Source organism: Methanomassiliicoccales archaeon (genome assembly GCA_038850735.1).
Lineage (GTDB): Archaea > Thermoplasmatota > Thermoplasmata > Methanomassiliicoccales > JACIVX01 > JACIVX01.
In genome coordinates this window covers 1-57,671 of the sequence record JAWCLO010000003.1, presented here as the reverse complement: position 1 = coordinate 57,671, position 57,671 = coordinate 1, and the positions used below count along the sequence as shown (strand labels likewise).

At 44.0% G+C, this 57,671-nt stretch carries 54 protein-coding genes and 1 pseudogene; 22 read left to right on the top strand and 33 right to left on the bottom strand.

Annotated features, from left to right (window positions below; genetic code table 11):
* Nucleotides 1-41 precede the first annotated feature (41 nt).
* Entirely contained in the window at nucleotides 42-1,913 is a 1,872-nt protein-coding gene (gene acs / locus QW087_02835) for an acetate--CoA ligase (GenBank protein ID MEM2943660.1), read from the top strand.
* A 50-nt stretch (nucleotides 1,914-1,963) separates the two neighbouring features.
* The gene (locus tag QW087_02830; protein ID MEM2943659.1) at nucleotides 1,964-3,892 is read left to right on the top strand and encodes a GNAT family N-acetyltransferase; all 1,929 of its coding nucleotides are present in this window, start codon (nucleotides 1,964-1,966) and stop codon (nucleotides 3,890-3,892) included.
* A gap of 74 nt (nucleotides 3,893-3,966) precedes the next feature.
* Here the strand turns inward: QW087_02830 and QW087_02825 are convergent, their stop codons facing one another.
* A complete protein-coding gene (locus QW087_02825) occupies nucleotides 3,967-4,449 on the bottom strand; it encodes a hypothetical protein (protein MEM2943658.1) in 483 nt (160 codons plus the stop codon).
* 213 nt (nucleotides 4,450-4,662) lie between these two features.
* Between QW087_02825 and QW087_02820 the strand changes: the two genes are divergently transcribed.
* Nucleotides 4,663-5,241: a DUF998 domain-containing protein gene (locus QW087_02820; GenBank protein ID MEM2943657.1), complete on the top strand. Its 579-nt coding sequence runs from the start codon at nucleotides 4,663-4,665 to the stop codon at nucleotides 5,239-5,241.
* A 63-nt stretch (nucleotides 5,242-5,304) separates the two neighbouring features.
* Here the strand turns inward: QW087_02820 and hypD are convergent, their stop codons facing one another.
* Together hypD and hypA are read right to left on the bottom strand one after the other, a co-directional pair.
* Nucleotides 5,305-6,375 (bottom strand): hydrogenase formation protein HypD, encoded by a 1,071-nt coding sequence (hypD, locus tag QW087_02815; GenBank protein MEM2943656.1) that lies wholly within the window; start codon nucleotides 6,373-6,375, stop codon nucleotides 5,305-5,307.
* Nucleotides 6,375-6,749: a hydrogenase maturation nickel metallochaperone HypA gene (gene hypA / locus QW087_02810; GenBank protein MEM2943655.1), complete on the bottom strand. Its 375-nt coding sequence runs from the start codon at nucleotides 6,747-6,749 to the stop codon at nucleotides 6,375-6,377. Before hypA ends, hypD begins: the two co-directional genes overlap by 1 nt.
* Before the next feature lie 352 nt (nucleotides 6,750-7,101).
* On the opposite strand from hypA, the gene QW087_02805 reads away from it, so the two are divergent.
* On the top strand, nucleotides 7,102-7,392 hold the full coding sequence (locus QW087_02805; GenBank protein MEM2943654.1) for a hypothetical protein: 291 nt from the start codon (nucleotides 7,102-7,104) through the stop codon (nucleotides 7,390-7,392).
* Between the two features lie 21 nt (nucleotides 7,393-7,413).
* Here the strand turns inward: QW087_02805 and nth are convergent, their stop codons facing one another.
* Genes nth through QW087_02790 form a run of 3 tightly spaced genes read right to left on the bottom strand, consistent with a single transcriptional unit; the run spans nucleotide 7,414 to nucleotide 10,166 of the window.
* Complete coding sequence (gene nth / locus QW087_02800) at nucleotides 7,414-8,043, bottom strand: endonuclease III (protein ID MEM2943653.1); 630 nt, start codon at nucleotides 8,041-8,043, stop codon at nucleotides 7,414-7,416.
* The gene (locus QW087_02795) at nucleotides 8,036-9,349 is read right to left on the bottom strand and encodes a folylpolyglutamate synthase/dihydrofolate synthase family protein (GenBank protein ID MEM2943652.1); all 1,314 of its coding nucleotides are present in this window, start codon (nucleotides 9,347-9,349) and stop codon (nucleotides 8,036-8,038) included. The genes nth and QW087_02795 overlap by 8 nt, the downstream gene beginning before the upstream one ends.
* Before the next feature lie 4 nt (nucleotides 9,350-9,353).
* Nucleotides 9,354-10,166 (bottom strand): asparagine synthase C-terminal domain-containing protein, encoded by an 813-nt coding sequence (locus QW087_02790; protein MEM2943651.1) that lies wholly within the window; start codon nucleotides 10,164-10,166, stop codon nucleotides 9,354-9,356.
* A gap of 157 nt (nucleotides 10,167-10,323) precedes the next feature.
* On the opposite strand from QW087_02790, the gene QW087_02785 reads away from it, so the two are divergent.
* The 3 genes from QW087_02785 (at nucleotide 10,324) to QW087_02775 (ending at nucleotide 14,627) form a co-directional block, all read left to right on the top strand.
* Nucleotides 10,324-11,727 carry a CoA-binding protein gene (locus QW087_02785; GenBank protein MEM2943650.1) on the top strand — a complete coding sequence of 468 codons (1,404 nt, stop codon included), beginning with the start codon at nucleotides 10,324-10,326 and terminating at the stop codon, nucleotides 11,725-11,727.
* 39 nt (nucleotides 11,728-11,766) lie between these two features.
* Nucleotides 11,767-12,207 carry a nickel-responsive transcriptional regulator NikR gene (gene nikR, locus QW087_02780; protein ID MEM2943649.1) on the top strand — a complete coding sequence of 147 codons (441 nt, stop codon included), beginning with the start codon at nucleotides 11,767-11,769 and terminating at the stop codon, nucleotides 12,205-12,207.
* Nucleotides 12,208-12,317: 110 nt separating this feature from the next.
* A complete protein-coding gene (locus QW087_02775) occupies nucleotides 12,318-14,627 on the top strand; it encodes a DNA topoisomerase I (protein ID MEM2943648.1) in 2,310 nt (769 codons plus the stop codon).
* On the opposite strand, the gene QW087_02770 is transcribed toward QW087_02775, so the two are convergent.
* The 4 genes from QW087_02770 to QW087_02755 form a co-directional block, all read right to left on the bottom strand.
* Entirely contained in the window at nucleotides 14,624-14,893 is a 270-nt protein-coding gene (locus QW087_02770; protein MEM2943647.1) for a TIGR04076 family protein, read from the bottom strand. The genes QW087_02775 and QW087_02770 overlap by 4 nt on opposite strands.
* A 9-nt stretch (nucleotides 14,894-14,902) precedes the next feature.
* Nucleotides 14,903-16,342, bottom strand: coding sequence for a radical SAM protein (locus tag QW087_02765; GenBank protein MEM2943646.1), 1,440 nt, complete (start codon nucleotides 16,340-16,342; stop codon nucleotides 14,903-14,905).
* A gap of 217 nt (nucleotides 16,343-16,559) precedes the next feature.
* A complete protein-coding gene (locus QW087_02760; protein ID MEM2943645.1) occupies nucleotides 16,560-17,009 on the bottom strand; it encodes a hypothetical protein in 450 nt (149 codons plus the stop codon).
* Entirely contained in the window at nucleotides 17,003-17,611 is a 609-nt protein-coding gene (locus QW087_02755; protein MEM2943644.1) for a GTP-binding protein, read from the bottom strand. Before QW087_02755 ends, QW087_02760 begins: the two co-directional genes overlap by 7 nt.
* A 381-nt stretch (nucleotides 17,612-17,992) precedes the next feature.
* On the opposite strand from QW087_02755, the gene QW087_02750 reads away from it, so the two are divergent.
* From QW087_02750 to QW087_02740, 3 genes are all read left to right on the top strand, one after another.
* Complete coding sequence (locus tag QW087_02750; GenBank protein MEM2943643.1) at nucleotides 17,993-18,454, top strand: Lrp/AsnC family transcriptional regulator; 462 nt, start codon at nucleotides 17,993-17,995, stop codon at nucleotides 18,452-18,454.
* A 4-nt stretch (nucleotides 18,455-18,458) separates the two neighbouring features.
* Nucleotides 18,459-20,360, top strand: coding sequence for an ASKHA domain-containing protein (locus tag QW087_02745; protein MEM2943642.1), 1,902 nt, complete (start codon nucleotides 18,459-18,461; stop codon nucleotides 20,358-20,360).
* A 61-nt stretch (nucleotides 20,361-20,421) separates the two neighbouring features.
* Nucleotides 20,422-22,185, top strand: coding sequence for an aldehyde ferredoxin oxidoreductase family protein (locus QW087_02740; GenBank protein ID MEM2943641.1), 1,764 nt, complete (start codon nucleotides 20,422-20,424; stop codon nucleotides 22,183-22,185).
* 215 nt (nucleotides 22,186-22,400) lie between these two features.
* On the opposite strand, the gene QW087_02735 is transcribed toward QW087_02740, so the two are convergent.
* The 11 genes from QW087_02735 to QW087_02685 all read right to left on the bottom strand — a co-directional run bounded on the left by QW087_02735 (nucleotide 22,401) and on the right by QW087_02685 (nucleotide 33,710).
* The gene (locus tag QW087_02735; protein MEM2943640.1) at nucleotides 22,401-23,744 is read right to left on the bottom strand and encodes an acetyl ornithine aminotransferase family protein; all 1,344 of its coding nucleotides are present in this window, start codon (nucleotides 23,742-23,744) and stop codon (nucleotides 22,401-22,403) included.
* A 121-nt stretch (nucleotides 23,745-23,865) separates the two neighbouring features.
* Complete coding sequence (locus tag QW087_02730) at nucleotides 23,866-25,512, bottom strand: amidohydrolase family protein (protein ID MEM2943639.1); 1,647 nt, start codon at nucleotides 25,510-25,512, stop codon at nucleotides 23,866-23,868.
* Nucleotides 25,513-25,544: 32 nt separating this feature from the next.
* Complete coding sequence (locus tag QW087_02725; GenBank protein ID MEM2943638.1) at nucleotides 25,545-26,585, bottom strand: uroporphyrinogen decarboxylase family protein; 1,041 nt, start codon at nucleotides 26,583-26,585, stop codon at nucleotides 25,545-25,547.
* A gap of 32 nt (nucleotides 26,586-26,617) precedes the next feature.
* Complete coding sequence (locus QW087_02720) at nucleotides 26,618-27,280, bottom strand: cobalamin-dependent protein (protein MEM2943637.1); 663 nt, start codon at nucleotides 27,278-27,280, stop codon at nucleotides 26,618-26,620.
* Between the two features lie 119 nt (nucleotides 27,281-27,399).
* Nucleotides 27,400-28,452, bottom strand: coding sequence for a uroporphyrinogen decarboxylase family protein (locus QW087_02715; GenBank protein ID MEM2943636.1), 1,053 nt, complete (start codon nucleotides 28,450-28,452; stop codon nucleotides 27,400-27,402).
* A 128-nt stretch (nucleotides 28,453-28,580) separates the two neighbouring features.
* A complete protein-coding gene (locus QW087_02710; GenBank protein MEM2943635.1) occupies nucleotides 28,581-29,288 on the bottom strand; it encodes an acetate--CoA ligase family protein in 708 nt (235 codons plus the stop codon).
* Nucleotides 29,289-29,290: 2 nt separating this feature from the next.
* Nucleotides 29,291-30,706, bottom strand: coding sequence for a CoA-binding protein (locus QW087_02705; GenBank protein MEM2943634.1), 1,416 nt, complete (start codon nucleotides 30,704-30,706; stop codon nucleotides 29,291-29,293).
* A gap of 20 nt (nucleotides 30,707-30,726) precedes the next feature.
* A complete protein-coding gene (locus QW087_02700) occupies nucleotides 30,727-31,569 on the bottom strand; it encodes a CoA-transferase (protein MEM2943633.1) in 843 nt (280 codons plus the stop codon).
* Nucleotides 31,562-32,494: a CoA-transferase gene (locus tag QW087_02695; GenBank protein MEM2943632.1), complete on the bottom strand. Its 933-nt coding sequence runs from the start codon at nucleotides 32,492-32,494 to the stop codon at nucleotides 31,562-31,564. Before QW087_02695 ends, QW087_02700 begins: the two co-directional genes overlap by 8 nt.
* Before the next feature lie 146 nt (nucleotides 32,495-32,640).
* The gene (locus QW087_02690) at nucleotides 32,641-33,102 is read right to left on the bottom strand and encodes a hypothetical protein (protein MEM2943631.1); all 462 of its coding nucleotides are present in this window, start codon (nucleotides 33,100-33,102) and stop codon (nucleotides 32,641-32,643) included.
* Between the two features lie 164 nt (nucleotides 33,103-33,266).
* Nucleotides 33,267-33,710: an Lrp/AsnC family transcriptional regulator gene (locus QW087_02685; protein MEM2943630.1), complete on the bottom strand. Its 444-nt coding sequence runs from the start codon at nucleotides 33,708-33,710 to the stop codon at nucleotides 33,267-33,269.
* Between the two features lie 206 nt (nucleotides 33,711-33,916).
* Between QW087_02685 and QW087_02680 the strand changes: the two genes are divergently transcribed.
* Nucleotides 33,917-34,279: a hypothetical protein gene (locus tag QW087_02680; GenBank protein ID MEM2943629.1), complete on the top strand. Its 363-nt coding sequence runs from the start codon at nucleotides 33,917-33,919 to the stop codon at nucleotides 34,277-34,279.
* On the opposite strand, the gene QW087_02675 is transcribed toward QW087_02680, so the two are convergent.
* The 7 genes from QW087_02675 to QW087_02645 form a co-directional block, all read right to left on the bottom strand.
* Entirely contained in the window at nucleotides 34,242-34,691 is a 450-nt protein-coding gene (locus tag QW087_02675) for an OsmC family protein (GenBank protein MEM2943628.1), read from the bottom strand. The genes QW087_02680 and QW087_02675 overlap by 38 nt on opposite strands.
* Nucleotides 34,692-34,712: 21 nt before the next feature.
* Complete coding sequence (locus QW087_02670; protein ID MEM2943627.1) at nucleotides 34,713-35,903, bottom strand: nicotinate phosphoribosyltransferase; 1,191 nt, start codon at nucleotides 35,901-35,903, stop codon at nucleotides 34,713-34,715.
* The gene (locus QW087_02665; GenBank protein MEM2943626.1) at nucleotides 35,900-36,430 is read right to left on the bottom strand and encodes an isochorismatase family cysteine hydrolase; all 531 of its coding nucleotides are present in this window, start codon (nucleotides 36,428-36,430) and stop codon (nucleotides 35,900-35,902) included. The genes QW087_02670 and QW087_02665 overlap by 4 nt, the downstream gene beginning before the upstream one ends.
* Nucleotides 36,431-36,488: 58 nt before the next feature.
* Nucleotides 36,489-37,772 carry a phosphopyruvate hydratase gene (gene eno / locus QW087_02660; GenBank protein MEM2943625.1) on the bottom strand — a complete coding sequence of 428 codons (1,284 nt, stop codon included), beginning with the start codon at nucleotides 37,770-37,772 and terminating at the stop codon, nucleotides 36,489-36,491.
* Nucleotides 37,773-37,818: 46 nt separating this feature from the next.
* On the bottom strand, nucleotides 37,819-38,802 hold the full coding sequence (locus QW087_02655) for a DUF835 domain-containing protein (protein MEM2943624.1): 984 nt from the start codon (nucleotides 38,800-38,802) through the stop codon (nucleotides 37,819-37,821).
* A gap of 187 nt (nucleotides 38,803-38,989) precedes the next feature.
* Nucleotides 38,990-39,142 (bottom strand): 50S ribosomal protein L40e, encoded by a 153-nt coding sequence (locus tag QW087_02650; protein MEM2943623.1) that lies wholly within the window; start codon nucleotides 39,140-39,142, stop codon nucleotides 38,990-38,992.
* Nucleotides 39,143-39,509: 367 nt separating this feature from the next.
* The gene (locus tag QW087_02645; protein MEM2943622.1) at nucleotides 39,510-40,472 is read right to left on the bottom strand and encodes a replication factor C small subunit; all 963 of its coding nucleotides are present in this window, start codon (nucleotides 40,470-40,472) and stop codon (nucleotides 39,510-39,512) included.
* Between the two features lie 478 nt (nucleotides 40,473-40,950).
* Here QW087_02645 and QW087_02640 point away from each other — a divergent pair, with 478 nt between their 5' ends.
* Nucleotides 40,951-41,871 (top strand): TIGR00269 family protein, encoded by a 921-nt coding sequence (locus tag QW087_02640; GenBank protein ID MEM2943621.1) that lies wholly within the window; start codon nucleotides 40,951-40,953, stop codon nucleotides 41,869-41,871.
* Here QW087_02640 and glyA read toward each other — a convergent pair.
* Nucleotides 41,868-43,145 carry a serine hydroxymethyltransferase gene (gene glyA, locus QW087_02635; GenBank protein MEM2943620.1) on the bottom strand — a complete coding sequence of 426 codons (1,278 nt, stop codon included), beginning with the start codon at nucleotides 43,143-43,145 and terminating at the stop codon, nucleotides 41,868-41,870. The two genes, QW087_02640 and glyA, sit on opposite strands and share 4 nt — an antisense overlap.
* An 82-nt stretch (nucleotides 43,146-43,227) precedes the next feature.
* A complete protein-coding gene (locus tag QW087_02630) occupies nucleotides 43,228-44,376 on the bottom strand; it encodes a bifunctional phosphoglucose/phosphomannose isomerase (GenBank protein MEM2943619.1) in 1,149 nt (382 codons plus the stop codon).
* Nucleotides 44,377-44,582: 206 nt separating this feature from the next.
* Here QW087_02630 and ribB point away from each other — a divergent pair, with 206 nt between their 5' ends.
* From ribB to QW087_02585, 9 genes and pseudogenes are all read left to right on the top strand, one after another.
* Nucleotides 44,583-45,290 (top strand): 3,4-dihydroxy-2-butanone-4-phosphate synthase, encoded by a 708-nt coding sequence (gene ribB, locus QW087_02625; GenBank protein ID MEM2943618.1) that lies wholly within the window; start codon nucleotides 44,583-44,585, stop codon nucleotides 45,288-45,290.
* Entirely contained in the window at nucleotides 45,287-45,760 is a 474-nt protein-coding gene (locus tag QW087_02620; GenBank protein MEM2943617.1) for an adenylyltransferase/cytidyltransferase family protein, read from the top strand. The genes ribB and QW087_02620 overlap by 4 nt, the downstream gene beginning before the upstream one ends.
* On the top strand, nucleotides 45,738-46,205 hold the full coding sequence (ribC, locus tag QW087_02615; GenBank protein MEM2943616.1) for a riboflavin synthase: 468 nt from the start codon (nucleotides 45,738-45,740) through the stop codon (nucleotides 46,203-46,205). Before QW087_02620 ends, ribC begins: the two co-directional genes overlap by 23 nt.
* Nucleotides 46,205-46,621, top strand: coding sequence for a 6,7-dimethyl-8-ribityllumazine synthase (gene ribH, locus QW087_02610; protein ID MEM2943615.1), 417 nt, complete (start codon nucleotides 46,205-46,207; stop codon nucleotides 46,619-46,621). Before ribC ends, ribH begins: the two co-directional genes overlap by 1 nt.
* Nucleotides 46,622-46,835: 214 nt before the next feature.
* Nucleotides 46,836-49,799: pseudogene (locus tag QW087_02605) on the top strand (FAD-dependent oxidoreductase).
* Between the two features lie 51 nt (nucleotides 49,800-49,850).
* Nucleotides 49,851-50,327 (top strand): hydrogenase iron-sulfur subunit, encoded by a 477-nt coding sequence (locus tag QW087_02600; protein ID MEM2943614.1) that lies wholly within the window; start codon nucleotides 49,851-49,853, stop codon nucleotides 50,325-50,327.
* Nucleotides 50,327-51,457, top strand: a complete 1,131-nt coding sequence (locus QW087_02595; GenBank protein MEM2943613.1) for a Coenzyme F420 hydrogenase/dehydrogenase, beta subunit C-terminal domain — start codon at nucleotides 50,327-50,329, stop codon at nucleotides 51,455-51,457. The genes QW087_02600 and QW087_02595 overlap by 1 nt, the downstream gene beginning before the upstream one ends.
* Entirely contained in the window at nucleotides 51,454-52,155 is a 702-nt protein-coding gene (locus tag QW087_02590) for a hypothetical protein (GenBank protein ID MEM2943612.1), read from the top strand. Before QW087_02595 ends, QW087_02590 begins: the two co-directional genes overlap by 4 nt.
* Nucleotides 52,152-53,708 (top strand): glutamate synthase-related protein, encoded by a 1,557-nt coding sequence (locus QW087_02585; GenBank protein ID MEM2943611.1) that lies wholly within the window; start codon nucleotides 52,152-52,154, stop codon nucleotides 53,706-53,708. Before QW087_02590 ends, QW087_02585 begins: the two co-directional genes overlap by 4 nt.
* A 4-nt stretch (nucleotides 53,709-53,712) precedes the next feature.
* On the opposite strand, the gene QW087_02580 is transcribed toward QW087_02585, so the two are convergent.
* Nucleotides 53,713-53,946 (bottom strand): hypothetical protein, encoded by a 234-nt coding sequence (locus QW087_02580; protein ID MEM2943610.1) that lies wholly within the window; start codon nucleotides 53,944-53,946, stop codon nucleotides 53,713-53,715.
* Nucleotides 53,947-54,036: 90 nt separating this feature from the next.
* Complete coding sequence (locus tag QW087_02575) at nucleotides 54,037-55,236, bottom strand: aminotransferase class I/II-fold pyridoxal phosphate-dependent enzyme (GenBank protein MEM2943609.1); 1,200 nt, start codon at nucleotides 55,234-55,236, stop codon at nucleotides 54,037-54,039.
* 104 nt (nucleotides 55,237-55,340) lie between these two features.
* On the opposite strand from QW087_02575, the gene QW087_02570 reads away from it, so the two are divergent.
* Nucleotides 55,341-57,281, top strand: a complete 1,941-nt coding sequence (locus tag QW087_02570; GenBank protein MEM2943608.1) for a phosphoadenosine phosphosulfate reductase family protein — start codon at nucleotides 55,341-55,343, stop codon at nucleotides 57,279-57,281.
* A gap of 70 nt (nucleotides 57,282-57,351) precedes the next feature.
* Here QW087_02570 and QW087_02565 read toward each other — a convergent pair.
* Nucleotides 57,352-57,671 (bottom strand): cell division protein FtsZ (locus QW087_02565; protein MEM2943607.1); only part of this gene is annotated, 320 nt, incomplete at its 5' end.

The following is a 57,671-nucleotide window of genomic DNA, read 5'->3' as shown; positions in this document are numbered from 1 at the left end:
AAGGGAAAGCGTTAATTCAATATCCTCCTCATTTAAGGTGGATGCTTCGGCGGGCTCTCGATGATCCTGAGAATTTTTGGGGTGAAATTGCGAAGGAACTGTATTGGTTCAAGCCATGGGACAAGGTCTTTGAGAAACTCAACGACTCATTTCGATGGTTCTCAGGGGGCGTAACGAATATTTCTTACAATTGCCTCGATTATCATGTAAAAAGGGGGTGTGGTAACCGCGCAGCTATCATTTGGGAAAGTGGCGAGGGAGGTTGCACCCGTGTTTTAACATACAATCAGCTTTTGTTTGAGGTTGAGAGATTTGCCAGAGCGCTTCGCGCTCTGGGAGTGAAGAAAGGTGACAGAGTTACCATATATATGCCGATGATCCCAGAGGCAATAGTAGCGATGTTGGCAACTCTGAGAATAGGAGCAATACATTCTGTAGTTTTTGGGGGCTTTGGATACGGGGCCCTTGCAGAGAGGATCTCTGATGCAGGTTCTGAGATTGTGATTACCGCAGATGTTGGATATAGAAGGGGAAAGCGGATTCCTCTCAAGGAGACCGTGGATCTAGCGCTGAAAGAAGCGAAGGGCGTGAAAAAGATAGTAGTTTTCAAAAGAGAGAAAGAAGACGTTCCCATGACCATCGGCAGGGATATTCTCTGGGAGGATGCAATTGATTTGGGAAAAGGCTCTGATTCGAGCGTAGTTCCAATGAAGGCTGACGAACTAGCTTTTATTTTGTATACATCAGGCACTATGGCAAAGCCTAAAGGAACTGTTCAACCGCATGGCAGCTACCAAGTATATGTTTACGCGATGGGTAAATGGGTCTATGACTTGAAGGAGACAGATGTATGGTGGTCAACCTCAGACATCGGTTGGATTGTTGGTCATAGCTATGTTGTCTACGGTCCTCTTCTCACCGGCTGCAGCACAATCATGTATGAAGGTGTTCCAGACTATCCTACTCCAGATGTGTGGTGGGATATCGTTGAGAGAAATCGTGTTACACAGATGTGGATTTCGCCAACTGGTGTGAGGGCCTTGATGCAGCACGGAGAAGAGTGGCCGAAGAAGCATGATCTTAGTAGCATTCGACTTATCGTGTGCGCGGGAGAAGTCCTCAATCCACCAGCGTATGAATGGTTGGCAAACAAGGTCTTTGATGGCAGAATTCCTGTCATTGATCACATGTGGCAAACTGAGACAAGTGGCCCCATTGTGGGAAATCCCGTAGGTATCGCGACGCTTCCAATTCTGCCAGGTTCAGCTTGCATTGCACTTCCAGGCATAGATGCGGATGTGGTTGATGATCAGGGGCGATCGCTACCGCCTGGCACTGAAGGCAATTTTGTAATCCGAAGACCGTTTCCTGGCCTAACGCCTACTATATGGAATGATCCCCAAAGATATAAGCGCGATTACTGGTCACGCATTCCAGGCTGTTACTACACCGGAGACGGTGCTTCAAGAGACGAAAATGGCTATTTCTGGTTCGTCGGAAGGTTCGATGAAATTATCAAGATCTCGGCGCACAGGGTCGGGACTATAGAAATTGAATCAGTTCTGCTTATGCATCCCGACGTGGCTGAAGCTGCAGTTGTTGGCGTTCCTGATGAACTCAGGGGTGAGGTGGCCTTCGCCTTGGTGGTTCTTAAACCTGGAAAAACTCCAGGTGACCGTATTAGATCAGAACTCAAAGAGCTCATAAGAAAGAATATGGGCGCTGTGGTCGTCATGCGCGATATCGCATTTGTGAGCAAACTCCCGAAGACCAGAAGCGGAAAGATCATGAGGAGAGTTATAAAAGCTGTGATTGCGGGCCAACAGCCTGGCGATACATCAACTATCGAAGATCCCGCAGCAATAGATGAAATCAAGAGAATACTAGAAATCAAGAGTGCACGCGTTGAATGAAATCCAGCCTTGATACATGAATTAAGTGGTTTACGATCTAGTATAAGATAGTGAGCTTATATGACAGAGTATTAGAAAACTCAAAAAATGGAGAACAAAGGGGGTTCCGAGATACGGCGATCGTGAAAGATTGGAGGGAGAGGTGGAAAGAAAAATTAAAGTCAGCGTCTGAGGCCGTGGAGTGCATCGAACGCGGAGAGAGGATTTTTATAGGTACTGGTTGCGGAGAGCCACAAACCCTACTTAAAGCGCTCATTGAAAGGGCTGATCATCTTGCCGACAACGAATTCATTCAAACGATCTCTCTTGGTTTGACACCGTATCAGGAGGAGCGGTTCACAGACAAATTTAGACTTAATGCGTTCTTTATCGGTCCTAATGTCAGAAATGCTGTCAACGAAGGTCGATCTGATTACACACCTATATACCTCTCAGAGATACCGAGGTTACTTGAATCTGGAAGAATACCAATTGATGTAGCGCTCATTCAGGTGTCTCCTCCTGATGAACATGGATATTGCAGTCTTGGAGTATCAGTTGATATCACAAAGAGTGCAGCCGAGCATGCTGATAGAATTGTGGCTCAGATCAACTCCTACATGCCGAGAGTGTTGGGGGACAGCTTCATTCACATCTCCGATATCGATTATATTGTCGAGGCAAATGAACCACTACTCGAATGGCGTGCCGACGACGGGGGTACGCCGGAAGAGATTGACCGCATTGGGAAATTCGTTGCTGAGTTAGTTGAAAATGGTGCGACGATTCAAACAGGATATGGTTCGATTCCTGATGCGGTTCTTAGGCATTTGAGAGATAAGAAAGATTTGGGAGTTCATACCGAAATGTTTTCAGATGGGATTATCGATCTTGTAGAATCCGGCGTCATTACTGGGAAAAAGAAAACGATACATAAAGGAAAGATTGTTGCTTCCTTTTGCATGGGCACGAGAAGACTCTACGACTTTATTGACAACAATCCAGTTATTGAATTCCATCCCTCCAATTACACAAACGATCCCTGCCTCATTGGAAAACACGAAAAAATGGTGGCGATCAACTCTGCGCTCGAGGTCGATTTGACTGGCCAGGTTTGCGCCGATCAACTGGGCTACATGTTTTACTCTGGTTTGGGTGGGCAGGTGGATTTTATGCGTGGAGCGGCCAGATCTAAAGGCGGGAAACCGATCATTGCTCTGCCATCAACTGCGCAGAACGGAAGGGTTTCAAGAATTGTACCAAGATTATCCGAAGGAGCTGGTGTAACGACTACGCGAGGAGATGTGCATTATGTAGTAACAGAATACGGTGTGGCCGAGCTGCATGGCAAGAGCATCATGCAGAGGGCACTTGCATTGATAAATATCGCACATCCAAAGTTTAGAAAAGAGCTTCTTGCGGCTGCGAAATTTCACCGATATCTTTTCCTCGATCAATCAGAAGTTCCGTATCAGGGAATGCCTTATCCCGCAGAATACGAAACCTATAAGTCCTTTGGCGACGTGCAGGTTTTCTTCCGACCGATAAAGCCAACAGATGAAGGGATGATGAAAGACCTCTTCTATTCGTTCTCCGAAGAAACTGTTTATCAAAGATTCATGGGACCTAAGTTGGCGATGCCTCACAGAGAGCTGCAACATTTCGTAAACATCGATTACGATACGCGCATGGCGATCGTAGCAGTGATTAGAGAGAAGGAAAGAACGGAAATTATTGGTGTCGGAAGATATGGTCTAGATAAGAAGACAAACACTGCTGAGGTCGCACTGGTAGTTCGGGATGATTGGCAGAACAGAGGCATTGGATCATTCCTCATGAACATGCTTATTAGAATTGGTAGGGAGAGAGGAATAAAGGCCTTCACCGCAGAAGTCTTCGCTGACAATAGACGCATGCTGAACCTCTTTTATAAAACAGGGCTGAAGGTCGAGACACGGTGCGAAGGCGACACTTACTTTGTCTACATGCCTCTGAGCTAAGACCTTTATTTGAATTGAAAACGACTTTTGGTCGATGCTCGAGATGATGAAAGATTCATGAATCTTACGTAGGTTCAACGAATTCTTTCAATCATCCCGACATACCGAGCTATCCTTGACTGGTGTTCGGACTCGTCGTTTACTAAACTATTCAAAGTTGCAAAAAAGTGCCCAACGTCCTTTTCTGCGATTAGGTTCTTCACATCGGAACGTTTCAATGCCTCGAGTATGTTCTTATATAGATCATAAGCTAGTTTTTCGTATTTCGAGAGTTCCATCATAATTTCTAATTCAGTCTTATTCTTGAAAACAAATTCTCTTGGTTTTATCGGAGGCAATGGACGATCGGTACTCCTTTTCACTCGTGAAATGAGATCTTCAACCATTGCCCTATGCTGTTCTGATTCAGATATCAATCCGAAAATAACATCCCTGAATTCATCTTTTTTTACATTGATATATGATTCCCATTGGGACATTTGCTCAAATCCAGATTCGATTTCGAGCACCCTTTGAAGATAGGATATGAGTTCGTCGCTATTCCTTATTTCTACCATATTATCCTAAACTCCAATTGTATCAGATTATTAAATTTTTGGAGACAAAATGCGAAATCTGCGTGCAATAACCAAACTGATCTTCGACCCTTGAGTAGTCGTGATGAGGCATTATCAAATTTTTTTTGATTTTCTAGTTTTGATGATTTATGAATTTTGTATATAATGGCGAGTTCAAAATTTAGATAAATTTGCCGCATATTAAGTATCTTGATGCCTATCAAGAAGCTGTTGCTCAGAATCGGCGCTTTCTGCGGATTAATTGGTGCCCTCGTGTTTTCGATTATGTGGATAAGTGCAGCCTATGTAGATTCGAATTGGGTGCTTGGCGAACAGACTCTAAGCGAACTGGGCGGCGATCGTCCAGGCCGTGATCTGTTTAACAGTGGTGTGATTATCGAGGCTTTGTTGAGTATACTCTTCGTTTTTGCTCTGAGAATCTCATTCGAAAATGATAAATTGGGCAAGTTAGGCACAGACGTTTTCTTCTTCGCTGCTATCTCATTGCTAGGGGTTGGCATATTCCCAATAACCACAGGTATTTATCACACCATTGCGAGTTATGGGTTTTTTGGCTTGGCACTTCTGGCATTGGCAATCCTAATTAAACCGCTTCATAAATCCGCGATTTTCGGCAGACTTTATTCAATGCTCACACTTATCGCGATAACAATTTCACTGGTATTTGTTTTCTTAACAAGCATACCATTGGCGGAAGCGGTTGCGGTCATTTGCCTGCTCGTCTGGTCATCTGCCGTGTCAATCAAGATGGTCACAGTGAAACTCACTTAAAGACAAGATTTGAATGAGAATCGATTGCGATTGATTAAACAAGAGAACTACAATCTGATTTCCTTAATCCTGCTGGCTATACCGATATGTGATATTACAACTACCTTCCCTGCTCACCATACATGGTCCCAATGGATTTTTTGGAGTGCATTGCTTACCAAAGAGAGGACATTCTTTTGATTTCATCAGACCGCGAAGAACCTCTCCACATCTGCATCCTAGTATGAATTCTTCGGTTGATACATTCGCAAGTATGTTTTCATATTTTTTGCGAGCGTTGTAGTCATCGTACTTATCCTTTAATTCAAGAGCACTCTCGGAAATGATCGGGAATCCCCGCCATTCTCGATCAACTGTCTTGAAAACCTCAGAAATAAGCGAGAGAGCCTTCTGGTTGCCCTGAGGTCGGACAACACGAGAGTATTCATTCTCTACAGCTGAAGTTCCTTCTTTGACCTGTTTCGCAAGCATGTAGATGCCCACCAGTAAATCGAGAGGTTCAAATCCAGCAACGACCTGTGGGATCTTGTATAGTCTTGCTATGTCCTCATACTGCTTGAGACCTATTATAGCGCTGACATGACCAGGCTGAATCAGTCCACTTACCCTGATTTCACCCATATCAAGAATCGTCCTGAGGGCAGGGGGGATCAATCTGTGCGAACTTAGAATAGAAAAGTTCAGTGGTGGCTGTGAAAATATTGTTGACGCCGTCGTTGGAGCGGTCGTTTCAAAACCTATCGCCATGAAAACCACTTCCTTTCCTGTGGTGGCGATCTTCACTGCCTCATCGATTGAATAAACAACTCTGATGTCGCATCCCTCTGCCCTCAGATCTGCTAGAGATCCGTTCGGAGTTGGAACGGCTAGGATATCGCCAAAGACAGCGAGTGTAATTCCCGCCTTTGCAATCGTCATGGCCTCCTCTATTTCACGTGCTGTAGTCACGCAGACAGGGCAACCTGGTCCCTGCCTTATTTCGATCCCGACCTCTTCCAGCAAAGATTGAAGGCCATAACGAACCAGGGTATCCTGGTGAGTACCACAAACGTGCATGAACATTGCCTCAACTTTTAGATCTGCAATTTTCCTGATTATTTGCTTCGCGAGCTCCCTGTCTCTGTATCTGAACATCAATACTCCTCCACCCGAATGGATGTGACGCTACAACTTTTTCCCTTAACGATTTCCGCATGATTATTACATATTGGGCACGCTAAAACTGGCGTCATGAAATGAAAGGATTCATCAGTCATGCGATTTGCAGGTCCTTCAAAACCGCAGGCGGGACAACGAATGATGACTTCTTCTTTTTCAATGATCAATTCCGCTCCTTCCAACAACGTTCCCTTCGTCAAGATTTCATATGCGAAACGAAGTTGATCCTCGCCTAGAAATGTCAATTCACCAACAACCATGTTGAGCTCTTTAACTCTTTTTACACGATAATGATTCAGTTCTTCAAGAACACATCGAATGATGCTCGACATTACCGAGACTTCGTGCATTTTACTAATATGACACACACTGTTTCATTAATACTTTTTTAGGCTACCGATCGGGTAAAATTACTGTATTTCGATATTTGAACTTTACAAGAAATAAGTCTTTACAAAGTCAAAGAAAGAAAAAATCTCAAATCGTAATAGATACCATCTGCTCGAATATTATAGAATTCTATTGCTGTAAGATCTAAACCTCTGAGGATTGGGTTTGCTCTTTCAGTGCTTTCTCAAGAGATTTATGTGCAGAGCGGAAAAGGGCTTGGTTGAAAAATGTGCGATATCTAGAACGTAACTGGTTCAAAAACCCTGTTAGAATATTACTTATATAGCAAATAATATAAAGTTTCGTCACGAAATGAATGCCAGTAATAAGAAATCTAAGAAAGAGCTGACGCTCGAAGCCATCGTTGAAGGCAAAAAGATGGAGGCATACGTGGAACATCGCACAAAAGACATGCATGTCTGCTGGGTATGTGGTACGATCGGATACAAGAAGAAACCGATGAAGAACATAGGCAATAGGTGGATTTGTATCGACTGCCTCAAGCATCTTAAAGAAATTTTAGATACCCTTGATCAATGGGAGGCAGAAATAGAGCTGGAAAAGGAGATGAGTAAGAAAATTGACGAAAGCCTTGGCGTCTAGTATAAAATCCTGAGAAAGCATTTACTCTGTGGCGTTCTTGTTTGCAAAATAATCGCAGTATTGGCTTATTGGACAGATACCACATTTCGGATTCCTTGGTGTACATATTCTCTTTCCAAAGGCAATGAATACCGTGTTTATGACTTTCCATAGGTCCTTTGGGACTATCTTTGTAAGAGAGAGCTCGGTCTCTTCTGGCGTCTTTGTATTCACAAGACCTATTCTATTTGATATGCGGTGAACATGCACATCGACCGGGATGGCATCCTTATTGAATCCGTAAACAAGAACGCAATTGGCCGTCTTTCTTCCAACCATCGGAAGCTTTAGAAGTTCTTCGATCTCATCGGGAACGCGATCAGAGTACTTCTCGTGGATAATCTTTGCAATCTCTTTGATGGCTTTGGATTTTGCCTGTGGAAAACCAGCTGGTTTAATCAATTCCCTGATTTCTTCTAACTGAGCTGAAGCTAGCTCTGATGCATCCCTAAATTTTGAGAACAATCGACTTGCAGCGTCATGCGTATTCTCATCTTTCGTCCTATGGGAAAGTACCGTAGAAATTAAGACACGGAATGGGTCTCTTTCAAAGTCATTTGGTGTGCCATATGCAGTACCTGGAAACGCCCTTTCCTGTAAGTGATCAGACAATTTGTTTATTATTTCTATTACTGGCTTCATAAGAATCAAGCCAAACCTTTGCCTCACCGATAGTATAAATCGAACCAGTAATGAAAACTGTATCTCTTTTCGATGCCATTGTAAGTGCTCTTCTAACGGCCTCCCCAACGTTATCAACGGTTTGGACAGTAGAACAGTATTTAGCTAAGTGCTCGGCAACGGCAGATGCATCGTATGCGCGCTTGCTTTTTGGCGATGTGGCTATTGCGATATGGGCTGCTTTTCCAAAATGTCGTGCGATACCATCGAGATCCTTGTCATTTAGGACACCAAGTACTAGAATGATGCGTCCGGTTGCCAGACACATTAGATCCTTTGCCACTATTTCAGCTGCATCGGGAGTATGGGTTGCATCGAGAATCACCATCGGCGAGTCTGAAACCACTTCAAAACGACCCGGCCATTTGGTATTCTCGAAGCCACGAATGATGATCTCTTCTGCTATACACATGCCTCTTTTCATTAATTCCTCAATGCACCCATAGGCAATTGCAGCATTCATGGCCTGATACGATCCTATAAGGGGTATCTTCACTTTTCCTAGTCCCTCGAGCTCAACGTTTGTGCCGCTTAGAGAAACAGATATGAGGTTATACCCCAAGTCTCGCCCCACAATTCTCAAAGGTGCATGTTTTTCGAGACACACATTCTCAATGACCCTTATCGCGACATCAGTGCCATTTGCCGCGATGACTGGGACATATGGCTTGATTATCCCAGCCTTTTCATATGCAATCTTTTCGATCGTAGTGCCAAGGTATTGGGTATGCTCCAATCCAATCTGAGTTATCGCACAGCACTCGGGATGTATAACGTTCGTGGCGTCCAAGCGACCTCCCATGCCTACTTCAATGACAGCTTCGTCAACACTACTATTCGCAAAATATAGAAATGCCATTGCCGTGGTAATTTCAAAGAAGGTCAGCCGCTTGAATGGATCCGAATTTGCCATTTCCTCTGCAATGTCTCTTATCTCTTCCGCCAATCGCAGCATTTCGCTTTCAGAGATAGGTACTCCATTGATCTGGATTCTTTCACGAAAATCCACTATGTGTGGCGAAGTATACAATCCCACCTTGAGTCCTGCTTCTTGCAAGATCGACGATGTCATGGCACATACTGATCCCTTTCCTTTTGTTCCAGCAACATGGATCGTCCTGAATTTCGAGTGTGGATCTCCTAGTCGTTTCAATAGCTCAAGTGTATTTGCGAGACCCAATTTTATGCCCATGTTCTCAAGGCTGAAGAGCCATTCAAGCGTCTCATGATAGGACATGTGATCACGCACTATTTTCCATTACTTTTTGTTTCCTCGAATCTGAGTTTTGCTCAACGAGTTCTTTTAAATGAATTTTCCGCTTACGAGCCGCTTTCTTCATCGTTTTCATTATGCCCGAACCATATTGCGCGGCTTTTTTATCAAGACTGGAAATTTCACCCAGTCCAAGTCGTCGTGCAACTTCCCTTAAAAGACCCTTTCTAACCCCATTCCTCATCCTTTCATCAATTGGTATCTGCAGAACGAAGTCTAGGAACTTCTCATCAAGGTAGGGGTGAACAATCTCTTTATGAAACAATCTTGCTATTTTCCTCTCAGTTTCAACGCCCTCACTTAATAGACGGCTAAGATCCTCTTGCATGCGCTGCAACAGCATTTGGCCCGAGAGCGATTCGTACCTCTTATATCCTGCGAAAAGCTCGTCAGCTCCTTGGCCGCTAACCAATAAGGATTCCCTTGCATTGGATGCTACGAAGTATAGCGGAAGTTCGTACGAAATAACAACAGGATCGCGGCTAGAAATCAGATCCGCCAATACAGGAATTGCATCAACGATCTCATCTTCTGTTACGATAATTTCTCTCAAGGGGATATTCAAAAATACGGATGATTTTCTCGCTGCAAGAATATCATGAGATTCATGTAAACCTACCGTGTAAAGGATTGGATTGGAGCATTTCGCTGCAAGAGCGGCTATTACTGAGCTGTCCAAACCTCCCGAAAACAAGATCGCGCATTCCCTTCCAGAAAGAAGGTTCTCAAGAATACTGCTCATACAATTGATCAATCCTGATTCTATATCGCCTTCGTACATTTCCGAAAACAAGAATCTTATCAACAATATTTTTGTTTCGAATTGCATCTCAATTGTAACATTTCCTTCTTTTTTCCGAGATTTTGATGCTTCCTTTAGATAGCATACACAAAATTCTATGAAAAGGTTTTAAAGAAGAGCAGTATTCACAGAGCTGATGGTTAGCCAGCTAGATTTGTTGTTCAATCCAAGGAGTGTCGCACTCGTGGGCGCCTCGGGTCGACCTGGGAAAATAGGAAATACGATTTTAATTAACCTTATGGACGGCAATTTCAGATTGTACTTAGTCAACCCCAATGAAGCTGAGATCAACGGAATAAAGACCTACAAGAGCATCATGGAATTGCCAGAAGTGGTCGACCTAGCAGTACTTGCAATCTCAGCAAAAATCACCCCTTCGATCGTAGAGGAATGTGTTCGCAAGGGCGTTCCTTTTGTGATATCTGTTGCCGCAGGGTTCGGCGAAATCGGCGAAGAAGGGAAGGCCCTCGAAAGGAAAATAAGTGAAATCCTGAAAGGCTCAAATACGCGACTTGTTGGCCCAAATACATTGGGGATCATAGTTACGGGAAATAAGCTCGACACGCTATTTGTCCCGAGGGAACGAAGCCCAAGGCCCGTTGATGGAGAAATCACATTGATTTCCCAGAGCGGTTCCATCATGTGTGGTCTTTATGAAATGGCTGAGGATATGGGAGTCGGAATCCGCGCATGTGTGGGGCTTGGCAACAAAGTCGACCTCAGCGAAAATGATTATTTGGAATACTTTGCCCAGGACGATCGAACGAAGTCGATAGCAATGTATTTAGAGTCTTTTTCGGACGGGAGGGAATTTATCCGACTGTGCAGACAGATTACGCCACACAAGCCAATTGTGGCAATCAAAGTAGGCTCTACCGAAAAAGGAGCAAAGGCCGCAATGTCTCACACGGGTGCCATGGCATCCAGTTCAGATGCGCTGGTTACTGGGGTATTCAAGCAGATAGGAGTTCAGAGAGCCTATGATGAAGTCGAATTGATTGATATGGCAAAGGCCCTTGCATATCTCGATCATATCAAAGGCGATCGCGTTGCAATTGTAAGCAGTACTGGCGGATTTGGAGTTATTGCAACGGACATCATCGAATCCAAAGATAAGGGGGTTGGGATGAAGCTTGCTGAAATCAGTGAAAGGGCGAAAAGATTGTTAAAAGAAAAGACGCAGTATTATGCTTCAGTTGAAAATCCTATCGATCTCACTGGAAGTGTGACAGACGATATGTATGGCGATGTATTAGAAATCATCCAGTCAGAAGATGGGGTAGATGCGGTTCTCGTGTTATTGCAGCTACAACCTCCTCTGATCACAAATGGTCTTGTCGATATTGCTGAGGAGAAAATAAGAAAGGGAGGAAAACCGACAATTGTTTGTTGCATTGGCGGTAGTATTCCGCGGCCAATGCTTCGCCGTTTTGAACAAAAGAAAATCCCGGCATACAATTCGCTATCTAGGGCTATAAAAGCCCTCCGATGTCTCTATGACAGAGGTCTCTATTTGAAAAGGATTGGTATGATCCAATGAACTCGAAGAGGAAATCATTTAAGAATATCAAGCTGATTTATGTCAATTGTTATGGATAACGTAACAAGAATTGGCGTTTCGCTTGAACCGGAACTTCTCGAGAGATTCGATGAACTAATAAGAGCGAAAAAATATCCTTCACGGAGTGAGGCCATAAGGGATCTTATCAGAAATGCCCTCGTGGAAGAGATATGGGCCGATGAGAATTCTGATGCTTTTGGGACGATTACATTGGTATACGATCACGAAAGGGGCGGTGTTAGAGAGAAATTGCTTGAAATCCAGCATGCTCACCATTCTCAGATTTCATCATCTATGCATATACATATTGATATTCATCGTTGTCTGGAGGTTCTGGTCGTCGGAGGAAAGGTCAAAGATATCAAGGGGCTCGCAGACGAACTATGTAGTGTGCGTGGCGTACTGCACGGGAAGCTGACAATGACGGCAGGTCGCTTCGAAAAGGCGAATAGTCACTGATCCTATTGATTAATTCAGTAGTCAATGCTAACAGATTGGCAATTCTGCGAAACTAGATTCTTCAAAAGAACATAGTATTTTATACATTATTCTTAATGGGCGAGCGACAGATGAAAATACTTGTTATCTCTGAGAAAACCAACGCGGCGGCTAGAATTGCAAGTATACTCGGCCAAGGGTCTTATTCACGAAAGAATCTGTATGGAACTCCTGTTTTCCAGGTATCACGAAATGGGCAAGATATTTGCATTGTTGGTCTAAGAGGACATATTTTGGAATTAGATTATCCAGATGAGCTCAATGACTGGAGGAAGGTCGACATAAGAGATCTCATATATGCCGTTCCCAGGAAAAAGATCATTGCAAGGAATATTGTTTCGGCTCTCAAGGAATTAGCCAAAGAGGCTGACCAGATAATAATAGCAACAGACTACGACAGAGAGGGTGAACTCATAGGACTCGAAACAGTAAAGCTTCTTTCAATTGATCCAAACAAAGTCAGAAGAGCAAGATTTAGTGCCCTCACGAAAAGCGAGATAGAGAAGGCGTTTTCATCGCTGGTTGATCCTGATGAAAAGCTTGCCGAATCTGCTGAGTGCAGGCAGATTATAGACCTTGCTTGGGGGGCGGCTCTAACACGCTTCATTTCTAAAGCCACGAACCAGATGGGAAAGAATTTTCTTTCGGTAGGCAGGGTGCAGAGTCCGACGTTGAGTCTCATTGTTGACAGGCACAAGGAAATTGAACAGTTTGTTCCGACTCCATACTGGGATATTACTGCCACATTGCGAAGTAAAGAGACTGAGTTTACAGGAAATCATCAAAGAAATCCATTCTGGAATGAAGATGAAGCAAAGAGTGTGCTTGAAAAGTGCCGTGGCGCATCGGAAGGAAAGGTGATTACTTATGATGAAAAGGAAGAAAACGAATATCCTCCTGCCCCTTTCAATACAACTACTTTTCTCGCTGAAGCAAACAGACTCGGAATTACTGCGAGCAGGGCTATGAGCATTGCCGAGGATCTCTATACGTCTGGCTTTATTTCATATCCACGAACTGATAACACCGTCTACCCGAAATCCCTTTCTCTAAGGGGGATTCTCGAAAAACTCAAGGAAACTGATTTCAAGAGAGAAGCAGAGGAGATATTGAGCCAGGACCGTATCATTCCATCAAGGGGAAAATTGGAGGCGACGGATCACCCACCAATACATCCAACGGAGGCAGCAACGAAAAGAACCCTTAAGGATGAAAAGTGGAAGATTTACGAGCTGATCGTGCGACGTTTCCTGGCTACCCTTGCATCTCCTGCAAAGATCAGAAACACGAAGTGTTCAATATCCATCAACGGTGAAGTCTTTGATTCATTTGGATACCAGTTGGTTTCAATGGGATGGAGGAAATACTACCCGTATTATAAGATCGTCGAAACATTCATTCCAAAATTAGCATCTGGCCAAAGCGTAGAAATTTTGAAAATTGGGATTCATAAAAAGCAGACTCGCCCGCCACCCAGATATACGCAAGGCACGCTTATCCAGGAAATGGAGCGTCTAGGTTTGGGTACAAAAAGTACGAGACATGAGATCATACAAAAGCTGTACGAGCGCAATTACGTTCGTGGAAACAATCTCATTCCTACTCCAGCTGGCATTGCGGTGGCAGAAGCTCTTGAAAAGTACGCCAACATGATAACAGATAGCAAGATGACGTCTCACCTCGAAAAGGATATGGATGAAATTGCGGGCGGTGACAGTTCGCTTGAGGACGTCGTGCGCGAATCTCAAGATATGCTCTCCGATGTTGTGGAGACTATGGAAAAACATGAGGAACAAATTGGCTATGAGATAAAATCAGCTCTCGAAGAGCAGAAGAGTGTTGGAGACTGTCCTGCGTGTGGCGGAAAACTAAAGATACTGAAATCGAAAGATGGCCGTGAATTCATAGGGTGCTCTGGGTATCCGAAATGCAGGACGAGCTTTTCGAAGCCAAAGGGTGCTGCGATAGAAGCTACAGGTACGAAATGCGACGAGTGTGGAATGCCACTAATTAAGACTATAAGAAAAGGACAAAAGCCAGAGATAATTTGTATTGATCCCAATTGCATAACCAATAAGAATAAGAACTCCATTTCAAAATGCCCAAAATGCGGAAAATCTATGCGATTGATTTATTCTAGTTCAGGAAAACGCTTTCTCGGTTGCAGCGGTTATCCAGACTGCGATCAAACATTTCCGTTGCCACAGAAAGGTCAAGTGAAGACGTCGGAATCAGCATGCGACATTTGTGGGTCACCTATGATTGAGATTGAAATCGGGAAGCGCACTAGAAAGACTTGTCTTAATCAGAATTGTCCCTCCAAGAGATCAAACGGTAAGAAGATTTCTGGTGCATCAAAGAAAAAGAAAAGCAAGGACTAATCAATTATCCTCGAAAGCTTGAATATCACGGGATTTTTTGGATCGACGCAGCAACAATGGACTACACCGTCCTCCTCTCCAAATTCTCTGAAATTCCCTCCGAATCTCAGCGTCGTAACGAAGGGGATCATAACGTAAGTAGCCCAAACACAGAGACCTGGTGGAGGGAATGCACCGAATTCAAATGTATCACCTACTTTGATTCCCATTGGGCACCTTCCAGATCCACCGATCCCTACAACTTCAACTTTTACATTGTATGCCATACCACACCCTTATTTTGTTGCTGCGATCGGGATGCTGGCTACAAGCTCTCTGTAGCTAGCGACATTATTGATACATCCCGGATCAGGAGCCAAATAATCACCAAAGTAGTTATATGCTCTCGCCCTGCAACCGCCACAATGATACCGATAATCACAGGATCCGCAGCTTCCTTTTAGAAGATCCTTGTTTCTCAAATCCTCAAATACCCTATTGTTAAGCCAGATGTCATCCAAATTATCAGTTCTTACATTGCCTACCTTAAGCGGGAAAAACACACATGGCTCGATATCGCCGTTCGCACGTATCGCCATATAAAACCTTCCAGCCCCACAACCGCCGATAAACTCCGTCAGATTGAACAGATTCCCTTCCACCTCAGGATTGTAGAAATGCGTGGGTACAACAATCTTTCCATTTTCTCCGCAACTCTGCAGTGCCACTCGTGCATACTGAGGCGCAGTTGTTAGAAGTTCACATTTTACTTCCTTCAATTTGCCATAAAGCATCTTAAGAAGCTCTTCCCTCTCTTCCGGGCTGAGATCATTTTCCACAATTATTCTGCCTCTGCCAGTTGGAACAAAATTGTATGCCATGAACCAATCCACGCCGAGTGTTTCGCAAAGATCGATGATATCCGGTATCTGATGCAGGTTTCTCCTCGTAACCGTTGTTGAGATATTCACGAAGAAATCTTGTTCAACGGCATTTTTCACTCCTTCGATTGTTTTATCAAATGCACCTCTGAGTCCTCTGAATCCGTCATGCGTTGCAGCGTCAGCGCCATCAATGCTTATCTGCAAATAATGTACTCCCGCTTCTTTCATCTGCCTGGCTTTTTCTGGCGTGATAAGCGTCCCATTCGTTGCAATTGAAACATACATGCCGTGGTCGGCTGCCCGCCTTGTTAACTCGAGCATGTCCTTTCGGACGAGAGGTTCACCGCCCGAAAAAGCAAGAATTGGTATGCCCATAGCTGCTAGTTTATCCACCAAAGCCAAAGCTTCTTCATGATTGAGTTCATCTGCTTGGGCCTTACCAGCTGTTGCATAACAATGCTGGCACCGAAGATTGCAGGCGTATGTCACATCCCATACCACCTGGAACGGTGCCCCGGGTACAAAGGGTCTCCTTACGCCGAATCGGGCGATTCCACTGATAACATTGGCAAGTCCCTTTCTCCAATAAGGATCCTTAAAGCGAGCTTTCATTTCATTTTCAGTGACGCCAAATGCCTTCGCACCCCGCCTCAGAACAGATGCTAGAGGTTTTTCGGCAGCTCTGCAAAAAACACAGGCATCCTCTCTAGCTCCCACGTAAAGCTCGAGCGCCACTTCTAGCCGATTCTTTTGATCGATCTCACAGAACTTGCTCATACCTGAAAGTATTTTCCTCGTCACAGGATTGCCGATCATTGTTCTTAGAACCTGCACCCCTGTTCCGGTTTTCATGCGATCAACCCTTTATCGAGAGCTCAGGGATTCGATATGTTGACATAATCCCTGAGTTTCGATGAATGTTACTAGGGGGGACTACCTTCAATTATCCTATTTATTATTTTCTCCAGAAAGATTTCCAAAATTCAAAAGGAATCCGATGAGCGAATCTCCGAAGACTGGATATATCCCAACACCATCTCTCAAAACTGCGAACCTCACCAGATAAGAATTACGCCGTTTCATGATCGTGCGAATGCTCGTGATTTTCTTCATGATGTTCATGGTCGTGTACATCAATATCTTCAATAACTACGGCAAACTCCCTGGGGCCGATTCTTTCCCGAAGGATCGTCTCAAATATTCTCTCAATTTCTGCCCTTTTCAAGCCATATAGCAGAATGTTGATGACAAGACTCACCTTCCTAATTTCACCCTGGAGTACCCCTCTGCAGCTGATTTTTCCATCATTGCTTGTGATACTACACGCCATGAAATTCCCGTTATCTGACTCTGCGATGCACTTAGCATGGCCAATAAGTGTCGCACCAGCATCAACACATTCTACCACACATTTCGACATAATTCCTTTGATAAGATCCTCAACCTCCGCTCCTGATTTTGGAATTTTTGCCGTGATAAGAACTCTTGCTGCATATGCAGAAAAATCAGGCGTTAGCATGTACCCACCACCATAAAATCCACAACACTATCGAGATTTGTTCCTTCAGTGGCCGATACAGGAATTATGGGACTACTTGATCCAAATTCCTTAATTCTAGATTCCATTTCCCGAATCGCTTCCTCATTTTCAATTTCGTCAATTTTATTGATAAGGACAAGTCCTGCAGCTCGGATTTGGGCTCTAAATGGTCTTTCAAGTGCTTTGATTATTACTGAAAATCGAATGGCATCTACTATGACAACAGTTAGAACTTTGCAGATCGGTGGACCATTATACATCTCGAGAGAGTTCAAAATAGCTTGCGGGTCTGCGATACCTGTCGGTTCGACAATTATGATATCTGGCTCGAATTGGGTAGCCACCGTTTTCAAAGTGCTGATAAAATCAGGACCAAGCGTACAACATATGCATCCGCTTGCAAGTTCCTGAACCCGAAGACCATATTTTTCCATAATTTTGCCATCAATCCCAATTTTTCCAAAATCGTTGACAATTATGACGATTTTCTTGCCTGTTCGTTCAATTATCTTTGACACGGTTGCCAGGATAAGTGTTGTTTTTCCTGATCCCAGAAATCCCGCGATGACAATCAGCTCCATCTTTGACACCCGTCTTCATGCTACTGGTTTCACTTATGGGCAATTACCATACACCATGTTAATAAATATTGCCACAAATCCGGACACACTATCGATAATTTCTTTTCGCTACGATATTTGGAAGAAAACTCTCCTCTTGCAATAAATATCATTTCTTAAAAAAAACAATCGTTGCACATAGGAGTTCCAAGGTTCTTTGAAAGTTAGGATATCATGTAAAAAAAAATGAGCGTTAGTGCGGTTGGTTTAAATGGAACCGTTTTTGAAGTAACAATCCAACCCAGACTGTTTCACTTATTCCGAAATCAAATGGCAAAAATGATAGCAACTTTTATTTGAAAGGTTATGCATGTAAAAAATTCCGAGGAACTAGGTGTTTAAATGGGGCGCGAAATCCTTGATGATAAGGACAAGGAACTTCTAAAGATGCTTGCAAATCATCCTGAGTGGACTTATGAGAAAATAGCCGAAAAAATGGGGATGACTAGCAGATCCGTGGGATATAGAATTGAAAGATTGAGGGAACTTAAGATCCTTCAAAAAGCCAACTTGATTTATTATGATCGTTTGGGGGATTTGATCTATTCGGTCGTATTAAAATTCGATACGGGTCTCTCTTCCCATGATCAGGAACGTATACTCAGGGAATTGAAGAACCATCCAGCTACGATACAGGTTTTCACTGCAATTGGTGCCTTTAGCGCAATTCTTCTTTTTCATGCCGAGAATCCAAGAGAGGCAGAGAAACTCATCAGAGAGCTGATCATAAGTAACCGTTGCTTTTCAGGATACGAAATCAGCCAGATCACCGAGATCTATAGCATCTACAGACACTACTACTGACTTGATGGAAATGATAAGAGTACGATTTGAGCCTACTGGAAAAATTGTCGAAGTGGATAAACCTGGAGAGAGCCTGTTTGAAATTGCGATGCGTGCTGGCGTTCCAATTGAATCAGTCTGTGGCGGTCGTGGCTCTTGTGGAAGATGCCGTGTCGTTGTGACAACAAAAGATGCACCGATTTCTCAAGAAGATGCGAAATTCATTTCTAAAAATGACCTCATGAGAGGGGTTAGGCTCGCATGCAAACTCATTGTTGAGGATGATTTAGTCATTGACATTCCTGAGGAGTATGAAAAGAAGGAGCAGATCATTCTTGTGAAATCTTTTGCACATGTAGATACGGATCCTACAGTCAAGAAAATTACTATTCAAGTTCCGCCTCCTACAATTGATTTCCCATTGCCTGATTTCGAACGCTTGAAGAATTCGATAAAGCAAATCGGGGGATTTCTTCATATTCCTCTGAAAATATTGTCTCTTCTTCCAGACTACTTGCGAAAAAATTCAGAGGCACATATTGTATTAAGACACGATGAAATACTCGGGCTTACTGAGAAGAATGAAGGCGTTTACGGTATTGCAGTCGATATTGGAACAACAACAGTGGTTGCATATCTCATTGATCTCGTCGATGGAAGGGAACTTGCAGTAGAATCTGACATGAATCCGCAGATCAAATATGGCGATGATGTGATATCCCGAATTACGTTCAGACTTGAACGGGAAGAAGGAGTCGAAATTCTCAGAAATCAGATAGTGTCATGCATAAACGATTTGATAAATAGATGCGCTACATTAGCAGGAATAAAAAGGGACGAAATATACGAGGTAGTCATTGTTGGAAATACCGTCATGCACCATTTGTTTTGGGGATTGGAGGTTCAATCATTTGCCTTTTCACCATATATTCCCGTTGTTGCACGTAGCCTCGAAGAGAAAGCGAAAGTCGCCGGCGTTGAAATAAATGAGGAAGGATACGTTTATTCGCTTCCAAATATCGGCGGATTCGTCGGTGCTGATCATGTTGGGGTATTGCTTGCGGTTCGTGCCGATGAAAGTCAATATAATCGCCTGGCTATTGATATTGGAACCAATGGAGAGATTTCAGTCATCACACCTGGAAGAATAATCAGTGCGTCGTGTGCAGCGGGGCCTGCGTTTGAAGGCGGGTGCCTAAGGTTTGGCATGAGAGGAGCAAGAGGAGCAATAGATCATGTCAAAATCACAGAGAACCTGGGAGTGAAGTACAGTGTTATAGGAAATACAAAACCCCGAGGTATATGCGGATCTGGTATTGTTGATGCAATAGCTGAAATGGTGCGGTTAGGGATCATAGACAGATCTGGAAGAATAATGGAGGAAATCGATTCTCCCAGGATTGGTGTCCAAAATGGAGAATCTTATTTCATCGTCGCTTTTGAAGACGAAACGGCAGTTAAAGAGCCAATAGTTATTACACAGAACGATGTCTTGCAAATCCAATTTGCGAAGGCTGCCATGTACGCTGGAACGGAAATTTTAATGAAAATGTCTGGAATTTCTGACAAAGAAATTGACGAGATTCTTTTGGCCGGTGCCTTTGGGAATTATATAGACCCAGCAAATGCGAGAATGATTGGCATTTTTCCAGAGGTACCACTAGATCACATAGTTAGTATTGGAAATGCGGCAGGCTCTGGGGCAAAGATGGCACTCCTCAACAATGAAATGAGAAAAAAAGCTGAGGAAATTGCAAGAAAGGTCGAGTACATCGAACTTGCCGCGCAACCCGATTTCGAAGAAGCATTCTATTCAGCCCTTTATTTCCCGCACAATGACCTTACCAGATTCCCCATCGCATCTTCCGAGATTTCCACAGGGAAAAGAGATTTTTCGTTTAAACCGGAAATTACTGGTGGTCGATGAAGGAAAATATAATCTAATGGTCACAATATCCTTATTCAGATTTGCGTCAGGGAGTGCTATTATGGGGGGTTATGCCGGCAAGATTTTAAGGATAGATTTAGAGCAGAATTCGACAAAGGCAGAGAGATTAGATAAGAAAATTGCGAAAGAGTGTATTGGCGGAAAGGGGCTTGGTGCAAAGATTCTTTTGGATGAAGTCCCAACGCATATAGATCCACTCTCTCCGGAGAACACGATTGTGTTTGCGGTAGGACCGTTGACTGGAACGCGCGCACCTACTTCAAACAGATACGGAGCTTTTTTTAAGTCACCTCTTACTGGGATATGGGGTGAATCTTATTCTGGAGGGCACCTGGGACCTCAAATAAAGAAAGCAGGATATGATGCTGTTATTATTCGTGGTAAATCTTCATCACCGGTTTACATTACTGTTGTAGATAACAACGTCGAGATTCATGACGCTAGCAGTCTTTGGGGAAAATCAACGATAGAAACTGAGGAGGCCGTTCGCAAGGATATGGGCGAGCCAAAAGCTAAAGTCATGACTATTGGCCCGGCTGGTGAGAAGCTTGTTAAGTTTGCTTGTATATCTAATGACAAATATAGGCAGCTGGGGAGGGCTGGAGCGGGGGCGGTTCTCGGATCCAAAAAAGTCAAGGCCATCGCCTTTTTCGGCTCTCGAGAAATCGAAGTTGCTGACGAAGAAAAATTCAACTCTGTCGTGAAAGAAGTACTAGATCGGATTCCAAAAGATGGGCCTCTGACAAAGTACGGAACACCTGTTATGGTGAACAATCAAAACGCACTAGGTGCATTCCCTACTCACTACTGGCAAAAGGGATTTTTTGAATCCTATTTGCGGATAAATGCACCGGCGATGGAAAAGGAGATACTAGATAAGAATAAAGCATGCTGGAATTGCCCAGTAGCTTGTGGTAAAATGTCATCTGTAAAAGACGGAAAATACAAAGGAACAGTTGTGGAAGGGCCAGAGTATGAGACCATTTTTGCCTTCGGCGGACTTTGCGAAATTGCAGACATCAAATCTATTGCAAAAATCAATGAATTGTGCGATGAATTAGGTCTCGATACAATCACTGCTGGGAATGTGATCGGATTTGCTATGCGTGCCTATGAAATGGGACGTCTCAATACAGAGTTTTCCATAAAGTTTGGTGATGATGAAGTTGTGCTCAGACTGCTCAACATGATCTCGAATAGAGAAGGTCTTGGCAACACGCTGGCAGAAGGAGTCAAAAGGGCTTCTGAAGTTTTGTCTCTCGAAGACATCGCTGTGCATGTAAAAGGACTCGAACCGCCAGGGTACGACCCTCGGGGATATAATGGCATGGCACTTTCATATGCAGTTGGAGTCAGAGGTGCCGATCATCTCAGATCAACTGCCTATGCATACGAAATGAGGGGAATCTCTGATAGGTTTTCAGTTTCAGGAAAAGGTAGATATGTTAAGGGTCTTGAGGATAAGCTGGCGATAATTGACTCAGCAGTCGTGTGCTGCTTCGTCAGAGATGCTTATGAGTGGGATGATTTGGCGAAACTCTATACATTTGCAACCGGCATTTCAATATCTACAGACGAAATTCAGTTTGCGGGTGCAAGGGCAGTTGATAACGCCAGGAGATTTAGCACCAGAGAAGGCATTAGTAGAAAAGATGACTCTCTCCCCAGAGTCTTCCATGAAGTTCCCTTTATAGATGGATCTTCCAGAATGCATGTTGTGGTGAGGGAGGATCTGGAGAAGATGCTTGACGAGTATTACGAAGCTAGGGGATGGAACAAAGATGGCATTCCACCAATCCATTAAGCCATAATCATAGATTTTGCCTCTCTTCCATTTCATTCCCTTTTTCATAAAGCGACTTATTTGAGATGATTGTTCGACATTCTCCAGTCGTTATCAGCTTATTAAATGAATGAGTATTTTGATGATTATATTCGATGCGCTTATATGAATTCAAAAATGGAAATTCTCGTCATTAACGATAATCGAAAAAAAGAAATAAAGTTTTTAGAAAAAAACTAGCGTTTGTCGTTTTCCTTTAACAACTGATCCACAATCTCCATCGCAATATCAATCTCTTCTCTCTTAATATTCAGTGGCGGAATGATTCGTATACTGCTTGGACCGCAGAACAATATGAGAAGCCCTCTCTTCATTGCATCGATGCATATCTTATTGCGTTCATCAGGAGCTGGTGCTTTTGATTTCTTGTCCTTCACGATTTCGATAGCTGTCATAAGCCCTATGCCGCGCACATCGCCTAGGATTTCGTAATTCTCTTTCATTTCATTCAAACGCTTCAGCATGTAAGTCCCTTGCTTTGTTGCGTTTTCCAGCATACCTTCCTCTTCGATTGCTTCGATTGTCGCAAGGGCAGCAGCACAGGTAACAGGGTTGCCGCCAAATGTCGTAGCATGAGCACCAGGCTGTTTGATATCGTACTTCTCATTGAAAATGCATGCACTCATTGGCAGACCAGAAGCGATTCCTTTTGCCACAACCATGATATCAGGGACTACATCGAAGTGCTCAATCGCAAACCACTTGCCCGTTCTTCCAAATCCAGATTGAACTTCATCGGCAACAAAGAGAATTCCATATTTTTCACAAATTTTCTTTATCTCCTTCATCCAGGGAAGCGGAGGGACTATATAACCACCTTCGCCCTGGATTGGTTCGACAAATATTGCAGCAACCTCTTCAGGTGGAATAAACTTTTGGAGGTAAAGTTCATCAAGGATCTTGGCACAGTAAATATCACATTCTGGGTACGACATTTTGTACGGGCACCTATAGCAATAAGCAAATGGTACATGCAGAACCCCTGGCATTTCTGGGAAAAATCCTTTCCGATAAGCGGTCCTGCTTGCCGTGAGACTCAACGCTCCAATGGATTTTCCATGAAAGGCACCAATAAATGCTATGTTCCTTGGTCTTCCAGTTGCCCATCTTGCAACCTTTATAGCTGAGTCAATTGCGCCAGCACCGCTACACATGAAGTAGACCTTTTTCACGAAATCTCCTGGTGTAATTTCGTTTAATTTTTTAGCCACTTCGCCTTCGATATTTTGAGAAAGAAGTATACCAGGAAAATGGATAAGCTCTCCGACCTGCCTCCGTACAGCTTCCACGACCTTTGGATGGCAATGTCCCGTATTGTTGACGGCTATTCCAGACTGAAAATCAAGATAGACATTTCCATCAACATCCTCCACATAGGATCCCTGACCCCGCTTTGCGACAACAGGTATAACTTTGTTTGTTGTAGCCAGATACTTTTTGTCTCTTTCGATAATTTCTTTTGCTTTTGGACCTGGTGGCTCAACGACGATTGAAATTCGGTTAAGCTTCTCCTCTGACATTTATATCCTCCGTCTGTTTTCTTTCCAGAACTTGACACTTAACCCATATAATTTTGCTTCCTTACGTCGGTTCAAATTCGGAATTTAGGAAACACGACATTTTCGCTCATGTATGAGCCCTCTATGCCATTTTCGAATATACTACATCGCCACCAACCATCGTGAGAAGCACTTTGATATTCTTGATGTCGTCTGGCTTGACTTCAAGAGGGTTGTCGGTTAGTATCACAAGATCAGCGTATTTTCCTACTTCAATGGATCCTTTAACCTTTTCTTCCCCTGTTGCGTACGCTCCTTCAATGGTCACCATTCGTAATGCTTGCTCCACAGGCACACACTGCTCTGGATGCCATCCACCTTCTGGAACACCTTGCGGATCTTTCCGCACTGCAGCCGCATATATATTCATAATCGGGTTCATCGTCTCTATGGGTGCATCTGTTCCTGAACACATGTGGATGCCGGCCTCCATCATCGATCTGTAAGGATGAGCATACTTTTCCCTTTCTGGGCCAACGAGTCTCGGTATCCAATGTTGGCCTTTCATTACAAATACGGGTTGAACGTTGGCAATTATATTCATTTCCTTGAATTGCCTGATGAGATCTGGTGCATGTATTATGCAGTGACTGATCTTAAATCTCGGATCTCTGACTTTATATTTCCCAAGCGTTTCGCGGAATATTTTCAGAACAGTTTCAATAGCGGCATCGCCTAAAGCATGAATATCTACTCTAATTCCATGTTTGGTCGCTTTATCCACGAAAGCATGAATCTCTTCGGGCTCAACCCGCATGACTCCCTTTGTTTCTGGCATATCAACATACGGTAATCTCAATGCGGCAGTGTGACTACTTAGCGATCCGTCAACGATCATTTTCGCCCCTGCCAGTCTGACCTTGCTAGTCCCAAAACCGCTCATTATACCCGTCTTGATGAGGTAATCCAAATACTGGTAGCCAAGATAGAAGTTAACGCGAACGGGCAAATTACCCTCTGCTTCAAGCTCTTGGTATGCTTTCACCTGCGCATCACCAGCAAGTATGTCAACAATTGAGGTAAGACCCCATTCTGCAGCTCTATCTACGCAAAACTTCAGGGCTGCCTTGCTTTGCTCGTAACTGAACAAGCCAGCACCTGTTTCGAGAAAACCGGGGGCTATGAGATCAATCGCATTTTCAAGCAACACACCCGTTGGTTCACCCTTCTCATCTTTAACAATAGTTCCTCCTGGCGGATCAGGCGTGTCACGCGTAATTCCTTTCTGCTTCATGAGCATGGTATTGATTAGGTAAATGTGCGCATTCCAGTGAATAAGAAACACGGGATGATCGGGTGCCACGCTATCTACTTCCCATCTTGTTGGGTAACGTCTTTCTGCCATGCGTTCTTGATTCCACCCAAACCCCAGAACCATCTCACCTTTCGGCGTTTCCTTTACCTTTTCCTTTATCCGTTCAAGCATTTCTGGTATATCTTTGACGTCAGTAAGATGCACACCTCTCGCAAAATGACCTACGAGCAGTGGATGCATATGCGAATCATGGAAGCCCGGAACGACAGTTTTTCCTTTGGCGTCTATCACCTTGGTATTTTTTCCAATCATTGGCTTTATTTCTTCATTGGTTCCAACGGCGGCGATTCGACCGTTGAGTATACCCACGGCTTCCGCCTTTGACATTTTATCATCCACGGTGATCACCGTGGCGTTTAGTATCGCAGCATCAAGAGAGATGCCTAGACAATCAGTTCCTTTCTTATTACTCATCAACACCAATCCTCCTTCCCTTCATGAATGATTCAATTTTTTCTCCTTCCATACAATTCAGCCGCCCTTACCATGGCTTTGATATTTTCCAAGGGAGTATTCGGCGAAATTTCACAACCAGGCGAGAGTATCATACCTCTGCCGTCTGCAAATCCTTTATCGATGGCATCTTTCGATTCCTGCTCAACTGAATGAGAATCTTCGAGTATCAGCGTGGTTGTTTGATCGACACCACCAACAAGGCATACCCTGCTTCCATATTCTCTCTTTGCTGTTGCCAGATCAAGAGTACTTCCTCTATCCCACCAGTTTATTCCGTTTGCATTTTTATACTCAGCAAGTAGTGAAAAATGAGGTTCCACACCGCAGACATGCAAAATATTTAGACCATCTTGCTTTTTCACCGAAGAGAGAACTAGGCGATCATACTTCTCGCCAAATTCCTTATACTGGTCTATAGTTGTGATTTCACCAGATGCTCGCGTGGTAGCAAAAAGAGCACCATCTGCCCCAGCATCGATGATCTCATCCATATAAGCAATGATGGTTTCGGACATAGTTTTCAATCCCACGTGGAGTAAATCGGGATTGAGAAGTATATCCATCATAACCTGTTCCATATTGCAAACATGAGTTGCGGATGTCAATGGACTGGGAACGTAAGGCATGATGGCGACTTTGTCTCCGAGAGATTTTCTGATCATATCTACGGCTTTTATAGTAACATGCATTCTCCCATCAACCCTGGGATCTAGTGGTTTCAATTTTTCCCAATCTTCAGGTTCCTTCACCGCAAATTCATGGAGCATTGGTGTTAGGTCGGCTTCATATCGCATTCTCACACCCCACCCCTCTGCTAATTGTCCCATATCAGATGTGGGATTTAGTATGTCCACACCGGTTGATTCCCAAAACGCAATTTGCCCTTTGGCCATCTTCTCGCCATTTTGTGCATATTCTTTTGTTGGATATTTTCCAGCAATTGCCCCAATCGTCCAACCCATGCCGCATACTGGAATGCGATCGGGAGACTCCATCGCAAGGGCAGCATGTACCCTGTTTCTTGAATTCATAAGAGGTTCCACTCCACACATTAGTATCAATTTCAGTCCTTGTCCTGCCGAGCTGCGAGATAGCACTGATTGCCTTTCATCAATTCTGAAACCATCTCAACGGCTAAGACTGCGTCCGCAGCGTAGCCATCAGCTCCTATTCTCTTGGCAAATGTGACGGTGACAGGTGCACCTCCCACCATGTACTTTACTTTCTCTTTCAAGCCGGCATCCTTCAACTTAGTGAGAATAACCTCGAGCTCTGGCATCGTTGCTGTCAAAAGCGTTCCCGCTCCTACGATATTTGCATTGTGTTGTTTTGCGGCCTCAATGAATTTGTCGAGTGGCACATCCTTTCCCAAATCATGAACCTTGTAGCCATATACCTGCAACATTCCAACAACAAGGTTCTTTCCAATGTCATGAATATCATTTTGCGCCACGCCAATGACCACCGTACCAGCTTCGCCTTTTGTCTCCATCACATATGGTAGCAACATCTTTTTAAATGAGTGTGTGGCTAATATCAATTGAGGCAGCGCTATTTCTCTTTCTCTATATTTATGACCAACAACATTCATCGCATCGATTAGAACCTTTCCAACCTCTTTACTGTCTATCCCAGCTGCTTTCAGCATCTCGCCGATCTTCTGGGCTTCCCCAACCTTTCCATTAACGACACATTCATATGCCATTTTATATTGATCTTCATTCATCACATTACACCGCCTTATCCCAATTCGATCGCATCCTCGCAACTCAATACATATTCAATTTCCAATGCTTCGTTCTGGTGGCTTACAAATATAGAAAAATGAAAGAGTTTCTTGCGCTCCTAGTACTTTCCATACCTTCTTGCCGCATTGATAGCCGCTCGCATATTGTGCCAAGGAGTCTTTGGAGAAACTTCACAACCAGGAGCAAGAACGAAACCGCTTCCATGCTTTGCCTTCTCGCAGGCGTCCTTGATTTCAGCTGCAACATCATCAGGCGTTCCCGTTACAAGGGTATTCGTATGATCGATCCCTGCCATAAGTGCAAGATGCTTGCCATAAGTGGCCTTGGCTTCTGATAGATTTGGCTTCGCACCTCTGTCCCACCATGAGATGGCCTTGACATTTTTGAATTTTCTCCTGTAATCATCAATTATCTCAAACATTGGCTCTACGCCACAGATATGCGGTACATGAACCATTGCTGGGGTTTTCTTGAAGACCTCTTCGTCGTATGGCGCCCCAAACTCTCTGTATTGTTCAACGGTGGTAATTTCCTTGCTCGCGCGCGTCGTAAGATAACCAGCAAAATATGCACCATTATCAACACAGGCATTGATAAAAGCTGCCACGGTCTCTGTAATTGCCTTAAGACCTTTTTTTAGAGCGTCAGGATCTGTAATCATATGCATAAGCGTGTCTTCCATTGAACATACGTGTGTTGTCGTTGTTAAAGGACTCGGCATAGACACGCCAATAGGTACTCTATCACCATACTTTTCACTGCATATTGCACAAGCATCCAGATACAATCTCATCCTTCCGTCTACTTTTGGGTCTAGTGGCTCTAGCTTCTCCCAATCACCAGGTTCCTTCACAGGAAACTTCCCAAGAGCCATGTGAATATCAGGCTCTGCCGGAAGCTTCATTCTTACTCCCCAACCCTGAACGATCAGCCCCATGTCTGAAAGACAGTAGATTGTGTCCCCTCCAACGTGCTCATAGAAGGCGATATGAGCCTTTGCCATGTTCGCACCGCTTGTACCGTACCTTACAACATCCATTCCCGGTACAAAATGCACTTCAAAAATTCCGCCAAAAAGCGATACAGGGACATAATCGGGCGTCTCAAAATTCAGGGCCGCTTCAAACCTCTGCATAGGTGTCATTTCCATTTTTGACCAAACCCCCCTATGTTATTTTTTATACTCTTAACTACTTTATATATACTTGCTTCAAAAATCACATCGCATTTAGTCATTTTTGAAAAAATAATGGCGAATAACGAAATTAGTAGAAGAAGTTAGGATGTATCCTTACTCAAAATTATCCTTGCATCCGCCACCACTACGCCCTTTGAGTTTGCAAAAACAGGATTAAGATCCATTTCGTATATTTCACTGAAATCAACGAGAATGTGCGAGACATTTATTAACATCGACACTATTGCATCAATATTTGCCTTCTCCATCCCTCTATAGCCGTCGAGCAAACGCTTACCTTTCAGCTCCGAAAGCATTTCGAGTGCGTCAATTTCATCCACCGGCGCTAATCGATACGATACGTCCTTGAAAACCTCAACGTTGACTCCACCCGTGCCAAGCATAATCATCTGGCCAAATTGAGGATCCTTCATTGATCCTACTATCAGTTCATGACCTCTGCTGGTCTCAGAAATCAGAACCCCTCGAAAGTCAAAATTTCCAAGCGTCCTTTTAATTCTCGAAATCATGTCTTCGAACGATGACTTCACATCTTCGGTCGAACGAATATTCAGTTTCACCCCTCCAAATTCCGTCTTGTGGACGATCTGGGGGGACACTATTTTCATCACAACCGGATATCCGATCAGCTCAGCTGCCTGTATTGCTTCTTCAACATTCTTGCACAAGATCTCTTTAGTTGAGGGAATACCATATGATTCCAGAACCGCCTTAGCCTCGTGCTCCAAAAGAATCGTTCTTCCTTCGTCAAGCACATTCCTTATCAATCGCGCTGCTTCGGCTTTCAAAGCTAAGCCTCCTTGTGGATGTGGATTCTCCTGCGCTGCAGGAATTGAACATACTCATAGATTGCGCCCACCGCCCTTGCTGTTCTTTCAGGCCAGTCAAAGCACGGGACGCTGCTTTTTTGAAGATAATCCATGTTTTCAAGAGCATTTCTGACAGACACCCAGCAAACATAGGTGGGTTTCTCCAATCCTGATCGAAGACACTCATTGACTCTGTCCGCAACTGCTTTGCAAACTTCTGGCATCATTGCCGCACGCTGAAGTATGATTGGAATTATAATGTCAACTTCATCCGATTCATAAAGTATCTTGATAAGTTGAGAATAGAGTTCGACGAACCTAGGCCATATTGGCGTCATATCAATAGGATTCTTTGCGCTCGCATATGGAGGTATTAATTCCCGAATCTTGCGCTGAGTTTCTTCGGTCAACTCTGGAATGATGAGACCTTCCTCTTCGCAAAGATCTGCCAATTCCACTCCCGTTCCGCCAGAATTTGTTATGATGCCAACACGAGGCCCCTTCGGTAGTGGTTGCCAATCAAGCCCCTTTGCGATATTAATAAGGTCAATACCATTTCTTGCGAAAATGATCCCTGACTGCTTGAAGGCCGCTTTATACGCTGTAAATGATCCTGCCAGTGCTGCAGTGTGTGAAGCTGCAGCTCTCGCCGCTCCAGCAGTCCTTCCTGTTTTTGTCGCCACGATGGGTTTCTTTGGCGTTATTCTTTTTGCCTCCTCAAAGAATTCTCTTCCCTTATTAACCGATTCGAGGAATAGGCAAATAACCCTCGTTTCATCATCATCGCCCAAGTACCTTAGAATTTCGTAATCTTCGATGCCTGCTTTGTTGCCGTGCGCCATGATTTTGGCGAACTTCATGTGATGATCAAGTGCAGATGCGAAAATCGCCATTCCGTAGGCGCCAGATTGGGTTACAAATGATATATCCCCACCTCGCGGCGGTGTTCCAACACCAAGAGAGGCATTCAGTCCGATGTTGCAATTGTAAATTCCAAAACAATTCGGTCCTACCACCTTAATATTCCCTTTATTCGCTGCTTCCATCATATCCTCTTCAAGCTTCTTGCCTTCTGGTCCTGCTTCGCTGAATCCCGCAGTAATCACAACTGCAGCCCTTGTCCCTTTCTGAGCAAGCTCCTCCATGACTTTTGGCACAGCCTTTGCAGGGATAACGATTACGGCGAGATCAATCTTATCTGGAACCGATTTGACATCGGGATAACACTTGTATCCAAAGATTTGGTCTTCTGATGGGTTGACCATGTATATTTTTCCTTGATAGCCTCCTGTGATGTTCTTGGCGAACACGTATCCCATTTTACCTTCCTTGCTTGAAGCTCCGATGAGCGCGACTGATTTGGGATTGAAAATCGCATCGATTCTCTGATCCTTCATAAGCTAGACACCCCTTCACATCATAGGACGAATTTTCTCTTAAGCTCCTCAGACTGAAATTCAAGCTGCCTCACTTTAAGTGGGTCAATTTTTCGAATAAGTTCGACTTCCTCGGGGGTAGGCATGTCCATGACCCTTACCTCAGGGTGTATGACTGGACGGAATTGTGTATTTTCCAAAATCGTATCAACCGTCGTATCGGGATAGAGATAGCGCAGTCGCATGATCTTTGTATCTGGATCGAAATCAAAGACACCCAGCTCCGTTACAACCCAATCTGGACCATTTCCGACAAGATCAAGATCCTTTCTCGTGCCATATGGCGTGATGTGTCCAATATTTGTGATAAAATCACATTTATCCACTAGCGTATAAATGATCCTATCCTTTTTTTTCTGCACACGATGTCGAGTTGTCCAGATAGTATAATTTACACAATCAGCGGATAAATTGCAGCCACCGGCGCCACCGGGGAACTTTATCTTGCATTTATCGGGGGTTCCTATCAAACTCACATTTTGGTTTCCGTACTTGTCGATCTGGGCACCACTGAAAAATGAGCGATCAAGTTCGCCTCTTTGAGCAAGATCAAAAATCTTGTCTACGGTGACCATAGCAGTTCTTCCCTGAATCATTACCCAATCGTTTGTTGTGTAGGGTAAAAATGGTGGATTAGGGTCAACAGCGCTTGAAACCCCTCCAAAGTATACCATGTCTTTTGCATGCGTGAGTTTTGCAAAATACATCGCAACCATTGGAATAGGTGAAGAGACGCCGTGAAAGACGGTTGTTCGATCCTTGATCGTTCTTGCCACATTCACCACAAAGAGCTCGTCAATTCCAACTTCAAAACCGTTACTCATAGGTAAACAACTCCATCCACTTCTCTGGACTCTCCCTCCATGAGGCCAGCCTTCTCATCTTAGCTTCACCACCAACTCTTTGGATATATTCCGAATGATCGCTTATTCCATAGATGTATTTCTCAAGATACTCATTACTAAAAACTTCCGGACCAGCGCTTGCCAACCTTATGTATTCAGCTATGTGAGATCGATCATACGCGTAGTATGGATAACAACTGGTTGGATGAGCACCAAAAGGAACATGGACTACCGAAGTAATTTCATAATATGGCACCGTAGGTCCAATCCTTCTCATTTCTTCTTCCGATATGATCTCCTCGGCAGTCACAATGACCTTCTTTGATGCCCTCATAAAAAGTACGTCAGCTACATATGGCGGCTCAAGTTTGACGTTACCATGCACATCGGCTTTATTGACGTGAATGAGTGCAACGTCTGGTTCAAGTGCTGGCACGAGCACCACTTTCTTGCCACTGTAGGGATCAATGAATTCTTTGTACTCTGGATGAAATTTCATCTCGTCGCTACCCTTTATGCTTCTCATCGGAACGAAGGGCATTCCAAATTCAGCAGCGCGTAGCTGATTGATGATCGTATTACAGCAACTTTCACGAATTTTTACGATGCCGCTTTCGCATGCACGACGATAATTGGGGGCCAAGCCGAAGTCCTGTTCGAAGCTCACATGTGTTTCTTCAACCGCACCGACAATTCCACCGCCACAAGCAAGATCTACGTCGAATCCATGCGCTGTACCGACAATGTGAAGATTACGGCGCTTTTGGCGAATGAGTTCATGAATCATTGCTATAGGTTCTCTTAAGCAAAGTCCGCCGCCAAAAGCCACCATATCTCCGTCCTGAATGATTTTAGCGGCCTCCCTTAATGTGGTCAACTTATTACGATCTACAAAAATTCCCATGATTGATCGCTCCAAGCCAAATGATTGAAAAATTAGACAAAAATACTTTAGTTATAAAGATTTCCTTCAAAAAAAACATCATATCAGGGAAATTATGAAATTCTTGCTGAGGCTGAATTGATTCCATCGAGACAAATGAGTGGGGATTACCAGTGTTCGTCATTTTGCCCAGAAAAATGAGCTTCTAACGACTCAATCTCCCTCGCAATTCTCTGATTTCTGCAAGCAATACACTCGATCTCTTTACCTAAACGTGATTTCAAACGAACAATCGATAAATCGATGTCTGCAATCGAGCCGCAGTGGCACAATATTTTTTTCTTTGAAAATGAGCCAAAAATGCTTTCCGAATCCTGCAAAACTCTTTTGCCACAGGTACTGCCAGAGACCCAATTTTTCGATTCGCGAATTTCAGTCTCCGTATAATCTGAGCTACAGCGAGACTTCGCTTCATCGATGGATTGATACTTTTCTTTGTTTTGATGAGCAGTGATAGCTACAGCTAACCTATCATAGTTCATCATTATATCCGTCCCCCCAGGTCCAGCACCCAGCCGCAGTCTATTTCGTCCTGTGAAAATGACCCGGCAATCTAGGGCTGCAACCAAATGACATCTAACAATATCCTAATTTCCGACTTAAAAGTTTCCTTAACGAACTCAATTCTGCATTTCTTGATGTTAATCCAGTTCAAGACCTACTTTCACTGGCACGTGTAGCTGTAACTGTCCTGCATAAATAGATGTTGATCAATCACATCCTACAAAGAGTTTCATATTCTTTCTTTCACCGTTGCAAATGCTGCGCATGTCATCGTTCTCCCCACCCCTTCAATTTGCCTTAACCTATCGATAACCAATGAACCTATGTCTTCCATTGATTTTCCCCTTATCTTAAGAAGAATGTCGTATTCGCCCGATATCAAATGGACTTCCGTCACTCCAGGTAAATCTGCTATTTGCTGGGCAACCTCTCTTTGTGAAATCTTTGGATTCGGTATAAACGAAACAAGAATGAATACAAGTATTGGTTCGCCTAACTTCACATAATCTGGCACTGCGGTGAATTCCTTGATGATGCCTTTCTCATACATCTTTTTTATTCTTTCATGAACGGTTGCCCTTGGCATATTGACTGCCCTAGAGATCTCCTTAGTTGTTCGCCTTGCATCTTTTTTCAACTCTTCGAGAATTGCCCGGTCTTTTTCATCGATCATCATGAAGTAATTCCAATGAAAGAGATTAATAATTTTGAATTCCGGCGAAGTTTTGCGAGACCGATTACAGGAAAGAGAATTTATTTGATGCCTTTGCTATATTATTATGTAGGCGATTCATGCAAGGTATGCATTCATCAAGGCGTGAATGGCTATATAAGAAACTCGAAAGGATTATGACGAAAATCGAAAATGATGATCTTCCAATGCATATCAAGGAAGTGTACTTGTTCGGCAGTTTTTTGAAGTGCAAGGAAAATCCTCGAGATATCGATATTCTGTTGATTTACGATTCAAACAAGACTGCGAAAAAATACGAATATTTAGATGCTAAGGGACGACCGAAATGGAAATTGAGTGCACTGAGAAGATCACCTTCAAGACTGAGGGCATGTCTAAAAAAGAATTCAGAGCGAACGTTAGATCTTTCAATATGCCCCTCTTTGGAAGAATTCAAGAGAGACTTAACAATGGATCTTGATTTGTACCTCAGAATATGGAGCGAGAATGAAAAAGACTGGAAAACTAAACTTAATGAGTATTTTTACCTTCATCAGAAGATGCCTTGAATTTTACCTCGATTGGAATTCCATTTTTCACACTTTGGGTAACAATACAAAAATCTTCGAATATGTCGGCACAGTGTTTGAGCTTCTCAAAACTGTCAACTTCCGGAATAATTTCAACACGAATTCGAGTAAGACGCAACCTCCCCTTCGCATTGCGCTCCATTGTCGTGTATACCCTGCCGGTAAGAGACTTCACTTCAGCCTTCGCTTTTCTCAGACAGAAGGCGAGACTTGCACATAGGCAGTTTCCAATAGCTGCAGCAAGCAATTTCCCGGCGTTTGGATACTCTCCACTCCCGAGCGGTTTAGGCTCATCAAGAACCAAATCCTGGATTTTAGGTGAGCAAAAAGTAGCGCGGAATTTATAGTCGTCAATGAGTTCTATGCAGACTTCGAATTCGCCTTCGTCCATGTATCAAAACCCTCAACTATATCAATCTACTTCGACTTTTTCAAGCTGTTTGAGAACGTAAGCTCGTATTTCTCTTGGTGTTCTTTCTTCGTAAACCCTTTTTCCACCAGAAATGATTGGAATCTCCGCAAGTCGCATTTCGCTCTGACATTTACTGCACCGAGGTACGTCGTCTCTTGAGAGTGATACCTCATACTCCAGGCAGCCATCACATCTGAAGAGGTATTTTCTTCCACCAAATTTGCCGCGCTTTGCGACCGGTTGACCGTCCTTTTCAACAATATCCATGGCAAAATCTATAGTTCTAGCATTGCTGATGCTTGTTCCAACACCGAATCCATCCGCACCAGCTTCGACAAGCGAAGGAATAACCTTTTCATCAATCCCTCCAGATACAATAATTCTGACATGTTTATACCCTCTGATGTCCATTTCCCACCTGACCTCTCTGATCAGCTCTTGAAATGATCCCTTTCTTGAACCGGGCGTGTCAAGTCGCACGCCCCACAAATTCTTTACAGCCTCGCAGGCCATAATTGCTTCTTGTTTCTCATCTGAATATGTATCAATCAAAGCAACACGAGGGATATCCTTATCAACAACCTCATCGAAGGCCATAAATGCCGCTTTCTGATCACCGAACATGATTATAAGTGCATGAGGCATAGTTCCGCGAGGCTTTTCACCAATCGTCTGAGCTCCTAAGAGCGATGAAACCGCATCGCATCCGCCTATGAATGCCGCCCTATCGATCACAGGACAAATCGAAGGGTGCATGCGCCTAATCCCAAAAGAAATAACCAGCTTATTACCAGCAGCTTTCTTACATCTCGCTGCCATTGTTGCAATGCCACTTGAATGGCACATCATACCGAGCATTGGTGTTTCGTAAATGCAGTATTCAGAATAAGAGCCATTGACTGTAAGAACCGGTACCTTGATACCTCTCGCGGTTCGCGCGCGGAAAACGGTTCCTTCGGGCAGGCCCCAAAGATCAATATTTTTTCCCTCCATCAACCTGACAACTTCTTCCAATCCACAGAAAACTCCCCACTTCCAATTGTTCGGAAGATCTCCGGTAGTGAATTCAGATAATGCCTGTTGGCCCATCATTCCTTTTGCCCTAAGAACTTCGATCGTTCTCGTAAAATAAACGTCTGTAGTGAGTCCCTCGAGTATCTGTTCATCCGATGCCGAAAAAAACCTTTTCAGGATATCACCTTGCTTAATTCTTCGATCCTAGCTTTGTAAAGACGCTTCATTTCATCGAGCGCTCTATCCTGGATCTCGTCAGAAATTGTTTGAACACATTCTTTCGGTATCACTATCTTGTAACCCCTGAAGAAGGCGTCAGCCGCAGTATGCCGCACGCAAATATCCGTAGTCACACCTACGATCACAACTTCTTTGATACCGTGCTTCTTAAGCACTTCATCAAGGTTTGTATTGAAAAATGAACTATACGTCGTTTTTTCTATAACATGATCACCTTCTTTCACTTTGAGATCTGGAATAATTTCGGATCCTGCCGTCCCCTTCATGGCGTGGTCACCCCATATTTCCAACTCTGGATCGGAACTCGAATGCGCATCTCTTGTAAATACAATGAGGTCTCCCCTCTTTCGGGCCGTGTCAACAAGCGTAGAAACAGATGACACTATTCCCCTTGCCCGTTCGCTGCCGAATTTCCCATAAACAAAATCATTAATCATATCAACGACTACAATCGCTCTCTTCACAGCATCACCCAAAATACTAATGAACGATGAATCTTAATACATTTTTCGCACTCTTCCATCATGAACTCCTTTTCTTGATTGCTTCTACTCCGGGAAATTTAGTCTTTGACCCTGAAATGCGCTCGATGAGCAGAAGGCGGTTGTATTTAGCCGTCCTTTCTCCTCTAGCGGGAGCACCAGTTTTTATCTGCCCGCACCCGAGAGCAACCGCAATATCTGCGATCGTCGTGTCCTCAGTCTCACCAGAACGATGACTGACCATCACGTTGTACCCAGAGCGAAACGCAAGATCTGCCGCTTCGAACGATTCCGTGAGCGTACCCACCTGATTAACCTTCAGCAGAAGTGCGTTACCAGCACCTTTGTCTATTCCCTTGCGAAGGCGCTCTGAATTTGTGACAAAAATATCGTCTCCTACGATCTGGATTGAATTTCCGATTCTGCGAGTAAGTTCTGCCATTGCATCGAATGAGTTCTCTTCTACTGGGTCCTCAAGACTGAGAATGGGGTAGGATGAAACCAGCGATACATAGAAATCGATGATTTCGTTTTCATCATATTTCTTGTCATCGAAACTGTATGTACCAGAATCAAAGAACTCACTTGCAGCTGGATCGAGTGCGAGATAGACTTCCTTTCCAGGAGAATAACCTGCCATTTCGATCGCCCTCACGAGAATGTCGAGCGCTTGATATGTTGTATTGATTTGGGGAACAAAACCTCCCTCGTCTCCAACATTAATTGCTGCTGGTCCATACTCCTTTTTGAGCAGAGAGCGCAGAGATTGATAAACCTCTGCTCCTGCTCTCAACGCTTCGGAAAAACACTTCATACCCGCAGGAGCAATCATGAATTCTTGGAATCGTAACTTGCCTCCAGCGTGTTTACCTCCATTTATTACGTTCATGAACGGCACAGGCAATAATGGATTGCCCTTTCCAAGATGGTCATACAGTTCCTTCCCCAATGCAGCGGCACCTGCCTTAGCACACGCCATAGAGACTGCCGTTATTGCGTTGGCTCCCAAACGAGACTTATTTTTCGTGCCATCCAATTCCAGCAGTACCTGGTCAATCTCCCCCTGCGAAGCTGCATCCATCCCCTCCAGCTTTGGGCGAACTATGCAGTTCACATTTTCGACGGCCTTTAAGACGCCTTTTCCGCCGTATCGGAGTCCTCCGTCCCTTAGCTCGATGGCTTCGTAAATTCCAGTCGACGCCCCTGACGGGGCTGCAGCCCTTCCTATCGAACTCTTGGTCTTTACTTCAACTTCAATTGTAGGGTTTCCCCTAGAATCGAGAATCTCTCTCGCCTCAACATTCACAATTCTTGTATCCGACATGCTCTTCCTCCGTTAGAGGTATTATTAGAATCCTGAACGAGATTCATCACCTGAGAGGTTTTAAACCCTCCTCCTCCATTGCATCGATTATTTCCATATTCCTTTCAAGAAGAGCAAGCTCCCTTGTGTCAAAAGCTCGTGGATCCACAGAAAGTATTAAGCGAGATTTAAACTCCATCACAGCTTCTGTGACATGGTGAATCATCCTCAGTGTTTTGTTAAAATCATTGCTAATCACAAGAAACTCAATGCCGTCAATGAGTATGACGCTGTCTCCACTCTTTTCTATAAATCTTATGATAGTATCGCTCAGAATGCTGATATTAGTTGGATTAATGTAAACTTTCCCCAGCTGGTTGCTTAACCATATGATTGGGGTTTTCTCCAGCCCCCAGGTCTTTCTTATGATTTCGGGATGCTGCCTTGAAATGCAGAGACCCTGTATATTGTGCATTACTTGATCCACAAAGATCTCGAATGATTTTTTCGGTTTCTTCTCTTTGATCAAATAGCTGAAACCTCTCTTCAATTCATATCGCATCGCAGTGCTCGCTGGCTTTTCCATTCCATCTGGAACTTGCCGTCCTACTTTTATCTTGGCAAGAAAACCGACGCCTTTCTTTCTTTCTCCAGCTCCCGCTGTCGGGAGAACTGTCTGCGTTGCTTCCAATACGGATTTCAACCTTCCTTCCAAATCCTTATTGTTGAAGGGTTTCCGAATGTAGCCCGCGACAACATCCTGAAGACCGAAAATGTCAGTACTTACGTCAGTTGCAGCTGTTAGCATTATGACCTTCGTTTTCTCGGTAATCCCTTTTTGCTTCAATTCTCTCAAAACGCTCCAGCCATCAACATCTGGCATGGTGATATCGAGAAGGATAAGATCCGGCTTCTCGGACTCCACTTTTGAAAGACATTCTCTGCCCCCAGTTGCAGTAAGCGGTTGATAGCCAGCATTCGATACGAGTTCAGATACAACTTCGAGAATTGCTGGGTTATCGTCAGCAATAAGGACTTTCTTTATCGTCACCGCCTCCTGCGTCCGGGAGCAACGTCGACCCGATGCCCACCATACCAGATTAGTTGTGAACTCTAAAAAACTTGCCCCAGCAAAAAATAATTTTGATTTTTTCCGGACAAAACGATTCACGCGCTAAATCGAACGCGGACCTCTATATCTTAAATATTTTTAGATAAGTCCTCAAAAAATCAAAGCATCAGGCTTTCTTCTTGCTTTCCTTGGACTTAATCCTGAGGCCACTGTAACCACAGCGCCTGCATCTCGTGGCCTTGATCGCATTGCGGGAATAGCACTTCATGCATATTTTCTTGTTTAAGAGCCTCTCTTCAGCTTCCTTGAATCGTGCCATAACGGTCTTGCTCGAAGAATATGAAAGTAATATAAATAAATTCCCAAATCTAAGGGCGACACCTATGCGCAGGAAAACCGGAAATAAAATGGGAAAAAACGTCTATTTAATAGTTTCCCTTAGAAATCTTTTAGCTGGATCCTTTCATTTGTTATTACACTGGTAAATGGCATCCTAGATTTGAGGTCTGAACTTGTGCTGCTTCCCTATCTCAGTACAAGACGGCATAAAGAAAATGTTGCAATTCCATTATAGTAAATCACAAATTCATAAGGGTGATGAACTCCAGAAATAATATCAATGACCATTTTAGAATCATATTCCATTGAATCCGAATCAATCAATAGGAGGACTTTTCATAATTTCTTCATGATCTTGATGCCTTCCCCGCAAGCACTAGATATGCGATGAGGGCTTCAAGTTGAATCCTCTCGTTGCTTCCCTCTACGATCCTAAACTCAATCTCGCCTGTCTTATCGATAAGCTTAACTTTCTCGATATCGGGTATTTCAAGATCGAAGAAGGTCCGATGAATCTGCCTGATTATATCTTCGCCCGATAACCCATAACGAATCATCAACTCATCAAGAATATTCCGCGCTTCCATGAAATCCCCAGAAAGAGCGGTATCCAATAATCGTCGAACTTCTTCGGGTCTTGCCATACCAGCTGTCTGATACACGACATCCACTGTTACCTCATCGTCAATTGATGCTGCGACCTGAAGAGAATTGATTGCTTTTCGCATGTCACCTTGTGCGATATGGGCAATTGCATCAACGGCATCTTCCGTGATTCTGACTTTCTCGTTCTTCGAGATGTACTTCAAGTACTTCCTCACGTCTTCCTCCCGTAGCGGTCTGAATCTGAATACCGCGCATCTCGATTGGATTGGCTCGATGATCTTGGACGAATAATTGCAAGAAAGAATGAACCGACATGTTTTGCTGTATCGCTCCATTGTCCTTCTGAGTGCTGCTTGCGCATCTGGGGTAAGGGCATCAGCTTCGTCAAGAAAAATGATCTTGAAATTCGCATTTCCGATGGGGGACGTACGGGCAAATTCCTTGATTTTTCCTCTTACAACCTCAATCCCCCTTTCATCCGATGCATTAAGTTCGATGAAGTTCTCCTTCCATGATTCGCCAAACAACTCCTTTGCAAGCGCGATAGCACAAGTCGTTTTTCCTGTCCCTGCGGGTCCGGCGAATAGGAGATGAGGAACGTTTCCAGAATCACAATAGGACTGAAGCCGTTCAACGATTTCCTTTTGACCTATGACATCCCTGAGCGATCTCGGACGATACTTTTCAATCCAAATTTCTTTCATCAAAGTCCCAATTTCAAAAAAATATCCTACACAAACTAATACTTTTGCAAGGGTTTTTATAACTCACTACCTCGTAAATCAACAATTTCAATTAAAAAGAATTTTTGCGGTCGACTCCTTTTAGGCCGTTTAAATATCAACAGTCGTTGAGTATGGAGGGTTGTAACGAGGGCTTCTGCTGATGATAATAAAGCATCCAGTTTTTGTTGAATTCATTTCACAATAAGTGTACAAGTGCTGAAGCAAAGGTTCGCAAATCCCACTTTCAAATAGCCAAAGTCATAATAAAGGGGATTGAATTTGCTTACTACCTTTGCACCTTGGTGTGAAGAAAAACAAGTAATTTATTCTCAGTCGCTCCGGATATATGAAACCATTTCATATACTAATCCATTGCAAAGCATTCTCTACTCTTTTCGATTGGGCAGTTTATAATGAAATTGGGAAAATTTTTAAAGTCGACGTCACTTGACTTGCTGTGGCCAATTGTTCGAAGTGCGGAAGATCAGCGGTTACATTCGTCCGTTATAATGGAACTCATTTATGCAAAACTCATTTCCTGGAGTTTGTTGAAAAGAGAGCCAGAAGTGAGGTTAGACGCCAGATCGACCTTGACAAAGTGAGCCATATTTCGGTTGCACTATCTGGAGGCAAGGATAGCTCAGTGGCGCTATATATCATGAGTGAAATTTTGCGAGCGAGAAAGAACATCAGGTTAAGTGCAATATCGGTGGATGAGGGGATCAGTGAATATAGACCTCTTACCCTCGCGAAAGCTAAAGAACTCACGACCGTTCTCGAAGTTCCGCATTTTGTCGTTTCCTTTAGAGACGAATTCGACATTACGCTTGATGAAATTGCAAAAACAGCGCGGAAAAGAACCCCATGCTCATACTGCGGTGTTCTGAGAAGGCGATGCATGAATAGGATTGCAAAAATTAATGGTGTCAACGCCATTGCTACTGGATTGAATCTAGACGACACAGTCCAGTCAATATTAATGAATTTTACCAGAGGAGACGTTGAAAGATTAGCGCGACTAGGGCCTCATGTGAAAATTCAACCCGGCCTCATACCTCGCATTCAACCTCTTAGATCTATTCCAGAGAAAGAAGTCTACCTCTATGCTATGCTCAAAGATCTGCCCTTTTCAGACAATGAGTGTCCATATGCTGATGCCGCGTTGAGAAATGAATATAGAAGTATCATCAATAAGCTGGAGGATAGATCTCCAGGAACAAGGCATGCAATCCTTTCAAGCTACGATTCTATACTTCCAGCCCTCCGAGATTTGCATCCTCCCGCATCTATGAACGTTTGCGCATGTGGAGAACCTACGATTGGAAGTCGCTGCATGGCGTGCGAACTGCTTGAAGAGATGAAAGAAAAGAAGAATTAGATCAGTTCGCGATAGGCGTATGCCTCATGATCCTCCCCAAAACAGTAATGGACTTTTGTAAACTGCTTCTTAAGTTCGATAACGTCCGATTTTACAACCTCGGGTTTGGCTTCTTTCACAACGACTTTCCATATGAGGCGCGCGATTTCCTTCATTTCAGCTTCCTTCATGCCAACTCTCGTAAGCTCCTGCGTCCCCAATCTGATACCGCTTGGTTTCGATGGGCTCTCATCGCGTGGCAGCAGGTTCTTATTTGTAATGATATTAGCTAATTCAAGATTCTTCGCCACAACTTCTCCGCCACCGTACTCAGACACATTTACAGCAATTGTATGAGACTCCGTAAAATCAAGATGAGGACATAGTACATCGAGACCGAGTTCGTATAGTGCTTGACCTAGGGCCTTTGCATTTCTGATTGTTTGCCTGGCATAATCTTTCCCAAAAACTTCCTCTTCGGCAAGCGTGATTCCAAGTGCGGCCATTGCATGAAGGTGATGGCTGCTTGTAACGCCTGGAAATACCGATCTTCGCAGTCTTCTTGCAATATCCTCTGAGATCCCATCAGCAAGAATAATCCCATGATTAGGACCGGGGAATGTTTTGTGCGTACTCGCAGTGATGATATGGGCGCCTTCTCGAAGTGGATCTTGAAATTCACCGCCAGCGATCAAACCGAGCACATGAGCGCCATCATACCATACAACGCATCCTATTTCCTCAAAAACATCCCTCAGTTCCTTCAGAGGTGCTGGAAACAGAAAGAGAGAGAGACCGAACTGGGCAACTACAGGCTTTTTTTCTAGAAGTAGCCTTCTCGTTCCATCAACGTCGATGTTCATATCTTCAATATTCCACGGATATTCAATGCTCCTGAGACCTCTCAAACCGACGGCACCAAACGGCGCCATCGAAATGTGTGCACCATTCGCAAGCGCGCATGTTGAAATCAAGTCGCCGTGATTTGTTAGTGCATAGATAACAGCAAGATTTGCCACTGTACCGGACACGGGCCTAACATCGACAAAAGAGCAGCGGAAAAGCCGCTTTGCGATCTCCATAGACTTTATTTCGACTCGGTCGACAAACTCGTTACCCTGATAGTATCTTTTTCCAGGCAATCCCTCAGCATATCTGCCATGAAAGTCAGAAATCATCATTTCCTGAGCCAGTGGACTAAGTACGTTTTCCGAAGCGATCATGGGTAGCGACTCTTCGAACCATTTGCTGTGTGCCTTTACCTGTTCGCGTATCCAGAAAGCATCTTCTTTCATGAGGTCACGACACGAGATAATGGATATCCGATAAAAAAATATTGGTAATAATTAGCACGGTGCCTCATTAATTGAAAATAGCTCATCGATAAGCTTCATGCAATTTCATAAGCGATTTCCTTTTCAGTTCTTCGATTGAGTTAACAGGCGAGGGATCGATTCCTTTCAGAATTGCCAGGTAATAGCTAATGAAATCGCCAAGAGCCACTCCTTTTAGAATGCAATCCATCGCATCATTACCGGTGATATCCACAATAAGCGGTTTCAATTCCTTCTCAGCAAACATCGCAATTATCGTGTCCTGGACCTTTGAGATAACTGGATCTTGAAAAGACCATCGCAAGAATATCGGGAGGAAGTTGAGAACGGAACTACTCTCAAGCCATCCGACAATCTGATTATGACCCATCTCAGGGATCTCGCCAGAAAAAGCAAGCATCTTGGCATTCTCATTAATTTGATTCTGCCAACGAGTACCCAACGCTCTTAGTCCGCGCTGAGAGTAAATCACAGGCACATATCCAAGAATTCTTCTAGCGAGGATCTTCGCTGGATTCGAACTCTCAGGATTTTGCGGTGATAACTCAGCGATGAAAGCATCGAGGTTTTTCGCTTTTGTTTTTATTTCTGAGATTAAAGACACAGATGCAACTTTCTCGATTACATAGGCGGTGGCACCCAAAAGATATCCAATTGCAACTCTCGGCATGAGACCTCCGGGCACCTCTATAAGCTGAGTCCTCGAAGCCAACGCAAGTTCTTTCAGTTTCCCTCCCGAGGTGATGCATACAACGTCGCATTTGCGCTTCAAAGCGTTCTCAAATGCGGCCAGTGTTTCGATCGTATTACCTGAGTAGCTCACTGCAATGACGAGTGTTCGTCTTCCTGCCCATTTCGGGAGGAATGGTGATCTCTCCACTGAAAATCTACATTTGCAAATATCATGAAGATACTCCGCCAATATTTCCCCAGCAATTGCAGAGCCTCCGAGACCACAAATGCAGATTTCGTCTTTCTCTGTCGCTTCGTATTGGCATTTATCCGCGATATCAATTATCTGCTCAGGGAAACTCAACAGATGTTGTCCGATGCCCGATCTATCCACCGACTTAATGAAATCGATATCGTCAAGCGAAGACATCGTATGAAAGGTAATACTTTTCCCCGTATTTACCCTGCTATTGTAGTCACATTCTTGGAAACGATCTTGAATTTCTTCCTGAATGTCCATCACAAGAAATTCTCCAAAATCTATCAAGATTAGCCATATTATGGCCTTGATAACTTGAAAAATCTGCATAAGGATTGTCGACAAAGCGCAGGAATGTTATAAACAGTACACTGGCATTAGCGTCAGTTTGAGTTTTAATTACCAAATAATTGGTAATTACAAAAGAGATAATATAGTTTCTTGATATGCGATCAATCCGATTTGCAATGTTTGAAAAGATCAGCAGGGCGCTCGAAGATCTTCGAAATGGGAAAATCATTCTGATCTACGACTCCGATGACAGAGAAAGAGAAACAGACATGGTTGTAGCCTCTGAAATGATTAATCCAGATATCATAAGAACACTAAGAAAAGATGCTGGCGGTCTCATCTGTACCACAGTACATAATGATATTCGAGAGATTATAGGAATACCGTATCTTGCTGATATTTTCAGTGATATTTCAAGCCGTTATCCTATTCTATCGAAACTCAGTCCAAACGATATTCCGTATGATACAAAATCAGCATTTTCGATAACTATCAACCACCGCAAAACATTCACGGGAATAACCGACAGAGACAGGGCACTTACCATATCGGAGTTTGCTAAATTTGCCAGGCGGGCGTTGACTGCAGAGAATGGATGGGCCAAGGAAGAATTCGGACACCTTTTTAGATCACCTGGTCATGTGTATTTGTTGAATGCGAGAAAGGACCTTTTGGTCTCAAGATTTGGCCATACTGAGCTCGCCACCGCAATAATGGTTATGGCGAACCTCACACCTACCGCAACAATTTGCGAGATGATGGGCGATGATGGAAATGCTCTGCGAAAGGACATGGCAATTGACTATGCAAAAAGTAATGACCTAGTATTTCTGGAAGGGAAAGATATTATCCGTGCGTGGCACTCTGGTGCGTGGTCCCGATGACTCGGGTAATGGCGACGGGTGTCTTTGACCTTCTGCATGTTGGGCATCTCCACTATCTCAATGAAGCAAAGAAGCTCGGAGATGAACTTGTAGTTGTCGTAGCTACCGATGCAACTGTGAGAAAGAGAAAACACGAGCCTGTCACGCCTGAATCCCTAAGGCTGGAGCTTATCAGGGCACTCAAGCCTGTAGACAAGGCAGTCATCGGTCATGAGGGTGACATATTTAAAGTTGTAGAGGAGATAAAACCAGACATCATAGCTCTTGGATATGACCAGGAATTCAATGAGAGCGAGCTTGAAAAGGAATTGACTAGAAGAGGCATTAGAGCGAAAGTCGTTCGTCTATCGAAATATGAAGACGACCTCAATGGTACTAGAAAAATAATTCAGAAAATCATCGACTGGTATACATTCAAGAAAAAGATTGAGAGGACTGAGGGGAATTATGAAGATAATCGGAATTGCTGACACGACCTTCGCTCGCTACGATATGGGTGCGAGTGCAATCGACGAGTTAAAAAAGACTGTAACCGGCATCAAGATAGTCAGGTATACAGTGCCTGGTATCAAGGATCTGCCCGTTGCTTGTAAGAAGTTATTTGACGAAGAAAAATGTGACATCGTCATTGCATTTGGCATGCCAGGTAGCAAGCCTATCGACAAAACTTGCGCTCATGAGGCGTCGCTTGGGCTGATCATGTGTCAGTTAATGACGAACAAGCACATAATTGAAGTTTTCGTTCATGAAGATGAGGCACCAGACGAGAAGACATTAGCGTGGCTAGCTGATAGGAGATCAAGAGAGCATGCCCTGAATGCGTACAATTTACTTTACAGACCTGAAGTCCTCATCAAGAACGCTGGCAGAGGTCTGAGACAGGGTTATGAAGATGTTGGACCGTTGAGGGAGTGATGAGAATGAAGAAGTTCAATATAGGAATAGTTGTGTCTGAATACAACTTCGACATAACGTCGATGATGCTCGAAAGGGCCAAAGAACATGCGAAGTTTTTGGACGTCAATGTCGCCAAGGTTGTTACTGTGCCCGGTGTCTTTGATATGCCACTTGCCATTAAGAAGATGATCCAGGAAAAGGACATAGATGGAGTGGTGACACTAGGTGCTGTAATCGAGGGCGAAACAGAACATGATGAGGTTATCATGCAGCAGACGGCTAGAAAAATTGCAGATCTTGCACTAGAATACAATAAACCTGTGACGCTCGGTATCAGCGGGCCCGGGATGACAAGGTTGCAGGCAGAGGAGCGAATTGAAAAAGCTAGAGAGGCGGTTGAAGCATGCGTGAAAATGCTAAAAGCACTATCATGAACTTCTTGCCTAACAATTTTTATCAGATTTTCGGAACAGAACAAATAAATTTCGTAGCATGAATTCCTTGATTTGACCGAAGTTCTGAATTTTATATAAATATTTTTCTGCTATATTTTTTCCATGATAATTTATGTCTGGGTGGTCCGAAAGTATAAAATATTGATCGATTAGATGCGAACTTCGGAGGGTAGCCTCCCGAAGTGTGGTAAACATGAAAAGTGAAACAAACAGCATTCTAGTTATCGGAGGGGGGATTGCAGGAATTTCTTGCGCCTTAGAACTTGCTGATCAGGGATATGAGGTATATCTCGTTGAACGAAAACCATCCATAGGCGGCAGAATGGCTCAATTAGACAAGACCTTTCCGACACTTGATTGTTCAATATGCATTCTTGCTCCGAAGATGGTGGAGGTAGCAAGAAACCCGCGAATTCATCTTCTTAGCTATTCAGAAATAGAGGATGTGAAGGAAAACGATGATGGATTTCTTGTGACCATTAACAAGAAAGCACGTTACGTCGACCTAAGTAGATGCACCGGTTGTGGAATCTGTTCAACAGTCTGTCCTCAGAAACATGTGACAGACGAATTTAATGAAGGACTTAGTGAAAGATCGGCAATATATATCCCATTTCCGCAGGCCGTCCCAAGAGTGGCAACCATCGATACACAACACTGTTTGAAGATAATAAAAGGAACATGCGGTGCGTGTGAGAAGAGGTGCCCTGCAAATGCCGTTAAATTTGACGATAAAGATGAACATGTAGAAATCCAAGCTCATGATATCATTCTTGCGACTGGGTTCGATATCTATACAGGAAAATACCTTCAAAGGTACGGATATGGTCGATTCCGGAATGTTGTGACCTCTCTTCAATATGAGAGAATCCTCAGCGCGTCTGGTCCTACAAAAGGAGCCGTCGCGAGACCTTCTGATGGGAGAGTTCCGCTGAAGATCGGTTTTGTGCAATGCGCAGGTTCACGGACTGAGTCCTGCAAACCATACTGCTCAAAAATATGCTGCATGTATTCCACCAAGGAAGCAATACTAACACGGGAGCACCTTCCTGAAAGCGAAATTCTTGTTTTTTATAACGATCTGAGAACACTTGGCAAGGGGAATGATGATTTCTTAAAAAGAGCAAAGGATGAATATGGAATACAGTACATCCAATCACTGATAGGAAATATAGAAGAGGACGAGGACCAATGCATCTATGTCACATATCATGATAGGCAGACTGATAGCATTTCGACCGTAACACTTGATATTCTAGTGCTCTGTCCTCCAATCGTCCCAGAATCTGGTTTGGAAAAACTCGCTGAATTGCTGCGGATCCAATTAGACGAGAATGGATTCATTCAGACATCAGATTCAAACGGACTTAAAACTTCGAATGAACACGTTTATGCTTGCGGCTGCGCAAAAATGCCAGAGGATATTTCACGCACAGTAAGGGATGCTATTGCCATTGGTTCGACGCTCGCTCACAAAGCAATTTTGAATGTTAGAACAGAAGATGATGAGGAGATAGGAAGTATCTCAGAACAAGGTAATCCAAGGATTGGTGTGTTCGCCTGTAGCTGCGGAATGAATATCGGTGCAGTTGTTGACGTGGATCAGGTCGTCAAATATGCTTCGACGCTTCCCAACGTTGTCCATGCAGAAAAGTGTATGTATGCTTGCTCACAGGAAAATCAAATTGCAGTCCAGAAAGCCATTAAAACAATGAAATTGAATAGAGTACTCATCGCTGCATGCAGTCCCAGAAGCCACCTGCAGCTTTTCCAGGATACCTGCTACAAGGCAGGTCTTAACAGAAATCTTGTCAACCTTGTGAGTATTAGGGAACTGGATAGTTGGGTACATCAGAAGGATTGCCAGAAGGCAACAGAGAAAGCGAAGCATCTCGTGAGAATGGGGGTGGCAAGTATCTCGCTTGCTAGACCTTTGAAGCAGATAAGAAGCGATGTCATTCGTTCGGCCGTCGTCATTGGTGGGGGAATTGCCGGAATGAGCGCAGCCTTATCGCTCGCGTCTAGGGGCTTTCCCGTACACCTTGTTGAAAAAACACCCTCGTTAGGAGGGAACCAGAAAGACACATATTTGAAAGATTTAGATGGAACGTTTTCTCATGAATTTGTAAAAAGGCTGACAGATGCGGTTTTGTCATGCAAAAATATCGAAATACTCACATCAACTTCAATCGCCGCAGTTGACGGTTCTGTCGGACATTTTGTAGTTAAATTGGGACGCGGAAAGTTAGATGAAGGGTTGATCTCAGGAGAAAGAATCATAGATGCAGGCGTTATCATAGTGGCAACCGGCGCTGAAATTCTGCAACCTTTTGGTTTTTATGAGTATGGGGTAGATGATCGAATCGTGACCCAGCTAGAATTTGAAAAGATGCTTGTTGAGGAAAATCTAGAGGGGAAAAATATTGTTCAGATTCTTTGCGTGGGAGTAAGAGAAAGCGATGGGAGAACGTACTGCTCTCAGATATGCTGTGAAGTCGCATTAAGGGATCTTATAGAACTTAAAAGATCTTTCCCTTCGTCCAATGCCTACGTACTTTACAGAGATATTAGGATAAATGGTTTTTGTGAGAAGCATTATAAAGAAGCTTGTGAAATGGGAATCCGCTTTATCAGGTTTAGCGAAGAGGAACCACCGCGAATTGATAGAGTCGGAAAGTTAGGCGTGAAAGTAAAAGACATCGACGGTGACCAAGAGATCCTCATCCACACAGACCTCGTAGTCCTTTCTCAGCCTCTCGTACAAAGAAACGATAACAAGCTCATATCAGAACTACTAAAGATTCCGCTGTCTGAAGATGGTTTCTTCATGGAAGCCCATCCAAAACTCCGTCCAGTTGATTTTTCAGTTGATGGCATTTTTGTCGCTGGGGCAGCTCAATTTCCAAAGGGCATTTCAGAATCCATACGCGATGGTCTGGCAGCTGCATCACGAGCCCTTGAAATCCTAACAAAAACTGCAATCGTTCGCGATCCCACGATCGCCGCTGTTGACCAAGATATCTGCACAGGGTGCGCTAGATGCATCGAAGCTTGCCCCTATAATGCTATAGAAATGAAAATTAGAAATCAATTTCTACTGGCAGAAGTGAACCAGCTCACCTGCAAGGGCTGCGGTGCTTGCGCATCCACGTGCCCATCAAGGGCCATATCCATTCACAATTTCACTAGCGATCAAATCCTCTCACAAATAGATGCAGCGCTCTCGGAACCAAGCGCGGATGAGGTCCGGGGCATAGCCTTTCTCTGCCATTGGTGCGCATATGCTGGAGCTGATAATGCAGGAGTAAGCAGATTTCAATATCCACCGGATTTACTTCCGATCAGAGTCATGTGTAGCGGAAGGGTTGATCCATTCCACATTCTCTACGCATTTCTCAAGGGTGCAGACGGTGTATTTATCGGGGCTTGTCATCCTGGAGACTGCCATTACATAATTGGAAATCAGCTGATGAAGAAGAAAGTTGATAATCTCAAGAGAATGATCGAGGATTATCATTTTGACTCGAGGCGTTTGCGAGTTGAATGGATTTCAGCTTCTGAGGGCAGAAAATTTGCTGAATCAATTCAGGAATTCGTTGAGCTTTTGAGAAATCTTGGTCCAAACCCTCTTCGAACTGGTTTGATTACAAAAGGGATTCATACTATTGAAAGGGGTGTGACTTGATGTCAAAGCAACTCGAGACGTATGTCTGGAGTCTCGGAAGGTGTACGGGATGTGGTGCTTGTGTTTCATGTTGTTCTAGAGGAGTCTTATTTTTTCCTCAAGACGAACAGAATCCAGATCACAAGCGAATAACAAAGAAATTCGGTCTAGCGACTGCTAGCGTCGATCCTTGTTTCGGTTGTGAGGCGTATTGCGCTGAGGTGTGCCCTCGGCTAAAAGAATGGGGAGAAGGCAAGATGATCTCAGTCGTTTCCGCCAGACCGCCAACAACAACGCCGCGTAGTAAATATGGAGATTTATTAAGCGACGTGCTGAATCAACTTCTCGCGAGCGCCCTGAGCAGCGGTTTTATCGATGGTGCTATCGTAACTGATGTTGATAAATGGACGTGGCAACCCTTTTCAAGGATCGTCACATCGGAAGAGGAGATCTATGAATGCGCTGCCCATCAATTCATATGGTCGCCCACATTGTCAAGCCTCAATGAAGCCGTATACGAAAAATCCTTGCGAAAGATTGCTCTGGTGGGTGCACCTTGCGTAATAGATGCAGCACGACTGATCCAACGGTCAAGAATGAAGGCACTCGATATCTATGGAAAATCTCTTCGCATCCTTATTGGAAGGTTTTGCTGGGGGGTATGTACTCACAATCTGGTTTCAGAGATTATCGAGAACGAGATGGGAATTTCACCGAGAAACATTGCTATAATGGATAGAACAGGCGCCGAAGAAGTCTTGACGATAACACTAAGAGATGGAACTGTTAGAGAGATCTCTTTAACGAATACCCAAAAATTCCTGAGAAGTGGTTGCGCACGCTGCACAGATTACCTCGCAGAGTCTGCCGACATCTCCATTGGTTATACTGGTTCAAGATACGGATATTGCACTGTAATCACAAGAAACTCTGCTGGTGAGAGTGTCCTCACGAGAGCGCTCCAAATGGGGCGACTTGAAATCACAAAAAGCGTGAATACAAATCAATTGTACATCGCTAAGCGAAACAAGCAGAAAAGAAAAAGATCGCAACTCTATGATGAGGAACTCCTCCTTATGCTTCAAGGGCTCTCGGACCCTGAGAAAAGGGCTGAGGCCATGAGACGTTTTGCGCAGCTTTCTGGGGGATGAAAGAATTGTCGAATGTGTTAGATTGCAGTGGTCTTACTTTGAAAGAAGCAAATAGAAAGGTGCGAGAACTCATAAACCAGTCTCATGAAATTGAAATGATTAATGCCTCTCATATCAATGGTCTTTGTGCAGGATTGGATTTCGGAAAGATAAAGGTCCATTGTGATGTCGGAGATTATTTCGGGATGCTGAACTCAGGCTGCAGGCTCTACGTTTCAGGTTCGACAGGAAAATACCTTGGAGATGGGATGACATCAGGCCGAATCGAGATTTCTGGGAACGCAGGCGATTATGCTGCTGTCTATTGCTGCGGGGGGGAGTTGAGAATCAAGGGATCGGCGGGGGATTTCCTCGGAGCTATGAACAAAGGTGCAACAATAATCATTGATGGAGATATAGGAGATAATACAGGCACATATATGGTTGGAGGTGACATTTTCGTGCTCGGAAATGCTGGCAATGCACTGGGTGATTACATTATTCGAGGTGGCATTTATATCATCGGCTCATACGAAGGTCTCGGTCACAATGCAAAGCAGGACAGACTTAGATCAGCTGATATCGACAAAATAAATTCAGTCCTTCAATACGAAGGACTCACTCTCAATCCGCGTTCCTTCAAGAAGATTGTACCTGCCTCGTTGAGACCGTTTTACGGAGAAAAGAAAACGGTTTCGAAGGGAGATGATGAACCTTGACGCTTGTTGGACATTATTGGGTCACGATTGAAAAGGAAAGGTGCAGGAGTTGGCAGCAACCATGGAAATGCGGTGCTTGTATCGACGCTTGTGAAAGAGGCGTCTTCGCAAGGGATGAAAAAGGAAGAGTCTTTATCGCAAACGAACTTGCGTGTGTTGGCTGCAGAATCTGCATGGAAAAAGGATGTCCGAATAGTTGCATATATGTAAGAGCAGTCACACCAGAGATCATCTCAAAGGGTATATGGACTGTTCAAACAGTCGAGGAAATTCACAAAAAAGCAGAAACGGGAGAGTATGAGATTCGAGGATATGGCACAATGGGCTCAATTCCGCATTTTGATGGTCTCGTTGTCGTCCCATCACAACTAGCTTCAAGACCCCCCAAGGATAAATATAGAGAAAATTTTCAATACGAGGTTGTCATAGGTCAAGAAACTTGCACCAATCCAATCAAATTAAGATATCCATTTGTATTTGCCGCCATGTCATATGGAGCAATCTCCAGAGAGGGAAAAATGGCGTTATCTGTTGCTGCGGCAAAACTAGGAATTCTCGCGAATACTGGTGAAGGGGGGATGTTTCCAGGCGAGGCTCTTCTTGCCCACGGTTATTCCGATGAAGAATCATACAGAAAGGGTATCAAAAAGTGGAATCCTGGTGGTTACCTAGCCGTTCAATTCTCGACAGGAAGGTGGGGAGTTTCCGTGGACTATCTAAGGTCTGGTGACGCAATCGAAATAAAGATCGGACAAGGAGCCAAACCTGGTATGGGTGGTCATTTGCTAGGTGATAAGGTTACCCAAGACATCGCAAGAATAAGGGGGCTACCTGTCGGAACAGATGCTCTGTCTCCATGCAGACATTATGATATGAGCAACCCAAAGGATCTTGCAAAACTTGTAGAAATCCTACGGGATTTGACAAATTATGAAAAACCAATCCTTATCAAGTTAGGTCCAAGTCGTCCTTATGATGATGCCCGCATAGCTGCAGAAGCTGGAGTAGATGCAATCTCGATCGATGGCATGGTTGGAGGTACAGGAGCCTCACCTGAAGTAGTAACGCAGCACGCAGGTATTCCAACAATTGCCTGCATTAGGCAGGCGGCAAAAGCTCTTAAAGATTTGGGCCTTAAGAAAAAGGTGAAACTCATTGCTCTAGGCGGTATCAGGGATGGCGCTGATGCGTTCAAGGCAATTGCACTTGGCGCAGATGCGGTGGGATTCGGTGCAGCTGCGGAAATAGCACTCGGATGCAGAGCGTGCATGATGTGCCATAAAGGAGCATGTCACTATGGACTGGCGACTCAAGAAACACGATTTCGTGCGTGCATCGATATTGAATCAGCATCAAATCGGCTTGTCAATTTCATCCATGCATGCGCTGAGGAGTTCAAGACGCTTGCAATGTTATCAGGTCACGACTGCCTTGAAACCATATCGCCCGAGGACCTTAGAGCAATCGATTTGAACACGGCAGCGATCACTGGCGTGAAGCTCGCAGGGCTAGAAAAAGCGTTTCCTAGCACATGGGAAACGTTCGATTATTGATCCTTCACCAGTATCCAACAAGCGAACGTCTCACTGGACACTGCTTTAGTGCCAGACTGTACCTCCCGCATTCGAGCCTCTTGTCGCATTGAAGACAAGTATCGTAGCCTTTCGATTCAAAGCATGAATAAAGTATGCAAAGCGAGGCTTGCTTATTATCTGGTGAACATCCGAGACATTTTCCATTTTTTCTATAAGCACAAATTTCGCATGCATACCCGCAGCCGCTTACCCACATCAAATATCAGCTTAGCTTTACGCATTAATAATCTTTTCAATCGTTCAATGACCCTATACCATCATTAGATATGTTTCCGAAGCGGATCTTTCAATGCTTCGTTCGATCCCGCATGAACCCCTCTAACCTATCAAACGCCTCGGAGAGAATCTCTATACTTGGGAGAAATACGGCACGGAAGTGATTGACGCCATAAGTCTTGCAAAATCCGGAACCAGGAGCTAGCAGAATGTGCGCGTTGAGAAGAACATCGAGCACAAAATCCCTATCGGTTTTCCAAACATTTGACTCGATCTTTGGAAAAATATAGAATGCCCCCTTTGGCTTCGTGGTACTTAACCCATCAATTTCATTGATTCTCTTATACGAATACGTTGCCCTCTCCTTCAACTTCCGATTTGTTTCCTCCACGTAATCTTTAGGTCCCTTCAATGCCTCCAACATTGCATATTGACAAGGCTGATTTGCTGATAATCGCAGTCTCAGCTGGCGCATTACAGCTGACTTGATTTCTTCTAACTGGTCATAAGCGTCCCGAAATGCGATGTATCCAAGTCTCCAGCCAGGTAAGAGATTAATCTTTGAAAATCCATTGAGTATGATCGTCGGAACATCTGAAGAAAGAGTGCTGGGAGAATAATGAATCGCATCAAATGACATGAGATCATATATTTCATCGGTGATGAGGAAAAGGTTGTATTCCCCAGCCAAGTCCACGATCGCCCTGAGTGTTTTCTCGGAGTACACGGCACCTGTTGGATTGTTCGGGTTTATGACAACAATCCCTTTGGTCTTCTCAGTGATTTTCTTTCTCATATCGTCGAGATCAGGCTGCCAATCACTTTCCTCATCTTTTCTGTAAGGTACAGGAACGCCGTCAAAGAAGGCGACGTACTCGGAATATGTGGGATAGCCGGGTCCTGGCAACAACAATTCCTCACCAGGGTCTATCGCCGCAGCCACTACTGCTTGTATAGCTTCAGTTACTCCAGTTGTAATAGCAATATCTTCGGGGTTGAGATCGATGCCGTTTTTCTCTCGCTCCTTTTCTGCTATAGCATTTCTAAGCTCCTTTATTCCTTCGGCGTCAGCATACCCGTTATCGCATATTTCCACGGCTCGGCAAAGTGCGTCTCGAATATGCCTCGGCGTTTCGAAATCGAATTTGTTTGGATCGCCAATATTTAGCTTTAGAACATTAATGCCTTTTGCCTCGAGCTGCCTTGCATATACAAGGAAGTCTCTTATTGGAGAACTTAATGATAAAGCTCTCTTGGTCGCACGGATCACGGTAACGAAAAAACAATTCGAATATATTTTATCTTTTAATTGTAGACCAATCGCTCCGATTTTTCTAGATATATTTTAATACGAATTTCGACGCTCGGTGTGCCGTGGGCGTAGTTCATCTCGGTAAGATCTGTCTTCGATGGTGTTATCAATGTAATGTTCCAGTTCTCGAAAACGAGAAATGTGGAATTTGTGGCGGACAAACTAGTCCAATGAGGATTACTCCACCGGGTGACATTCGACCAGCCTTTATGGCAGATATTGCAAAAATTTCAGATATCGTGGATAATCAGTTTGGAACTGGTTGTAGCCAGCATCTTATTCCTTCAAATTCGTTGATATTGTTAAACAAGATACCGGCGATAGACAGAATGGATGAAATAATAGTAAACGGTGAAATCGTTGGCTCACTTCGATATGATATTGGCGTTGGATGGAAGTTCATACTTAGAATGTCGGGTGCACGTGTGCTAGCTCGTGTTGCAGTGCGCGGATTAGTTGTTGCGGATGAAGGCGTAGTGAAGAATGTCGTCAATAACCATGCAAATGTTATGGCGCCAGGTGTACTGTCGTGTTCAAATGATATCGAAGTGGGCGATGAGATTATTGTTACAACGGAGGATCATCGAGCTTTTGCCGTTGGAATCGCACGCATGACGACCGATGATATGAGGGCAAGAAGAAAAGGGGTCGCAGTGAAGGTTCGATGGGCTGAAACCCCTAAAGAGCCCTCTGCGAAGAAGTGCTCTGCTGATTGGTCAACTGCCTTGCGTGCCAATGAGGAAGTAATGAAGAGAAGAGTAGACGAAGCAGTACAATTCATCAGGAAGCTTGTTAAGAAATACGATCTTCCATGTGTAGTTTCCTTTTCTGGTGGAAAAGATAGTCTCGCCACGCTTTTGCTTACACTAGATGCAGGTTACAGATTTCCTATATTTTTCATTGATACAGGTTTGGAATTTGAAGAAACGATCGAACATATTCATGAAATTTCAGAAAAACTCGATCTGCCATTGATTCTCAAGAGAGCCCCAGAGAATGCCTTTTATGGTCATCTAGAGCTGTTTGGTCCACCTGGAAGGGATTACAGATGGTGTTGCAAAACAAATAAGCTCGGACCAACTGTGAAAGCGATCAAGGAACATTTTCCTGGCGGTGTTCTTGCGTTCATCGGCCAAAGAAGATATGAATCTGAAAGCAGAGCTGAGAAGAATCGTGTGTGGAAAAACCCGTGGACTCCAGGTCAAATTGGTGCATCCCCTATTCAAGACTGGACATCTCTTCATGTATGGCTATATCTTTTTTCAAAGAATATACCCTACAATATATGGTACGAGAGGGGGTTGGATAGAATAGGATGTTATCTATGTCCAGCCTCTGATCTTTCAGAACTCGAAATCGTCAAGAAATATTGTAGCGCGTATCAAGTCTGGGAAGATTATCTTAAGAGATACGCATCAGAAAGAGGATTCAGTGATAAGTGGGTCGAATTCGGACTGTGGCGATGGAAGAGAACTCCAAAGTCTATCATCGAAGAGTTGGACAAGGCCGGAAAAGGATACGTTTTGGATCATTCCAGCATAAAGGATGTTGATACCATTAGAAAGGGTGAAAGGGGTCTCACATTGATTTTGCAAAAAGGATATTCGCCATGTGTTAAGGGCTTCAGCGTGGAAGGGTTGTTCAGCAAGACGCTGGACTTCGAAAAAGTATGCAATTCCCTTAACATGGTGGGGGAAGTAACCATCGATCCCAGAAGCGGATACTGCCAGGTAAAGGATATCATCATTACTAAAGAAGGTGCGCTGATTGCCAAGGGAGAGACACCTCAGGAAATTGAAAAAAATGTCGAGAGGGTGCGCCAAGCAGTGGTCAAGGCCATGGAATGCGTCGGTTGCGGAGTATGCATCGCAAGATGCGAGAGGGGTGCACTCACGCTCGAACAAGACCACATTCGAATTGTTCCCGACAGATGCTCTCACTGCGGGAAGTGCATCGAACCTTGTCCTGTCCTCAGCTTTGGCAACTCCGCCTTTGAATTCTAATTATTTGTTCATCCCATCCATTATATTTTTCTTCGATTTACCCCAACGCAGACTCGGACTGCCCCCGCGCTCAACGCACGAAATCAATCCCGTCGTCGTCCTCTATGCGACGAGATTTTCCCCTTGATCTAGGTGCCAATTCATCAACCAGCTTATCCTCATAATCGTAATCGCTTCGACCGAGCATATATTTAGATCTTGCACCAGTTACAATGAGCAAGACTTTTATTGTACCCTTCAGCTCAGGTTCGATTGAGCAACCCCAGATTATTCTTGCTCTTTCATTGACGCTATTTGTGACGATCTCCGCTGCTCTTTGAGCCTCTGCAACAGTCATGTCAGGACCACCGACAACTCTGATCAATGCTCCCTTAGCGTCCTTCAGGTCAA

Coding starts and splice junctions, on each gene's coding strand:
- nikR (MEM2943649.1), top strand. CDS start 11,767: ATGTCAATTGTTATGGATAACGTAACAAGAATTGGCGTTTCGCTTGAA.
- hypD (MEM2943656.1), bottom strand. CDS start 6,375: ATGTTCAGATACAGAGACAGGGAGCTCGCGAAGCAAATAATCAGGAAA.
- QW087_02700 (MEM2943633.1), bottom strand. CDS start 31,569: ATGAGTAACGGTTTTGAAGTTGGAATTGACGAGCTCTTTGTGGTGAAT.
- QW087_02770 (MEM2943647.1), bottom strand. CDS start 14,893: ATGGCATACAATGTAAAAGTTGAAGTTGTAGGGATCGGTGGATCTGGA.
- hypA (MEM2943655.1), bottom strand. CDS start 6,749: ATGCACGAAGTCTCGGTAATGTCGAGCATCATTCGATGTGTTCTTGAA.
- eno (MEM2943625.1), bottom strand. CDS start 37,772: ATGTCGGATACAAGAATTGTGAATGTTGAGGCGAGAGAGATTCTCGAT.
- QW087_02580 (MEM2943610.1), bottom strand. CDS start 53,946: ATGTGGGTAAGCGGCTGCGGGTATGCATGCGAAATTTGTGCTTATAGA.
- QW087_02725 (MEM2943638.1), bottom strand. CDS start 26,585: ATGAATTCAAGAAACAGGGTACATGCTGCCCTTGCGATGGAGTCTCCC.
- QW087_02760 (MEM2943645.1), bottom strand. CDS start 17,009: ATGCTAACGCCTGATTTTTCTGCATATGCAGCAAGAGTTCTTATCACG.
- acs (MEM2943660.1), top strand. CDS start 42: ATGCTTCGGCGGGCTCTCGATGATCCTGAGAATTTTTGGGGTGAAATT.
- glyA (MEM2943620.1), bottom strand. CDS start 43,145: ATGAAAGAAGATGCTTTCTGGATACGCGAACAGGTAAAGGCACACAGC.
- QW087_02825 (MEM2943658.1), bottom strand. CDS start 4,449: ATGGTAGAAATAAGGAATAGCGACGAACTCATATCCTATCTTCAAAGG.
- QW087_02695 (MEM2943632.1), bottom strand. CDS start 32,494: ATGGGAATTTTTGTAGATCGTAATAAGTTGACCACATTAAGGGAGGCC.
- QW087_02590 (MEM2943612.1), top strand. CDS start 51,454: ATGAAAGAATTGTCGAATGTGTTAGATTGCAGTGGTCTTACTTTGAAA.
- QW087_02630 (MEM2943619.1), bottom strand. CDS start 44,376: ATGGACATTCAGGAAGAAATTCAAGATCGTTTCCAAGAATGTGACTAC.
- QW087_02680 (MEM2943629.1), top strand. CDS start 33,917: ATGCATATCAAGGAAGTGTACTTGTTCGGCAGTTTTTTGAAGTGCAAG.
- QW087_02705 (MEM2943634.1), bottom strand. CDS start 30,706: ATGAAGGATCAGAGAATCGATGCGATTTTCAATCCCAAATCAGTCGCG.
- ribB (MEM2943618.1), top strand. CDS start 44,583: ATGTTTGAAAAGATCAGCAGGGCGCTCGAAGATCTTCGAAATGGGAAA.
- QW087_02595 (MEM2943613.1), top strand. CDS start 50,327: ATGTCAAAGCAACTCGAGACGTATGTCTGGAGTCTCGGAAGGTGTACG.
- QW087_02720 (MEM2943637.1), bottom strand. CDS start 27,280: ATGAATGAAGATCAATATAAAATGGCATATGAATGTGTCGTTAATGGA.
- QW087_02675 (MEM2943628.1), bottom strand. CDS start 34,691: ATGGACGAAGGCGAATTCGAAGTCTGCATAGAACTCATTGACGACTAT.
- QW087_02820 (MEM2943657.1), top strand. CDS start 4,663: ATGCCTATCAAGAAGCTGTTGCTCAGAATCGGCGCTTTCTGCGGATTA.
- QW087_02750 (MEM2943643.1), top strand. CDS start 17,993: ATGGGGCGCGAAATCCTTGATGATAAGGACAAGGAACTTCTAAAGATG.
- ribC (MEM2943616.1), top strand. CDS start 45,738: ATGAAGATAATCGGAATTGCTGACACGACCTTCGCTCGCTACGATATG.
- QW087_02735 (MEM2943640.1), bottom strand. CDS start 23,744: ATGTCAGAGGAGAAGCTTAACCGAATTTCAATCGTCGTTGAGCCACCA.
- QW087_02740 (MEM2943641.1), top strand. CDS start 20,422: ATGGGGGGTTATGCCGGCAAGATTTTAAGGATAGATTTAGAGCAGAAT.
- QW087_02730 (MEM2943639.1), bottom strand. CDS start 25,512: ATGAGTAATAAGAAAGGAACTGATTGTCTAGGCATCTCTCTTGATGCT.
- QW087_02620 (MEM2943617.1), top strand. CDS start 45,287: ATGACTCGGGTAATGGCGACGGGTGTCTTTGACCTTCTGCATGTTGGG.
- QW087_02685 (MEM2943630.1), bottom strand. CDS start 33,710: ATGATCGATGAAAAAGACCGGGCAATTCTCGAAGAGTTGAAAAAAGAT.
- QW087_02775 (MEM2943648.1), top strand. CDS start 12,318: ATGAAAATACTTGTTATCTCTGAGAAAACCAACGCGGCGGCTAGAATT.
- QW087_02645 (MEM2943622.1), bottom strand. CDS start 40,472: ATGAAAGAAATTTGGATTGAAAAGTATCGTCCGAGATCGCTCAGGGAT.
- QW087_02745 (MEM2943642.1), top strand. CDS start 18,459: ATGGAAATGATAAGAGTACGATTTGAGCCTACTGGAAAAATTGTCGAA.
- QW087_02795 (MEM2943652.1), bottom strand. CDS start 9,349: ATGTCCTATCATGAGACGCTTGAATGGCTCTTCAGCCTTGAGAACATG.
- QW087_02650 (MEM2943623.1), bottom strand. CDS start 39,142: ATGGCACGATTCAAGGAAGCTGAAGAGAGGCTCTTAAACAAGAAAATA.
- QW087_02790 (MEM2943651.1), bottom strand. CDS start 10,166: ATGTACGAAGGCGATATAGAATCAGGATTGATCAATTGTATGAGCAGT.
- QW087_02765 (MEM2943646.1), bottom strand. CDS start 16,342: ATGAAAACCGGAACAGGGGTGCAGGTTCTAAGAACAATGATCGGCAAT.
- QW087_02785 (MEM2943650.1), top strand. CDS start 10,324: ATGGTTAGCCAGCTAGATTTGTTGTTCAATCCAAGGAGTGTCGCACTC.
- QW087_02715 (MEM2943636.1), bottom strand. CDS start 28,452: ATGGAAATGACACCTATGCAGAGGTTTGAAGCGGCCCTGAATTTTGAG.
- QW087_02805 (MEM2943654.1), top strand. CDS start 7,102: ATGAATGCCAGTAATAAGAAATCTAAGAAAGAGCTGACGCTCGAAGCC.
- ribH (MEM2943615.1), top strand. CDS start 46,205: ATGAGAATGAAGAAGTTCAATATAGGAATAGTTGTGTCTGAATACAAC.
- QW087_02755 (MEM2943644.1), bottom strand. CDS start 17,611: ATGGAGCTGATTGTCATCGCGGGATTTCTGGGATCAGGAAAAACAACA.